The 54,778-nt window shown below is 66.5% G+C and carries 55 protein-coding genes, 1 tRNA gene and 2 riboswitches (2 of these 58 running past the window's edge); of the genes, 31 read left to right on the forward strand and 25 right to left on the reverse strand.

Going from position 1 to position 54,778, the window contains the following annotated elements; translation table 11 throughout:
* Together ACQ3DC_RS06050 and ACQ3DC_RS06055 are read left to right on the forward strand one after the other, a co-directional pair.
* A protein-coding gene (locus ACQ3DC_RS06050; RefSeq protein ID WP_430751785.1) for an FAD-dependent oxidoreductase crosses the window boundary here: on the forward strand, positions 1–351 show its 3' portion. The gene continues 1,014 nt to the left of window position 1, outside the view; the window shows 351 of its 1,365 coding nt (coding positions 1,015–1,365); the start codon falls outside the window, past its left edge; its stop codon occupies positions 349–351.
* Positions 351–866, forward strand: a complete 516-nt coding sequence (locus ACQ3DC_RS06055) for a DinB family protein (protein ID WP_430751786.1) — start codon at positions 351–353, stop codon at positions 864–866. The genes ACQ3DC_RS06050 and ACQ3DC_RS06055 overlap by 1 nt, the downstream gene beginning before the upstream one ends.
* A 22-nt stretch (positions 867–888) precedes the next feature.
* Here the strand turns inward: ACQ3DC_RS06055 and ACQ3DC_RS06060 are convergent, their stop codons facing one another.
* The 7 genes from ACQ3DC_RS06060 to ACQ3DC_RS06090 form a co-directional block, all read right to left on the reverse strand.
* A complete protein-coding gene (locus ACQ3DC_RS06060) occupies positions 889–1,275 on the reverse strand; it encodes a hypothetical protein (RefSeq protein ID WP_157242877.1) in 387 nt (128 codons plus the stop codon).
* Positions 1,276–1,479: 204 nt separating this feature from the next.
* The gene (locus ACQ3DC_RS06065) at positions 1,480–1,905 is read right to left on the reverse strand and encodes a heat shock protein transcriptional repressor HspR (protein WP_104999308.1); all 426 of its coding nucleotides are present in this window, start codon (positions 1,903–1,905) and stop codon (positions 1,480–1,482) included.
* A 14-nt stretch (positions 1,906–1,919) separates the two neighbouring features.
* Positions 1,920–2,891, reverse strand: coding sequence for a DnaJ C-terminal domain-containing protein (locus tag ACQ3DC_RS06070; protein ID WP_157240524.1), 972 nt, complete (start codon positions 2,889–2,891; stop codon positions 1,920–1,922).
* A 170-nt stretch (positions 2,892–3,061) separates the two neighbouring features.
* Complete coding sequence (locus ACQ3DC_RS06075; RefSeq protein ID WP_157240522.1) at positions 3,062–3,742, reverse strand: nucleotide exchange factor GrpE; 681 nt, start codon at positions 3,740–3,742, stop codon at positions 3,062–3,064.
* A gap of 5 nt (positions 3,743–3,747) precedes the next feature.
* Entirely contained in the window at positions 3,748–5,625 is a 1,878-nt protein-coding gene (gene dnaK, locus ACQ3DC_RS06080; RefSeq protein WP_157240520.1) for a molecular chaperone DnaK, read from the reverse strand.
* Between the two features lie 251 nt (positions 5,626–5,876).
* A complete protein-coding gene (locus ACQ3DC_RS06085) occupies positions 5,877–6,152 on the reverse strand; it encodes a hypothetical protein (RefSeq protein ID WP_157240518.1) in 276 nt (91 codons plus the stop codon).
* A gap of 144 nt (positions 6,153–6,296) precedes the next feature.
* Positions 6,297–8,504: an MMPL family transporter gene (locus ACQ3DC_RS06090; RefSeq protein ID WP_430751787.1), complete on the reverse strand. Its 2,208-nt coding sequence runs from the start codon at positions 8,502–8,504 to the stop codon at positions 6,297–6,299.
* A gap of 198 nt (positions 8,505–8,702) precedes the next feature.
* On the opposite strand from ACQ3DC_RS06090, the gene ACQ3DC_RS06095 reads away from it, so the two are divergent.
* The 7 genes from ACQ3DC_RS06095 to pabB all read left to right on the forward strand — a co-directional run bounded on the left by ACQ3DC_RS06095 (position 8,703) and on the right by pabB (position 14,862).
* Positions 8,703–9,236: a MarR family winged helix-turn-helix transcriptional regulator gene (locus ACQ3DC_RS06095; RefSeq protein ID WP_430751788.1), complete on the forward strand. Its 534-nt coding sequence runs from the start codon at positions 8,703–8,705 to the stop codon at positions 9,234–9,236.
* Positions 9,237–9,307: 71 nt separating this feature from the next.
* On the forward strand, positions 9,308–10,126 hold the full coding sequence (locus ACQ3DC_RS06100) for a methyltransferase domain-containing protein (protein ID WP_157240512.1): 819 nt from the start codon (positions 9,308–9,310) through the stop codon (positions 10,124–10,126).
* Positions 10,127–10,173: 47 nt separating this feature from the next.
* A complete protein-coding gene (locus ACQ3DC_RS06105) occupies positions 10,174–10,797 on the forward strand; it encodes a LysE family transporter (protein ID WP_321214658.1) in 624 nt (207 codons plus the stop codon).
* 128 nt (positions 10,798–10,925) lie between these two features.
* Positions 10,926–11,462, forward strand: a complete 537-nt coding sequence (locus ACQ3DC_RS06110; protein WP_321214659.1) for a low molecular weight protein-tyrosine-phosphatase — start codon at positions 10,926–10,928, stop codon at positions 11,460–11,462.
* 112 nt (positions 11,463–11,574) lie between these two features.
* Positions 11,575–12,651 carry a GTP-binding protein gene (locus ACQ3DC_RS06115; protein ID WP_157240506.1) on the forward strand — a complete coding sequence of 359 codons (1,077 nt, stop codon included), beginning with the start codon at positions 11,575–11,577 and terminating at the stop codon, positions 12,649–12,651.
* Entirely contained in the window at positions 12,648–12,770 is a 123-nt protein-coding gene (gene ykgO, locus ACQ3DC_RS06120; RefSeq protein WP_157240505.1) for a type B 50S ribosomal protein L36, read from the forward strand. The genes ACQ3DC_RS06115 and ykgO overlap by 4 nt, the downstream gene beginning before the upstream one ends.
* A gap of 16 nt (positions 12,771–12,786) precedes the next feature.
* The gene (gene pabB, locus ACQ3DC_RS06125; protein WP_430751789.1) at positions 12,787–14,862 is read left to right on the forward strand and encodes an aminodeoxychorismate synthase component I; all 2,076 of its coding nucleotides are present in this window, start codon (positions 12,787–12,789) and stop codon (positions 14,860–14,862) included.
* Between the two features lie 12 nt (positions 14,863–14,874).
* On the opposite strand, the gene cls is transcribed toward pabB, so the two are convergent.
* The gene (gene cls / locus ACQ3DC_RS06130) at positions 14,875–16,314 is read right to left on the reverse strand and encodes a cardiolipin synthase (protein WP_157242875.1); all 1,440 of its coding nucleotides are present in this window, start codon (positions 16,312–16,314) and stop codon (positions 14,875–14,877) included.
* Positions 16,315–16,445: 131 nt separating this feature from the next.
* Between cls and ACQ3DC_RS06135 the strand changes: the two genes are divergently transcribed.
* Both ACQ3DC_RS06135 and ACQ3DC_RS06140 read left to right on the forward strand, forming a co-directional pair.
* On the forward strand, positions 16,446–17,375 hold the full coding sequence (locus ACQ3DC_RS06135; RefSeq protein ID WP_421093190.1) for an aminodeoxychorismate lyase: 930 nt from the start codon (positions 16,446–16,448) through the stop codon (positions 17,373–17,375).
* A gap of 66 nt (positions 17,376–17,441) precedes the next feature.
* Positions 17,442–17,906, forward strand: a complete 465-nt coding sequence (locus ACQ3DC_RS06140) for a pyridoxamine 5'-phosphate oxidase family protein (RefSeq protein ID WP_157240499.1) — start codon at positions 17,442–17,444, stop codon at positions 17,904–17,906.
* Between the two features lie 27 nt (positions 17,907–17,933).
* Here ACQ3DC_RS06140 and ACQ3DC_RS06145 read toward each other — a convergent pair whose 3' ends face one another.
* On the reverse strand, positions 17,934–18,644 hold the full coding sequence (locus tag ACQ3DC_RS06145) for a TetR/AcrR family transcriptional regulator C-terminal domain-containing protein (protein ID WP_430751790.1): 711 nt from the start codon (positions 18,642–18,644) through the stop codon (positions 17,934–17,936).
* Between the two features lie 265 nt (positions 18,645–18,909).
* On the opposite strand from ACQ3DC_RS06145, the gene ACQ3DC_RS06150 reads away from it, so the two are divergent.
* The 4 genes from ACQ3DC_RS06150 (at position 18,910) to ACQ3DC_RS06165 (ending at position 21,470) form a co-directional block, all read left to right on the forward strand.
* A complete protein-coding gene (locus ACQ3DC_RS06150; protein ID WP_157240496.1) occupies positions 18,910–19,164 on the forward strand; it encodes a hypothetical protein in 255 nt (84 codons plus the stop codon).
* A gap of 284 nt (positions 19,165–19,448) precedes the next feature.
* A riboswitch (SAM riboswitch) is annotated at positions 19,449–19,563 on the forward strand.
* Positions 19,564–19,575: 12 nt separating this feature from the next.
* The gene (locus ACQ3DC_RS06155; RefSeq protein ID WP_370460552.1) at positions 19,576–19,854 is read left to right on the forward strand and encodes a DUF1737 domain-containing protein; all 279 of its coding nucleotides are present in this window, start codon (positions 19,576–19,578) and stop codon (positions 19,852–19,854) included.
* Positions 19,851–20,261 carry a rhodanese-like domain-containing protein gene (locus ACQ3DC_RS06160; RefSeq protein WP_157240494.1) on the forward strand — a complete coding sequence of 137 codons (411 nt, stop codon included), beginning with the start codon at positions 19,851–19,853 and terminating at the stop codon, positions 20,259–20,261. Before ACQ3DC_RS06155 ends, ACQ3DC_RS06160 begins: the two co-directional genes overlap by 4 nt.
* A complete protein-coding gene (locus ACQ3DC_RS06165; protein ID WP_321214662.1) occupies positions 20,262–21,470 on the forward strand; it encodes an O-succinylhomoserine sulfhydrylase in 1,209 nt (402 codons plus the stop codon). It abuts the gene before it with no gap.
* A 32-nt stretch (positions 21,471–21,502) separates the two neighbouring features.
* Here the strand turns inward: ACQ3DC_RS06165 and ACQ3DC_RS06170 are convergent, their stop codons facing one another.
* A complete protein-coding gene (locus tag ACQ3DC_RS06170) occupies positions 21,503–21,892 on the reverse strand; it encodes a DUF1905 domain-containing protein (protein ID WP_430751791.1) in 390 nt (129 codons plus the stop codon).
* Positions 21,893–21,990: 98 nt separating this feature from the next.
* Between ACQ3DC_RS06170 and ACQ3DC_RS06175 the strand changes: the two genes are divergently transcribed.
* The gene (locus tag ACQ3DC_RS06175) at positions 21,991–23,703 is read left to right on the forward strand and encodes a DUF222 domain-containing protein (RefSeq protein WP_430751792.1); all 1,713 of its coding nucleotides are present in this window, start codon (positions 21,991–21,993) and stop codon (positions 23,701–23,703) included.
* A 99-nt stretch (positions 23,704–23,802) separates the two neighbouring features.
* On the opposite strand, the gene ACQ3DC_RS06180 is transcribed toward ACQ3DC_RS06175, so the two are convergent.
* Both ACQ3DC_RS06180 and ACQ3DC_RS06185 read right to left on the reverse strand, forming a co-directional pair.
* Positions 23,803–25,029, reverse strand: coding sequence for a glutamate--cysteine ligase 2 (locus tag ACQ3DC_RS06180; RefSeq protein WP_157240491.1), 1,227 nt, complete (start codon positions 25,027–25,029; stop codon positions 23,803–23,805).
* A 67-nt stretch (positions 25,030–25,096) separates the two neighbouring features.
* Positions 25,097–26,620 carry a UDP-N-acetylglucosamine 1-carboxyvinyltransferase gene (locus ACQ3DC_RS06185; RefSeq protein ID WP_157240489.1) on the reverse strand — a complete coding sequence of 508 codons (1,524 nt, stop codon included), beginning with the start codon at positions 26,618–26,620 and terminating at the stop codon, positions 25,097–25,099.
* Between the two features lie 244 nt (positions 26,621–26,864).
* Between ACQ3DC_RS06185 and ACQ3DC_RS06190 the strand changes: the two genes are divergently transcribed.
* Positions 26,865–27,653 (forward strand): hypothetical protein, encoded by a 789-nt coding sequence (locus tag ACQ3DC_RS06190; RefSeq protein ID WP_231754847.1) that lies wholly within the window; start codon positions 26,865–26,867, stop codon positions 27,651–27,653.
* 13 nt (positions 27,654–27,666) lie between these two features.
* Here ACQ3DC_RS06190 and ACQ3DC_RS06195 read toward each other — a convergent pair whose 3' ends face one another.
* Genes ACQ3DC_RS06195 through ACQ3DC_RS06205 form a run of 3 tightly spaced genes read right to left on the reverse strand, consistent with a single transcriptional unit; the run spans position 27,667 to position 30,643 of the window.
* Positions 27,667–28,467 (reverse strand): energy-coupling factor transporter transmembrane component T family protein, encoded by an 801-nt coding sequence (locus tag ACQ3DC_RS06195; RefSeq protein WP_157240485.1) that lies wholly within the window; start codon positions 28,465–28,467, stop codon positions 27,667–27,669.
* On the reverse strand, positions 28,464–30,020 hold the full coding sequence (locus tag ACQ3DC_RS06200) for an ABC transporter ATP-binding protein (RefSeq protein WP_430751793.1): 1,557 nt from the start codon (positions 30,018–30,020) through the stop codon (positions 28,464–28,466). Before ACQ3DC_RS06200 ends, ACQ3DC_RS06195 begins: the two co-directional genes overlap by 4 nt.
* Positions 30,020–30,643, reverse strand: coding sequence for an ECF transporter S component (locus tag ACQ3DC_RS06205; protein WP_104999333.1), 624 nt, complete (start codon positions 30,641–30,643; stop codon positions 30,020–30,022). The genes ACQ3DC_RS06200 and ACQ3DC_RS06205 overlap by 1 nt, the downstream gene beginning before the upstream one ends.
* A gap of 64 nt (positions 30,644–30,707) precedes the next feature.
* A riboswitch (TPP riboswitch) is annotated at positions 30,708–30,848 on the reverse strand.
* Between the two features lie 86 nt (positions 30,849–30,934).
* On the opposite strand from ACQ3DC_RS06205, the gene ACQ3DC_RS06210 reads away from it, so the two are divergent.
* The 5 genes from ACQ3DC_RS06210 to ACQ3DC_RS06230 all read left to right on the forward strand — a co-directional run bounded on the left by ACQ3DC_RS06210 (position 30,935) and on the right by ACQ3DC_RS06230 (position 33,871).
* The gene (locus ACQ3DC_RS06210) at positions 30,935–31,477 is read left to right on the forward strand and encodes a heme-degrading domain-containing protein (RefSeq protein WP_157240482.1); all 543 of its coding nucleotides are present in this window, start codon (positions 30,935–30,937) and stop codon (positions 31,475–31,477) included.
* A 126-nt stretch (positions 31,478–31,603) separates the two neighbouring features.
* Entirely contained in the window at positions 31,604–32,173 is a 570-nt protein-coding gene (locus ACQ3DC_RS06215; protein ID WP_430751794.1) for a DUF4383 domain-containing protein, read from the forward strand.
* Complete coding sequence (locus ACQ3DC_RS06220; protein ID WP_430751795.1) at positions 32,160–33,257, forward strand: iron-containing redox enzyme family protein; 1,098 nt, start codon at positions 32,160–32,162, stop codon at positions 33,255–33,257. The genes ACQ3DC_RS06215 and ACQ3DC_RS06220 overlap by 14 nt, the downstream gene beginning before the upstream one ends.
* Positions 33,258–33,313: 56 nt before the next feature.
* Positions 33,314–33,529: a CDGSH iron-sulfur domain-containing protein gene (locus ACQ3DC_RS06225; protein WP_157240476.1), complete on the forward strand. Its 216-nt coding sequence runs from the start codon at positions 33,314–33,316 to the stop codon at positions 33,527–33,529.
* A gap of 78 nt (positions 33,530–33,607) precedes the next feature.
* Entirely contained in the window at positions 33,608–33,871 is a 264-nt protein-coding gene (locus ACQ3DC_RS06230; RefSeq protein ID WP_104999338.1) for a DUF4235 domain-containing protein, read from the forward strand.
* An 18-nt stretch (positions 33,872–33,889) separates the two neighbouring features.
* Here the strand turns inward: ACQ3DC_RS06230 and mnhG are convergent, their stop codons facing one another.
* From mnhG to ACQ3DC_RS06260, 6 genes are read right to left on the reverse strand one after another with little or no spacing between them, the layout of a single operon-like run.
* Complete coding sequence (gene mnhG / locus ACQ3DC_RS06235; protein ID WP_321214667.1) at positions 33,890–34,291, reverse strand: monovalent cation/H(+) antiporter subunit G; 402 nt, start codon at positions 34,289–34,291, stop codon at positions 33,890–33,892.
* A complete protein-coding gene (locus tag ACQ3DC_RS06240) occupies positions 34,281–34,559 on the reverse strand; it encodes a monovalent cation/H+ antiporter complex subunit F (RefSeq protein WP_157240472.1) in 279 nt (92 codons plus the stop codon). Before ACQ3DC_RS06240 ends, mnhG begins: the two co-directional genes overlap by 11 nt.
* Positions 34,556–35,101, reverse strand: coding sequence for a Na+/H+ antiporter subunit E (locus tag ACQ3DC_RS06245; RefSeq protein ID WP_157240470.1), 546 nt, complete (start codon positions 35,099–35,101; stop codon positions 34,556–34,558). Before ACQ3DC_RS06245 ends, ACQ3DC_RS06240 begins: the two co-directional genes overlap by 4 nt.
* A complete protein-coding gene (locus ACQ3DC_RS06250; protein WP_321214668.1) occupies positions 35,098–36,702 on the reverse strand; it encodes a Na+/H+ antiporter subunit D in 1,605 nt (534 codons plus the stop codon). The genes ACQ3DC_RS06245 and ACQ3DC_RS06250 overlap by 4 nt, the downstream gene beginning before the upstream one ends.
* Complete coding sequence (locus ACQ3DC_RS06255; RefSeq protein WP_157240469.1) at positions 36,699–37,220, reverse strand: Na(+)/H(+) antiporter subunit C; 522 nt, start codon at positions 37,218–37,220, stop codon at positions 36,699–36,701. Before ACQ3DC_RS06255 ends, ACQ3DC_RS06250 begins: the two co-directional genes overlap by 4 nt.
* Positions 37,217–40,288, reverse strand: coding sequence for a Na+/H+ antiporter subunit A (locus ACQ3DC_RS06260; RefSeq protein WP_430751796.1), 3,072 nt, complete (start codon positions 40,286–40,288; stop codon positions 37,217–37,219). The genes ACQ3DC_RS06255 and ACQ3DC_RS06260 overlap by 4 nt, the downstream gene beginning before the upstream one ends.
* Before the next feature lie 194 nt (positions 40,289–40,482).
* On the opposite strand from ACQ3DC_RS06260, the gene ACQ3DC_RS06265 reads away from it, so the two are divergent.
* From ACQ3DC_RS06265 to ACQ3DC_RS06275, 3 genes are all read left to right on the forward strand, one after another.
* Positions 40,483–41,886: an MFS transporter gene (locus ACQ3DC_RS06265; protein WP_430751797.1), complete on the forward strand. Its 1,404-nt coding sequence runs from the start codon at positions 40,483–40,485 to the stop codon at positions 41,884–41,886.
* A gap of 98 nt (positions 41,887–41,984) precedes the next feature.
* Positions 41,985–42,467 (forward strand): cation:proton antiporter regulatory subunit, encoded by a 483-nt coding sequence (locus ACQ3DC_RS06270; protein WP_157240465.1) that lies wholly within the window; start codon positions 41,985–41,987, stop codon positions 42,465–42,467.
* A gap of 5 nt (positions 42,468–42,472) precedes the next feature.
* Positions 42,473–43,642, forward strand: coding sequence for a cation:proton antiporter (locus ACQ3DC_RS06275; protein WP_430751798.1), 1,170 nt, complete (start codon positions 42,473–42,475; stop codon positions 43,640–43,642).
* 28 nt (positions 43,643–43,670) lie between these two features.
* Here ACQ3DC_RS06275 and dcd read toward each other — a convergent pair whose 3' ends face one another.
* On the reverse strand, positions 43,671–44,246 hold the full coding sequence (dcd, locus tag ACQ3DC_RS06280; protein WP_321214672.1) for a dCTP deaminase: 576 nt from the start codon (positions 44,244–44,246) through the stop codon (positions 43,671–43,673).
* A 158-nt stretch (positions 44,247–44,404) separates the two neighbouring features.
* Here dcd and ACQ3DC_RS06285 point away from each other — a divergent pair, with 158 nt between their 5' ends.
* Positions 44,405–46,105 carry a CAP domain-containing protein gene (locus tag ACQ3DC_RS06285; RefSeq protein WP_430751799.1) on the forward strand — a complete coding sequence of 567 codons (1,701 nt, stop codon included), beginning with the start codon at positions 44,405–44,407 and terminating at the stop codon, positions 46,103–46,105.
* 3 nt (positions 46,106–46,108) lie between these two features.
* Here ACQ3DC_RS06285 and ACQ3DC_RS06290 read toward each other — a convergent pair whose 3' ends face one another.
* On the reverse strand, positions 46,109–46,588 hold the full coding sequence (locus tag ACQ3DC_RS06290; protein WP_321214674.1) for an SRPBCC family protein: 480 nt from the start codon (positions 46,586–46,588) through the stop codon (positions 46,109–46,111).
* 237 nt (positions 46,589–46,825) lie between these two features.
* Here ACQ3DC_RS06290 and ACQ3DC_RS06295 point away from each other — a divergent pair.
* From ACQ3DC_RS06295 to ACQ3DC_RS06305, 3 genes are all read left to right on the forward strand, one after another.
* A tRNA-Gly gene (locus ACQ3DC_RS06295) sits at positions 46,826–46,899 on the forward strand.
* Between the two features lie 97 nt (positions 46,900–46,996).
* Entirely contained in the window at positions 46,997–47,137 is a 141-nt protein-coding gene (locus ACQ3DC_RS06300; protein ID WP_197432449.1) for a hypothetical protein, read from the forward strand.
* Positions 47,134–48,288, forward strand: a complete 1,155-nt coding sequence (locus ACQ3DC_RS06305) for a N(5)-(carboxyethyl)ornithine synthase (protein WP_430751800.1) — start codon at positions 47,134–47,136, stop codon at positions 48,286–48,288. Before ACQ3DC_RS06300 ends, ACQ3DC_RS06305 begins: the two co-directional genes overlap by 4 nt.
* Positions 48,289–48,295: 7 nt before the next feature.
* Here the strand turns inward: ACQ3DC_RS06305 and ACQ3DC_RS06310 are convergent, their stop codons facing one another.
* Positions 48,296–49,705, reverse strand: coding sequence for an MFS transporter (locus ACQ3DC_RS06310; RefSeq protein ID WP_430751801.1), 1,410 nt, complete (start codon positions 49,703–49,705; stop codon positions 48,296–48,298).
* 143 nt (positions 49,706–49,848) lie between these two features.
* Between ACQ3DC_RS06310 and ACQ3DC_RS06315 the strand changes: the two genes are divergently transcribed.
* Entirely contained in the window at positions 49,849–50,703 is an 855-nt protein-coding gene (locus tag ACQ3DC_RS06315) for a LysR family transcriptional regulator (RefSeq protein WP_430751802.1), read from the forward strand.
* 158 nt (positions 50,704–50,861) lie between these two features.
* Complete coding sequence (locus ACQ3DC_RS06320) at positions 50,862–51,179, forward strand: hypothetical protein (RefSeq protein ID WP_321214678.1); 318 nt, start codon at positions 50,862–50,864, stop codon at positions 51,177–51,179.
* Positions 51,180–51,278: 99 nt separating this feature from the next.
* On the opposite strand, the gene ACQ3DC_RS06325 is transcribed toward ACQ3DC_RS06320, so the two are convergent.
* Positions 51,279–54,778, reverse strand: the 3' portion of a protein-coding gene (locus tag ACQ3DC_RS06325) for a bifunctional proline dehydrogenase/L-glutamate gamma-semialdehyde dehydrogenase (RefSeq protein ID WP_430751803.1). Its footprint extends 7 nt past the window's final position; only the last 3,500 of its 3,507 coding nucleotides appear in the window; the start codon falls outside the window, past its right edge; its stop codon occupies positions 51,279–51,281.

The following is a 54,778-nucleotide window of genomic DNA, read 5'->3' on the forward strand; positions in this document are numbered from 1 at the left end:
CCCGAATTCCACTCGTGCGGGACGGTGCCGCCGCACGGAGCCAAGCTCCTCGCCCACCCGGACAAGGACTTCTACGTCGTGGGCATGAAGTCCTATGGCCGGGCCCCAACCTTCCTGCTGGCAACCGGGTACGAGCAGGTCCGCTCCGTCGTCGCCGCCCTGGCCGGCGACCAGGAAGCCTCCAACACCGTCCAGCTGGTACTCCCCGAGACGGGCGTCTGCTCCACGGACGCCGGCACCAGCTGCGAGGTCCCGGCCGCCACCCCGGCGGGTTCCGGAGCGGGTTGCTGCACCGCCCCCGAGCCGGTACTGGTGGGCTTTCCCACCGGGCTTTCGCATGGCAGGCAGTGATGGGTCCATCGAAGGAGGACATCACGGACGGGTATGCCCGTGCGGCCCGCGAGCTCAAGGTCCTGCTGGAAGGGGCAACACCACAAGACCTGCGCCGCGGCAGCAACGGCACCCGATGGACCAATGAGCAGCTGCTCTTCCACATGGTCTTCGGGTACATGGTGGTGCGGGCCCTGATTCCCCTGGTGCACGTTGTCAGCCGCCTGCCCAAGCCGGCCGGCGAGGCGTTCGCGGCGCTGCTCAACGCCGGAACCCGCCCGTTCGACGTGGTCAATTACTGGGGCTCGCGGGCGGCTTCGACCGTCTACGACAGGCGGAGAATGGGCCGGAAACTGGACAGGACCCTGGCTGCGCTCTCCCGCCGCCTGGAGCGCGAGAGCGAGGCGTCGCTGTCCCGCTCCATGGCGTTTCCGGACAGGTGGGACCCGTTCTTCGCTCCATCGATGACGCTTGCCGAGGTATACCGCTACCCCACGCTGCACTTCGACTTCCATGCCAAGCAACTGAGCCTTTAGCACCCGCGGCAGGAGACGCCTGTTACCCCATCGCCGGGGCGACGGCGGTCCGCCCGGAGAACTGCCGGCGCGCCCAGCGGGCAAGCTTCTTGCCCTTGCCCTTCCACCAGTTGTCCTCGTCCTTGTCGTGGTGCAGGCGGAAAATGATGGCCATCAGCACGAACATTCCCATCACCACATCGATCCAGGACGCCAGCACCAAGGCGATCAGGACAGTCAGCCCGTTGACGATGATGGACGGCACCGCCAGGGTCCGGAAGACAGTGCTTGCCAGGTAGCGCCGGTGGGACCTCGGGACGGACAGCGCGCGCACCATGTCGAAGCAGACGCACACCACCACAATTGTCTGACCGAAGGCGAGCAGCAGTTGGCCCGGAAGCGAGCCGCTGAACGCTGCCACCGACTCCATCCCCGGGCTCATCGGTGCGCCTCACGGGCAGGGCTGCTAAAAGCGGAACCACACATGGAAACCCCCAGAAACCTTGGAACCACTGCTGCTGATCCAGCAGTGGTTCCATTGAAGTTTCCGAGGGCTCCGGGGTCACGAGTAGCGAGTACTCTAATTCCGGCCGGTACCGGCGGCGCGGTACTTAGGTCCGGCTTGCGAAAGCAGCTATGTACCGAGGGAGCGGGGCCGCCAGAGCACCACGGCCTGCGAGCGGGGGCGCGGGCGCTGGCCCCGTGCCAGGCTCACCACGTCACCGGCCGCGCCGGCCGCGAAGATCCGTGCGTCCAAGGGCTGCCGGCGCCGGCCGAGTTCCTCGGTCAGCTCCGCAATCCGGCCCTGCAGGGCGGCCACCTGGTTCTCGAGTTCCAGGATCCGCTTGATCCCTTCCAGCGAGACGCCTTCCTGGGACAGCCGCTGCACTTCACGCAGCATGGTCACGTCCCGCTGTGAGTAGCGGCGGGACTTTCCGGGAGCGCGGCTGGGCGAGACGATACCCAGCCGGTCGTACTGCCGCAGCGTCTGGGGGTGCATGTCCGCAAGCTCAGCCGCCACCGAAATCACGAAAATGGGCTGGTCAGCACTGACGTCCACTGCACACCTCCCTGCTACAACCGGGCCTTGGCGGCCAGGCCCTCACGGACATCGGCTCCCGCCGTGGCCTCGGCAAACGCCTTGACCGCGGTTTCGGCTTCCTTGTTCAGGTTCTTGGGAACGGCGACGTCGATGGTCACCAGCAGGTCGCCGGTTCCCTTGGACGTCTTCACGCCCTTGCCCTTGACCCGCAGGGTGCGGCCCGACGGCGTCCCTGCCGGCACGCGGACCCGCACCTTTTCGCCGTCGATAGTGGGCACCTCGATGTCCGCTCCCAAAGCAGCCTCGGGGAAGGTGACGGGGACGTGGATACGGAGGTTGTCGCCGTCGCGCGTGTAGAAGGCGTGCGGCTGGACCGAGACGGACACCACCAGGTCCCCGTAACCGGCAGCGCCGGGCTGGCCCTTGCCCCGGACGCGGACCTTCTGGCCGTCCTTGATGCCGGCTGGCACCCGGACGTCGATGACTTCACCGCTCGGTTCCCGCAGGCCAATGGTGGTGCCGCGTATGGAGCCGGCGAAGGAAATGCTCGTGGAGGCAGTACGGTCCGCACCCTTCTGGGGCGTCCGCTGGAACCCTGTCTGGCCAAAGCCGCCGCCGAACAGGTCGGCGAACTCCGGCGGAATGCCGCCGGCGGAAGGATTGAAGCCGCCGGCATGCCGGCCGGTGTTGCCGGTGAAGAGGCCGCCGAACATGTCCTCGAAGCCGCCGTTGCCCGCCCCGGCACCGCCGGGCGCAAACCGTGCGCCGCCGCCCATGGCCCGGATGGCGTCGTACTGCTGGCGCTCCTCGGGATCCGAAAGCACCGAGTAAGCCTCGGAGATGTCCTTGAATTTCTTCTCGGAAGCCGTGTTCCCCGCATTGGTATCAGGGTGGTGCTGCCGGGCCAGCTTCCGATAAGCCTTCTTGATATCGGCGTCGGAAGCGTCCTTGGCGACACCAAGGATCTTGTAAAAGTCCTTGTCCACCCAATCCTGGCTAGCCAATGGCGTTTCCTTTCAAAGTCTTCTAACTAACAGCTCTCCGCCCCTGTACCGCTGCGAGCTTTGTGGTTACCTCACCTTAGGCGAGATGACCGCCGGCGCGGAGGCCGGATAGGGGGCGGCGGTGTGGAGGGCACCGCCCCCTATCCGGCGTAGCGCCGAAGTACCCCCGACTAAGCCGGAACTGCGACGATGACCTGCGCTGCGCGGAGGACGCGTTCGCCTGACTTGTAGCCGGAGCGGAGCACCTGGCTGACGGTGTCAACCTCGATGTCCTCGCCGGGCTGCTGGATCAGGGCCTCGTGGATCGTGGGATCGAACTCCACGCCGGTCTCGTCGATCCGGACCAGGCCGTACGTCTTCAGCGCGTTCTCCAGCTTGGCGGCGATCGCGGCGAACGGACCGTCAACGAGGTCGCCGTGCTGGCGGGCCGCATCGACGTCGTCCAGGACCGGCAGCAGGGAGTTCAGGACGCCGATGACGGCCATTTCCCCTGCCACCGCGCGGTCGCGTTCAACGCGCTTGCGGTAGTTGACGTACTCGGCCTGCAGGCGGAGGAGGTCGTTCCTCAGCTCGGCGGCCTCTGCGGTTGTCCCTGCCGAACCAGCGCCCTGGGCCACGGACTCCGCAGCCGGCACCTCCACACCGTTCAGGATCTCCTCAGCCTGGGCGAGCGCATCGCCGTCGGAATCCTTGGCAGCGGCGGCGTGGCCGCCCTCGGGGTGGCGGGCCTGCCCGGTCACCGGGTCAACCTTGCGGTTGTCCCGGATGACCGGCTCATGGCTGTCGCCCCGCTGGTCCGTGTTCTCCTGGCCTGCGGAAGTGTGCTCTTCCTCGTTACCGTGATGGGGCATGGCTGCTACTTCTTCGCTTCGTCTTCGTCGATGATCTCGGCGTCGACAATGTCCTCATCGGAAGCAGAGCCTGCCTTGGCCCCCGCGGAAGCGCCTTCAGCACCGGCAGCACCGGTGGCGCCGTCCGGGGAACCGGACTGGGCGTAGATGGCCTCGCCCAGCTTGCCCTGGGAAGCCTGCAGCTTCTCGAAGGCGGCCTTCACGGCAGCGTCGTCGGTACCTTCGAGTGCCTTCTTGAGGCTGTCGACGTCGGCCTGGACCTCGGTCTTGACCTCTTCAGGCAACTTGTCGGCGTTGTCCGCGATGAGCTTGTCCACGGAGTAGGCGAGCTGCTCGGCAGTGTTGCGGGTGTCGGTTGCCTCGCGGCGGGCCTTGTCCTCGGCTGCGTGCTCCTCGGCGTCACGGACCATGCGGTCGATGTCTTCCTTGGAGAGCGCGGTGCCGCCGGTGATGGTCATGGACTGTTCCTTGCCGGTGCCCTTGTCCTTCGCGGAGACGTGGACAATACCGTTGGCGTCGATGTCGAAGGTGACCTCGATCTGCGGGATGCCACGCGGGGCCGGGGCGATGCCGGTCAGCTCGAACGTGCCCAGCGGCTTGTTGTCGCGGGTGAATTCGCGCTCACCCTGGAAGACCTGGATGGCCACCGACGGCTGGTTGTCGTCAGCGGTGGTGAAGGTCTCGGACCGCTTGGTGGGAATGGCGGTGTTGCGCTCGATCAGGTGCGTCATCACGCCACCCTTGGTTTCGATGCCGAGGGACAGCGGGGTGACGTCGATCAGCAGGACGTCCTTGCGCTCACCCTTCAGGACACCTGCCTGGAGGGCTGCGCCAACGGCCACAACCTCATCCGGGTTCACGCCCTTGTTCGGCTCCTTGCCGCCGGCGAGTTCCTTGACGAGCTCGTACACGGCGGGCATACGGGTGGAACCGCCCACCAGGACGATGTGGTCGATGTCGGAGAGCTTGATGCCGGCTTCCTTGATGACATCGTGGAACGGCTTCTTGGTGCGCTCCAGCAGATCCTTGGTGAGGTCCTGGAACTTGGCGCGGGTCAGCTGCTCGTCCAGGTGGACCGGGCCGTCGGGGGTGACGGACAGGTACTGGAGGGAGACGTTGGTGCTGGTGGAGGAGGAGAGCTCCTTCTTGGCCTGCTCAGCCGCTTCACGGAGGCGCTGCAGGGCGATCTTGTCCTTGGACAGGTCGATGCCCTTGACCTTGAGCTGGTTCAGCAGGTAGTCAACAACGCGCTGGTCCCAGTCGTCGCCGCCGAGGCGGTTGTCACCGGCCGTGGCGCGGACCTGGATGGTGGAGAAGTTGTCCTCGTCCTTGCCGACTTCCAGCAGGGAGACGTCGAAGGTACCGCCACCGAGGTCGAAGACCAGGATGAGTTCGTCTTCCTTGCCCTTGTCCAGGCCGTAGGCCAGTGCCGCGGCGGTGGGCTCGTTGACGATGCGCAGCACGTTCATGCCTGCGATTTCGCCGGCTTCCTTGGTTGCCTGGCGCTCGGCGTCGTTGAAGTACGCCGGGACGGTGATCACAGCGTCGGTGACCTTTTCACCCAGGTAGGACTCGGCGTCGTTCTTCAGCTTCATGAGGATACGCGCGGAAATTTCCTGCGGGGTGTACTTCTTGTCATCGATGGACTTGGTCCAGTCGGTGCCCATGTGGCGCTTGACCGAGGCGATGGTGCGCTCGATGTTGTTGACGGCCTGGCGCTTGGCGATCTCGCCCACCAGGACCTCGCCGGACTTGGAGAACGCAACGACGGACGGCGTGGTGCGGCCACCCTCGGCGTTGGCAATGACGGTGGGCTCGCCACCTTCGAGAACGGAGACGACGGAGTTGGTGGTTCCGAGGTCAATACCTACTGCACGTGACATGAGTTGCTTCCTTCTTTCCTGGGAAACTGGTTGGCGCCCACTGATTGAGCGTTCTGCACTCAACTTTACTCAGCGCACAGATGATGTCAATACGAAGTTGAGCGTACTACACTCAACTTGTGGTCCGGGGCGGTCCGCACATGCCGCGACTCCCGCGCAATGGCGCGGTTCCCGGATCTTAAACGCGGACGACGGCGGTTCCCCGTTTCGCTGCTGGAGAACCTGCCGCCGCGATGCTTCTTGCTGCCGTGTTACCTGTCGCCGTCCGGGCGGCGCTCCTCGGCAGTGGTATTCACCTGTTCATCGGTGAGCTCCTCACCGATCACATCCGCTTCACGGGCCCGGCCGGCCGTGCCGGCGGCGCCGTAATCGCCGTCCTCATATTCGCCGTCTTCACGGTTCGCGGCGACGTCCCCCACAGTGCCGGCATCGCCGTAGTCGCCGTCCACATACTGTCCGCCTTCGCCTTCCAGTCCCGGCGCTGTACTGCCCTTGCGGGGCTGCTCATCGGCGTGATGTTCCGTCATGATGACTTCTCTCCCTTGAGGTTCCGCGTCCATACGGGCGCATTTGCAGTCTATCGAGCGGGTCTTTTAGCCAACAGGGCCGCGGCGCACCGGCCTTCAGGGGGCACGTGCAATCCGGGGCACGGCACTGGCCGGGTCCGGGGTTTAGCGGTGGCCTGCACCCTCCACCACGCGCTCGGGGCTGCCGCCGGTTTCCCGCTGGATGGCCGCATCCAGCTCCGGCCGCCCCAGCTTGCCCGGCCACCAGATGCGGGGCCCGATGTCGTAGGCGAGCGCCGGAACCAGCAGCGACCGGACCAGGACGGTGTCCAACAGCACCCCGAAGGCCACGATGAAGGCCAGCTGCACCAGGAACATGATCGGAATGACGCCCAGCGCGGCGAACGTGGCCGCAAGAACCACGCCGGCGGAGGTGATGACGCCGCCGGTGACGCCCAGCCCGCGAAGGATGCCGGGCCGGGTGCCGTGCTTGAGGGACTCCTCGCGGACCCTGCTCATCAGGAAGATGTTGTAATCCACACCCAGGGCAACCAGGAACACAAAACCGAACAGCGGGACTGTGGCATCCGCCCCCGGGAAGCCCAGGATGTTGTTGAAAACAAAGGCGGAGACGCCCATGGCCGCGGCGTAGGACAGCACCACCGAGAGCACCAGCAGCACCGGCGCCAGGATGGAGCGGAGCAGCAGCATCAGGATGAAGAGGATCACCACCAGGACCACCGGGATGATGATCACCAGGTCCCGCTGTGCGGTGGTGTTGGTATCCAGCGCCGTCGCGGTTACGCCGCCCACCAGCGCTTCCGGGTCCACTGACTTGACGTCGGCGCGCAGCGCCTTGACCGCTTCCTCGGCTTCAAGGGAGTCCGCGGCGGAGTTGAGGGTGGCGTTGATGAGCACTTTGCCGTCGCGGACGTCAGGTGCGCCGGGAGCGCCGGGGGCTCCGGTGATGGGCACGGAACCCCGGGCGAGGAGATAAGCCTCGCCCACGCCGTCGGCCTCTTTCACGGTGTCCAGTACTTCCTGTGCCTTGCCTTGGTCCGCAACCACGACGGCGGGGCTGCCGCTGCCGGCGTCGAAATGCCGCGCCAAGGCATCCTGGCCGTCAACGGCGTTGGATGCGGTGAGGATGACGTCGGTTTGTGGAACGCCGTTGGCCTTGAGCTGCAGGACGCCGGCCGAGGCAACCAGCAGCAGCAGGACGGAAGCGATCCACACCACGCGGGGCCGCCGGGAAACCAGGGACCCGGTGGCACGCCACAGGCCCTTCTGGCCCTCCAGCCCGGTGACCAGCTCGGGTTCGCGCTGGTCCGCGGGGAGCAGCTTGGGACGGAAGGGCCAGAAGGCAGCCCGGCCCAGCAGCGCCATCAGGGCCGGGAGCAGCGTCAGCGCGGCAAACAGTGAACAGAGGATGCCGGCCGCTGCCACGGGACCCAGCGCCTTGTTGGAGTTGAGGTCGGAGAAGAGCAGGCACAGCAGGGCGATGATCACCGTTGCGCCGGAGGCCAGGATGGGCTCGAAGGACGCTTTCCACGCGGTCAGGACCGCGGCGGTGCGGTTGGTGGTGTGGGTCAGGGCTTCGCGGAACCGCGCCACGTACAGCAGGGCATAATCCGTGGCGGCGCCGATGACCAGGATGGACAGGATGCCCTGGCTCTGGCCGTTCAGCTGGATCCATCCGGCCTTTGCCATGCCGAACACCAGCAGGATGGCCGCACACAGCGCGAAGACGGACGTCAGGAGCACCATGACGGGCAGCAGGAGGGAGCGGTACACCACCAGCAGGATCACGAACACTGCGGCCAGGGCCACCAGCAGGAGGATTCCGTCGATCCCGGCGAAGGCGGCAGTGAGGTCCGCCGCAAGCCCGGCCGGGCCGGTCACGAAGGTCTGCATGCCCTCCGGGGCCGCGCCGGCTACGGTGTCCCGCAACTCCTGGACGGCCTCCTTGACCTCGGCCGAGGAATCGATCGGCGCGATGAACTGGACGGCTTTGCCGTCTTCGGAGGGGATGGGTCCAATGACCGCGCTGCCGAGTTGCAGTTCCTCAAGCTCCGCCCGCAGTCCCGCAACCTCCCCCAGCTGGGCCGGCGTGAAGGCCTCGCTGCTTTCGATCACGATGACTCCCGGAACCTCATCCGAGTCACGGAACTTGGCCTGCCAGTCCTGCGCCTCGGTTGCTTCTGCACCTGCCGGAAGGAAGGAGGCCTGGTCGTTGGAGGAGACCTCTTCGAGCCGCCCGAATGTTGGCCCTCCGACGCCCGCCAGCGCCAGCCAGGTCAGCACCAGGATGACGGGAAGCAGCCAGCGCAACCAGAACGGGACACGTTCCGAACCTTTGGATGTGGTTCTCATTTTTTGCCTTCCAGGGGAGGGACGCGGGTAGGATTGATTCCATACTAGAGTATCTCCATCATAGAGATAAGTGCCTGGCTAACTTTTCTTGCCCCGGCCGGTACCTCCATGCCGGCCGGGCTGGCGTAATATCCGTCAGGACGGCCAACGGCCAAGCACCGGTGGCGTGCACTGGTGCCCCGAATTCAGGAGGTGGACATGGCAGGGAATAACGGCCCGGCCTTGCAGGGACCTCCTTCCGGTCCGCCCGCAGGGCCGCACCCGCTGGTCCTGCTCCTGCAGGAGTTCACACTGGAGGCCAACCGGTATGTGGATACAGCAGGCGGGCGGAAGGACATGCACCGCACGGACCTCAATGCCCTGGCCGCGATCATGCGCCACACGGCGAAGGGAAACGTGGTCACGCCCGGGCTCCTGCGCAAGGAACTGCACCTGAGCTCCCCCGCGACAACCGCCCTGATCGACCGGCTGGACCATTCGGGGCACGTGACCCGCGAGCGGCACGGCTCGGACCGCCGGCAGGTCCAGCTGAAGATGACGCCCAAGGCCTACCAGGACGGCGGCGCCATCTTCGCCCCGCTGGCGCGCCACATGGGAGCTGCCATGGCCGATTTCACTCCGGCGGAACTGGAGACTGTCAGCAGGTTCATGGCCGCCATGGTGGAAGCCACGGTGGCTGCGCGGGAAGATTCGTCCGCAGGCCAGCCGGACACAGCCGCCCCACCCAACTAGGTAGCGCTAAGTGTCGTTTTGAGGGGCCAAAACGACACTTAGTGCGACTTAGTTGGGGGTAGCGTTTGGTTATGAGCGCGCAGCAGCCTGAAGACGACGTTTATACGCACGGCCACCACGAATCGGTGGTCCGCGCCCATGCCGCCAGGACAGCCCAGAATTCGGCAGCGTTCGTCCTGCCGCACCTCACGCCGGGCTGCAACGTGCTCGACGTCGGCTGCGGCCCGGGCACCATCACATGCGACTTTGCCGTCCTGGTGGCTCCGGGAAAGGTGACTGGCCTGGACCGGTCACCGGACATCATCGCCCAGGCCAAGGCCCTCGCCATGGAGCGCGAGGTGCCGAACGTCGAGTTCGTGGCCGGCAATATCTACGACCTGGACTTCGAGGACGAGACGTTCGACGTCGTCCATGCCCATCAGGTGCTCCAGCACCTCACGGACCCTGTGGAGGCCCTGCGTGAGATGCGGCGGGTGGCCAAGCCCGGCGGCATCGTTGCCGTGCGCGACGCCGACTTCCACGGCATGAGCTGGTACCCCGCCATTCCGGAGCTCGACGAATGGATGGAGCTGTACCAGCGCATCGCCCGCAGGAACGGGGCCGAACCCGACGCCGGGCGGCGGCTTGTCAGCTGGGCGCAGGCTGCAGGCTTCACCGACGTCGCGCCCTCCAGCAGCAACTGGCTCTATGCCACCGGCCAGCAGCGCCGGTGGCAGGCCCGCGTCTGGGGCGAACGCGTACTGCACTCGGCCTTCGCGGAGCAGGCACTGGAGTATGGCTTCGCCAACCCGGCGGACCTGGCAAGGATTTCCGCGGGCTGGCACCGCTGGGGATCCACCGACGACGGCTGGTTCCTGATCCCCAATGGCGAGGTGATCGCCCGGGCGTAGGGCCCGCCCATCCGCCACGCCGCGGCGGGCACACGTAGGATTGACTGGTGCAATTCTCCCTTTGGCTCGCGCTGGCAGGCGCCGGCGTCCTGATCAGCTTCACCCCCGGCGCCGGAGCCATCAACACCATGAGCAACTCGCTGAATGCCGGGTTCCGGCGCAGCATGTGGGGAATCCTTGGCCAGCAGGCGGCACTCGTGATCCACGTGGTGATCGTTGCCCTCGGCGTGGGGGTGCTCGTTGCCAGCTCGCCCATCGCCTTCAACGTGATCCGCTATTCGGGCGCGGCCTACCTGGTGTACCTGGGCATCCGGCAGTTCCTCAGCAAGCCGGACCTTGGGCAGGAGAAGATTGCCGGCCTTCGGAACGAGCCCGCCTGGTCCATCTTCCGGCGCGGATTCTGGGTAAATCTCCTGAACCCAAAGGCCATCATCTTCTTCCTCGCCTTCATGCCCCAGTTCATCCGGCCGGAGCAGCCCCTCCTGGCGCAGTACGCAGTACTGACGGCAACCATCGTTGCCATTGACATCCTGGTGATGTGGTTCTTCTTCGCCGCCGCGGCCAGGTCCTTTGAGCGTTTCACCCACAGCGCCCGCGGCCAACTTGTCCTCAACCGGGCCTTCGGGGTGCTGTTTGTGGCCGTGGGCATCCTGCTGGCCTTCCTCCACTGACGACGCAGCGCGCTCCGGCCGCCCCACGGAAGAGCATGTGACCGAAAGTCCAGAATCTTTACAAACCAGTCAAGCATTGTGAATCACGCGCTAGCCAACAGGGGCAAATAGCGCGCATGCTTAGCATCATGAACTCACCGTCGAGCCCATACCGCGTGATCGCCGTCTGCACCGGGAACATCTGCCGGTCCCCCATGGCCGAGCTGATGCTCGCCGCGGCGCTGGAACACACAGGGCTGGGCGGTTTGGTTACGGTGGACTCCGCGGGCACAACGGGATACGAGGCCGGACGGCCCATCGACCCGAGGGCGGCCAGGCGGCTGGCAGCGGCACAACTTACCTCCAGCCGGCACATTGCCCGCCAGTGGCAGCCGGAATGGTTCCGCGAACGGGACCTGATCCTGGCACTGGACATCGACCACCACGCCTGGTTGAGCGAGTCCGCCCCGGACCAGGAGTCCCGGGACAAGATCCGGATGCTGCGCAGCTTCGACCCGCAACTGGCAGAAAAAGACCTTCTCGACCAGGGAATCGAAGACCCCTGGTACGGCGGCCACGCCGATTTCGACACCGTCTGGCATCAGGTACACGCCGCACTTCCCGGACTGCTGGATTACATCAAAGTGGCCGCGGTCCGGAACGCCGAGCTCCAGCGCCAGGCTTAGGCAAGCAGCAGAACGGGACAGCCAGGCGGAGCCAAGGCACGACGGCGGCAGGCGGCCGTCAAGGCTGGCCTTCCATTTGTAGTTGAGAACGATTCTCAACTACATTGATGGCATGAACCTCACCGTCATCAGTTCCCTTGATGCACTCTGCCGGCAGCAGGCGTGCGAAGACCTTGCGGCAGCCCATCCGGGCAGCCTGGTGGTCCTTCATGACCTCATGGAGGACGGACTCGTGGTCCGGCGAATATTCAGTGGCCGGATCCTCCTGGAACGCGAGGAGACAATGCTGGAACACGGTTGCCTCAGCTGCGCCGTCCGGCTGGACCTTGTCCCGAGCATCGACCGGCTGCTCGAAAACACGAAGGGGGCCATCATCATTGGCCTGCCGCCTGCCGTCCCTGCATCAGCCGCGGTGTCCGCACTGCGGCGCGGCCTCACCCGCGCAGCACCCGTGGGTACGGTAATCCTCGCGTGTTCTCCGGATGCCCTGGAGGACCACATCTGGGATTCCCACACCTTGTTTGAATCCGGCTTCACTCCCGCACCGGAAGACGAGCGGACGCCGGGCGAATTCCTGGTGGGCGAACTCGCCTTCGCGGACACCGTGCTGCTCACCGAGCCGGACATTGTGCCGCCCGACCCGCCGGGCCGCGAGCGCGGGCTGCACCTGCTCCGTGAACTCGCTCCGCACGCGGAGGTGGCCCGTGATGCGGCAGCAGTCAGGCAGGGACTGCACCGCTACGCCGACGCGGTGGCCAGGACAGCACCCGGAAACGCCCAACCGCCCGGTCCCCCGGCCCGCAGCATGGAGTCGCCGTTTGCCACAGTGTTCCACCGCATCGAGCGGCCGCTGCACCCCGGACGGTTCCGGGACGCACTGGCAACCCTGGCAGAAGGATGCTGCCTCCTGCGCGGCCAGCTGTGGATAGCGTCCGCACCGGCCTGCCGGATAGCGATCCAGGGCATCGGCCCCCGCGTGTGGCTGGAGAACCTCGGCGCCTGGCCGGAGGGCCACGCCGCACCCGGGGCGGGAAGCCAGCCGGCCGGCCACGGCGCCCCGGCCGCCTCCGTCATAGCAGCGACGGGCGAGGACCTTGATGCCGCGGAACTCGGGAACCTGCTGATGTCCTGCCAGCTCACCGATGAAGAACTGGCATTGCACCACCACCAAACAAGGAGCACAGCATGAAGGTACGGAATTCACTCCGCGCACTGAAAAAGATCCCCGGCGCGCAGGTTGTCCGGCGGCGCGGGAGGACCTTCGTCATCAACAGGAAGAACCCCCGGATGAAAGCGCGGCAGGGATGACGGTACGCTCTAATTCATGAGCCCAGCCCCCGTCATCATTGCCATCGACGGGCGCTCGGGCGCTGGAAAGACCACCCTCGCCGTTGAACTGGCGGCGCGGCTGCGGGCCCACCACAGGGTGTCGCTGTTCCACCTCGAGGACATTTATCCCGGCTGGAACGGCCTTATGGTCGGCATTGACCGCTACGTCGCCACGGTTCTGGAGCCCCTGAGCCGTGGCGACGCCGCCACCTGGACCAGCTGGGACTGGCAGAACCATTACGACGGCGACTCCCGGGTCACGCTGCCGGCCGAGATTGTCATCGTTGAGGGAGTGGGCGCCGCCGCGGCCGCGGCCCGGCGCCTGCTCAGCGCCGTCATCTGGGCGGACTCACCGGAGGAGGTCCGCCGCACCCGGGCGCTGGACCGCGACGGCGGCACCTACGAACCCTACTGGGACCAGTGGGCTGCGCAGGAGGAGGAATGGCTGCGCACCGACGACGTGCCGCAGCACGCCGACGTCCGGGTACTGAACCGCGCCGACGGATCCGCCCCGGCGGACGTCCTGCAGCTCCTGCCGTATCTCCCCGCCCTGGCCCCGGCGCTGTCCCCCGAGCTTTCGGCGCGCCGTGGCCTCAGCATCCGCACCGAACAGCTGGACACCAGGCCGGATCCAGCAGCGCTGTTCAATTCCCTCTACGGCACCTCGGCCAACGCCGTCTGGCTCGACTCATCGAATGCGAGCCAGGCCGGTGACCAGGCAGGGTCCGAGGCCGCCGGGCGGAGCCGCTTCAGCATCATGGCGGACGACGCCGGCACACACGGCCAGTCCATGACGCACCGTTCCGGACAAAGCGAGCTAAGGGCAGGCTGCGCCACCGCCACGGTGGCGCGCCCCTTCTTCCGCTGGCTGGACACCGTCTGGGGCAACCCGGCAGTCAGCACCCCCGAAGGCTACCCCGGTGAGTTCACCCTTGGCTGGCTGGGATGCCTGGGCTACGAACTCAAGCGGGAAACCGGCGGATCCGATCATTCCGCGCCCACGCCTGATGCTTCGCTGATCTTCGCAGGCAGGGCGGTTGTCCTGGACCATGCGGAAGGCACGGCCTGGCTCCTGGCTCTCGACGCCCCGGATGCCGACGAGTGGCTGGAAGGCGCGCGCGCCGCGGTCGAGGCAGCGTCCGGCCCCGCCGCGCCGGCGGCCGTGGCAGCCCGGGCCGGCGGCAGCAACGGCGTCGTACTTCCGGAAGCGCCCACATTCCAAAGCCGTGATACCGCCAAGCAGTACCGGGAGAAGATCGCTGCCGCCCAGCACGAAATCGCCGAGGGAAACACCTACGAGGTCTGCCTGACCACCACTCTGTCAGCGAAAGTTCCGGCGGCCACGCTGGACCCGTGGCAGGCATACCTGGCCCTGCGCCGGAGGAATCCGGCCCCGTTCGCCAGCTACCTGGCGTTCGGCGGACTCACGGTGGCCAGCACCTCGCCCGAGCGGTTCCTGAAGATCGCCTCCGACGGCGGCATGCGCGCCGAGCCCATCAAGGGCACCCGCCGCCGGGCTGCCGACCCGCACGAGGACGCGCAGCTTCGCGCGGACCTGGCGGCGTCGCTGAAGGACCGCGCCGAGAACATCATGATCGTGGACCTGCTGCGTAACGACCTGAGCCATTTCGCGGTCCCGGGCTCCGTCACGGTCAGCAGGCTCTGCGCCATCGAGAGCTACGCCACGGTGCACCAGATGGTGAGCACGATCGATGCGCAGCTGCAGCGGGGATCCTCCCGGGCCGAAGCCGTGGCCGCCTGCTTCCCGGCGGGCTCGATGACCGGCGCCCCCAAGATCAGCACCATGGCCATCCTGGACCGGCTCGAAGGTGGCGGGCGCGGGCTCTACTCCGGCGCCATCGGCTACTTCTCGCTGAACGGCGCCACGGACCTCGCCGTCGCCATCCGGACCCTGGTGATCGACGCCGCCGGCGACGGAACGGCGGAACTGACGCTCGGCGTCGGGGGCGCCATCACCGCCGACTCGGTCCCGGAGGACGAATACGAGGAAATCCGCACCAAGGCGTTCGGCGTCCTCTCCACCCTGGGAGCGGACTTCCCGGACGCCTGACCCCCGGAGTTTTTACTGGACGGTGGCGGTCAGCCTCGCCACGTTGTCCACGTAGCGGGCCGCCAGGGGCCGGTTGATCCAGTCCGCCAGTTTCAGCTCGTGGGAGATGTCCCGGTAGGTGTCCTCCACCGCACGCATCTTGGTGACGATGTCCTCGCCCAGCAGCATCACGGACACCTCAAGGTTCAGGGAGAAGGAACGCATGTCCATGTTGCTGGAGCCCAGCACCGCCACCTCGTCGTCGATGGTGAAGTGCTTGGCGTGGAGCACGAACGGGGCCTTGTACAAGTAGATCCGGACGCCGGCCTCCAGCAGGGCCTCGTAATAGGACCGCTGGGCGTGGTGGACCAGGAACTGGTCGCCCTTCTCGGAGACGAACAGCTCCACGTCCACACCGCGCTGGGCAGCGGTGGTGATGGCGTAGAGCAGGGAATCATCCGGGACGAAGTACGGGCTGCAGATCGAGATCCGGTGCTGGGCGGAGTAGATGAGCGTGTTGAAAAGCCGCAGGTTGTTCTCGGTGATGAACCCCGGGCCGCTCGGCACCACCTGCGCCGTCACGTTCCCGGGGTGCGGGTTGGACGGGAGCTGCAGCTGGTGCTCCAGGGATTCGTCGGTTTCGCTGAGCCAGTCGGTGGCAAAGACGACATTCAGTGTGGTCACAATGGGCCCGTGCAGGCGCGCCATGAGCTCCACCCATTCGCGGCCCGCCTTGCGGTGCCGGGGGTTGTTGTAGGAGGGCTCGATCAGGTTCTGCGAGCCGGTGAAGGCAACCTCGCCGTCGATCACCATGATTTTGCGGTGATTCCGCAGGTCAGGCCTGCGCCACTGGCCGTGGATGGGCAGGAGCGGAAGCATGCGCTTCCACTGGATCTTGCCCGCGCGGAGCCGCTTCAGGAGCTTCCGGTAGCCCTGGACCCGCAGGGTCCCGATGTGGTCGAACAGCACGCGGACTTCGACGCCGCGCTCGGCTGCCTCCTCCAGCGCGGTGAGGAGGTCGTCGGTGATGTGGTCCGTGCTCATGATGTAGAACTCGGCGTTGATAAACTCTTTCGCCTTGCGCACGGCCTCCGTCATCTGCAGGATCGAGTCCGGATAGCCGGGAATCAGGTCAACGGAGTTGCCGTCCACCATGGGCAGGGACCCGAGCCGACGGTTCAGTTCCGCGGCGGACTTCACCCACTCCGGTCCGGGGTAGTCGCTTTCGACGTCGGAAAGCGAGGAGATCCCGGCCCGCACGCGTTCGTTGACCCGCTGCTGCTGCGCCCGCCGGCGGCTGGACAGCTTGAAGTTGCCGAACAGCAGGAACAGCAGGATGCCCACGAACGGCACAAAGAAAATGCCCAGCAGCCACGCCATCGCCGTGGTGGGACGCCTGTTGCCCGGAATGATGCCCACAGCCAGCACCCTGATCAGGAGGTCGGCGACGCCCAGCAGCACCACCACCCACATTGGCGCGGTGCCGGCAAGCGAGAATGGCCACAACACGAAATAAACCCCCGGAGGATGGGCTCCCGGCGGACCGTTTCCAGCCAGGGCACTCTGCCCAGCTTATCCGTGCGGCGCCGCACTAAGCTGGAGCCATGACCTCTCCAGCTTCCGTGGTTCTCGTTTTCCTCGACCCCGCGTTCCCGGACGGCCGGCTCGCCGATGCCTCCAAGCCCCAGCTCCTGGTCACGGACCAGGGCGCCACCCGCGGGGACGGGATCTTCGAAACCATGCTGGCTGTAGGCGGCAACGTGCGGAAGGTCCAGGCCCACCTTGACCGCCTGGCCCGCTCCGCGGACGCCCTTGACCTGGTTATCCCGCCGGAGGACGAGTGGCGCAGGGCCATCGGGACTGCACTGAGCGAGTACCGGTCCGAGTATCCGCCTGCCTCCGCCGCCGAGGACGAACTCGTGGTCAAACTGGTGGTGACCCGCGGTGTGGAGGGCGCCACCGCGCCCACCGCCTGGGTCCAGGTGTCCCCCACGGGGGCGTTGGCGCGCCGCCAGCGGGAGACGGGAATCGACGTCATCCTCCTTGACCGGGGCTACGACAGCGACGCCGCCGAGCGCGCCCCCTGGCTGCTGCTCGGCGCGAAGACGCTGTCCTACGCCGTCAACATGGCCGCTTTGCGCCATGCCCATAAACAGGGCGCGGACGACGTCATCTTCATCTCCTCCGACGGCCGGGTACTGGAAGGGCCCACCTCCACCGTGCTGCTGGCCCACGCAGGAACGTCCGACGACGGCACGTCCGTCAAGCGCCTCATCACGCCCCAGCTGGACAGCGGCATCCTGCCGGGCACGTCGCAGGGCGCGCTGTTCACCGCGGCGAAGGCTGCGGGCTGGGAACTGGGCTACGGCCCGCTTGAGCCGCAGGACCTGCTGGATGCCGACGCGGTGTGGCTGATCTCCAGCGTCCGTTTGCTGGCGCCGGTCAACCGGATCGACGGCAAGGAAATCGGCACGCCCTCCGTCCAGAAGGAGCTGACCGCCGAACTGAACGAGTTGTTCGCGGGCATCCAGTAAACGGTCCTGTGATTCCGGCCTTTGCACTCTAGGTTCGGCGGGGGCAGTGGCCGTAAGGTGTGGTTCATGGACTCGCAGACGCAGCCGAATGACAACCTGACCTTTGACGAATGCTGGGAACTCCTGGCCAATGACACTGTCGGCCGCCTTGCACTGGTGGTTGACGGCCACCCCGAGATCTTTCCAATCAACTACGTGGTGCACCGCCGCAGCATCGCGTTCCGTACGGCCGGCGTCACCAAGCTGTGGAGTGCCCTGACAGAGAGGCCTGCCGCCTTGGAGATCGACGGCTACGATCCCCATACCGAAGAGGCCTGGAGCGTGGTGCTGCGCGGCGATACGGCGATCATCGAGGACCAGGCGGACAAGGACGCCGTGGACAGCCTGGGGCTGGAGCCATGGCAGCCGGGAGAAAAGGCAAACTACATCCGGCTGACAGCCCGTGCTTTGACCGGCCGCCGTTTCAAGGTGAACCGGCCGGACGTCTGGGCCACGCGGCAGCAGGACAAGCGGCGGGCCTCTTTCGAATAACCCGGCCGGAATGCCTGTCCGGCCAGGCTAGCCGGTTGGCCCTGCGTCCTGAAGGGACAGTTGGGCTTCAAGGCCGGAGAGCAGGATGCTGAGCCCCTGGTCAAGTTCCGTGGATCCTTCGTAGTCCGCCAGGGCGGGGGCCAGCGCACGCAGCCGCGGGAACTCCTTGGCAGGCAACCGGTGCAGTCCCAGCCGCAGCAGCACTTCGTTTTCCTCCGGGTCCACAACGAATTCCTGCAGCTCGTTCAGGATGTGGCCGTAGAGGAAGCCGTAGTAGGCGCGGTAGACGTGGAGGGCGTCCGACGGGCTGAACCCTGCCCCAATCAGCAGGGACAGGATCTGCTCGAGGGGACGCAGCGTGCCCAGCGGCCGCAGCCCCAGCGGGGTGGAGAGCGGCCTGGTCACGAGCAGCGGCACCACATTGGGGTGCTGGAGCGCAAGGCTCCGAAGGTCGTGTGCGATGCGGCGCAGCTGGGCTTTCCAATCGGGATCGTCGGGGTGGATGGTGAGTTCGTTAAGCACCAGTTCGGTGACGCCGTCCAGCAGCGCGGCGCGGTTCTCCGCATAGCGGTAGAGGCTCATCGGATCCCGGCCCAGTTCCTGGCCAAGGCGGCGCATGGTCAGCGCCTCCAAGCCTTCCGCGTCAACAACTTCGAGCGCCTTGGTCAGCACCAGCTCCCTGCTCAGCTTTTGCTTTTGGGCCGGCCCGGTGGGGGACTGGACTTTCGGGGAAGCCATGATTTCCGTCCTGGAAGGCGGCAAGCCCTTTACCCGGGTAGGTAATCCATTCGCTTGCCGAATCCGTTGTCTACGAGTAAAGTCTACATTGTAGATGCGGCAGTGACACCGCCCTGTAGCCCTTGATTTCAACTAGTAGCCCCCGGTTTCAACTAGTTCTTGATTTCCGCGGGCTTCATCAACACTCCATGCCCCGTGCACGGCATTGAGGTTCGCTGCTGTAGCCGAACGGCGGCACCACCGCACTTAGCGAAGGGAAGCCGTCATGGCGCATTCGCAGTTCGATCTCTTTCTAAAAGAAGCCACCTACATTGACCAGGCCTCGGACGCCACCCTCGACCGTGACCGCCTTTACGGCCTGTACACCAGCTGGTGCTTCATCAACCAGCAGAAGCCCGGCCTGGAGTCCAATTTCTGGATAGCCATGAATTGCCGCATCAGGCACGGCCGCAAGGGGCTGCGCATGAAAGGCCCCGCCGCTGCCGACTACATCCTGGCAAGCTACCCGGGCCTCGTCTAAGCAACGGCATCAAAACGAATACGGCGTGGACCACGTGCCTGGGGCACAGGGTCCACGCCGTTCCTTCTTAAGCGCGCTTAGGCGCGCTCCCTGCTGCTGCATCAGCCTGATCCTGCCGCTCCCCCGGGCCCCACCCCCGGACACCCAAGGAGGAGCCGCCGTCGTACTTTAGGTGAAGGTGCCGGACGGCACTTGGCTCCACTGCGGCGCCCTGCGTACTTCAGTTACGCAACATGACGACGACGGCGGTGCGGCCGCGGGCGGCAAGTGTTACGTTTTTGGGGAGTAATGAGTACCGGCGCCAAGCCCTGACTGGCCGGTCGGCAACCCTCCTTTCGCGGCGGGGTGCCTCAGGTGAACACTCGGCATATCGACCCATTCGAGCTGCAAGCGTGAGAGAAGGAGATCGTCGTGTCTGACGCACCTGCCCCTGAAGAGAAACTGTCGTACCGCCTCATCAGCGGGCCGGATGACCGCGCCTTTTGCGAGCGGATCTCCGCCGCGCTGGCGGAAGGCTATGTCCTCCATGGCAGCCCGGCGGCAACCTTCAACGGCAGCAGTGTGATCGTGGCGCAGGCGGTAGTCCTGCCGGCAGCCATCGCTTCCGCGGACGCTGCCGTGGCAGATGCCGTTGACGACCTCGAGTCCGCCGGTGATGACCTTGACTTCGGCGGCGAGGGCCACGCATGAGCTACGCCGGAGACCTGACCCCGCAGGAGGCCTGGGAAAAGCTCGAGCAGGGCGCCATCCTGGTGGATGTGCGCACGGAGGGCGAATGGGCCCACATCGGCATTCCCGACACCAAGGCCACCGAGAACGATCCGCTGTTCATCCAGTGGACCTTCCCGGGCGGAATCCCCAACCCCGACTTCATCACCGACCTTAGCCAACAGGCGCCCGAGGACAAGTCAACCGAACTGGTGTTCCTGTGCCGTTCCGGCCAGCGTTCCATCGCGGCCGCTATCGCCGCCACGCAGGCCGGCTTCACCTCCTACAACGTCCTGGAAGGCTTTGAGGGTGAACCGGACCGTTATGGAGAACGTACCGTCAACGGCTGGAAGAACCGCGGCCTGCCGACCAACCTGGGAAAGAACTAAGTGACCTTCAACGAAGACGCCGCCGGCTGGAGCCCCGACACCCAGGCCGTCCGCGGCGGGCTGGACCGCACCAACTTCCAGGAGACCAGCGAAGCTGTCTTCCTGAACTCCGGTTTCGTGTACGAATCCGCCGCCGCTGCGGAGCGGGCCTTTACGGGCGAGGACGAACGCTTTGTCTACTCGCGCTACGGCAACCCGTCCGTGGCCACGTTCCAGGAACGGCTCCGCCTGCTTGAGGGGACCGAGGCGTGCTTCGCGACGGCGTCCGGCATGTCCGCGGTTTTCACCGCCCTGGGTGCGCTGCTGGCGGCCGGGGACCGGGTGGTTGCCGCCCGCTCACTCTTCGGCTCGTGCTTTGTGATCCTGAACGAAATCCTGCCGCGCTGGGGCGTGGAGACCGTCTTCGTGGACGGCCCTGACCTGGAGCAGTGGCGTGAAGCGCTCTCCGAGCCCACCACCGCCGTCTTCTTCGAATCGCCGTCCAATCCCATGCAGGAGATCGTGGACATTGCTGCGGTGAGCGACCTGGCGCACGCTGCCGGGGCGACCGTTGTCGTCGACAACGTTTTTGCCACCCCCCTGCTGCAGCGGTGCGGGCAGTTCGGCGCCGACGTGATTGTCTACTCGGGCACCAAGCACATCGACGGCCAGGGCCGGGTGCTTGGTGGCGCCATCCTGGGTACCAAGGAGTTCATTGACGGGCCGGTGAAGCAGCTGATGCGCCACACCGGACCAGCACTGTCCGCGTTCAACGCCTGGGTCCTGACCAAGGGCCTCGAGACCATGGCGCTGCGCGTCAACCACTCCTCGGCGTCAGCCCTGCGCCTCGCGGAATGGCTGGAGGAACAGCCTGCCGTCAGCTGGGTGAAGTACCCGCTCCTGAAATCGCACCCGCAGTACGAGCTGGCCGTAAAGCAGATGAGCGCCGGCGGCACTGTCCTCACCTTGGAACTCGCCCCCTCCGGCGGCCGCTCGGGCAAGGACGCGGCGTTTGCGCTGCTGGACGGCCTGCGGATCATCGACATCTCCAACAACCTTGGCGATGCCAAGTCGCTCATCACCCACCCGGCCACCACCACGCACCGCGCGATGGGACCCGAGGGCCGGGCCGCCATTGGGCTGAGCGACGGCGTGGTGCGGCTTTCGGTGGGGCTGGAGGACGTGGACGACCTGATTGGCGACCTGGAGCAGGCACTTAAGCAGATCTAGCGCGCCGGCCGCGGCACCCCGGGGCCATGGCCTCAAGGATTCTGCAGGGAAAGGCGAACGGCCACTTCGTCGCCGTCGCTAATCTCGGCCTTGGCCCTGATGTCCTTCTTGACGGGCAAGAGGTATGTGCCGGTCCCGGTATCCGCGAAGAGCGAGGTTTGCCACGCGTGGCCGGCAATATCCGCCGCCACTTTTACCGAACCGAAAGCTTTGCTGTGGCCGGAACTGCGCGCGCGGATATCGTCCGCGACGTCCGCCGGCAGGGTCAGGAAATGCCAGCCGGCTTCCCCGGGATAGCGCCACAGGCCTGCTTTGAAGGAATACGACGCCGCCACGCGCTGAGTATGGCACGGGACGTTGGCGAGACGCCACAGCTTGCCGCACTTGCGGCCGACGTCTTTTGTCCCGGAAGGCGAGGGCACCGCTTCCTCGAATAGGTGGCACAAAAAACTTCAAAAGTATTTTCCGGAAGGCCGTCGTAGGGCCTAATAATGTCGGACCCCCTCGCGATGATGGGGGTATGGAATCGAACGCGGCGGTGGTGCAGGGGGAGGAAGCGGTTGACGCTTCTGTTGCTGCGTTTATGGCTGCGCTGGCTGGCGGAGGCCTTGCCGCGGGCGGGCCTGCCGTTTCCGGTGGCCGTGGCGGGGGCGTTGATGATCCGTTGCAGCGGGTTGCTGATGCGGCGTTGGATGTCCTGGGTGGGGTGGCGCGGTCGGAAGCGAAGTTGGCGGCGGTGAAGGCAGTGGCCGCGGCGGCCCTTGCCGGGGCGACGAAGGCGATGAATCCTCCGCCCGGGTCCCCTCATGAGGCCGCGGCGCAGGACCGGAGCCTGGTGGCGGAGGTCGGGTGTGCGCTGGCCATCGGTGACCGGGCCGCCGGTGCTTTGCTGGCTGAAGCCCATGCCTTGACCGCGTCGCTGCCCCGGACCCTGGCCGCCCTGCAGGGCGGGACGATTTCCTGGGCGCATGCCCGGACCATGGTGGACCAGACCGTCGGGCTTGGCCCGGCCGGGGCGGCGGCCCTGGAGGCCCATTTCCTGGACCCGGACGCCCCGGGGGCGGTCCGCGGGTGCCCGGTGGGGGAGATGCCGGCGTACCGGTTCAGGGCCAAGGCGCGGGGGTGGCGGGAGCGGCACCATCAGGAGAGCCTGGAGAAGCGGCACGCCAAGTCCCTGGCGGACCGGCGGGTGGAGTGCTGGCCGGATAATGATGCGATGGCCTGGGTGGCCGCCTACCTGCCCGCGGACCAGGCGTCCGCGGTCTGGAACCGGCTGACCGCCATTTCCCGGGGGATGCAGGGCCCGGACGAGGCCCGCGCCCTGACCCAGCTCAGGGCCGACAATTTCGCCGAGGCGCTCCTGGGCGGCGGGAACATCTCCCGGGTTACCGCAAACAGCGAGGCAACCAGTGCCGGGCACGGTGACGCGGGAAGTTCCGGCGGCGCGGAGGTGGCAGGTCCCGGCCCGTCGTCGTCGATTCGGCCGCAGGTGCTGGTCACCGTGCCCGTGTTTTCCCTGATGGGCTTGACGGACGAGCCGGCGGTGCTGGACGGGGCCGGCCCCATCCCGGCCTCGATGGCACGGGACCTCGTCGCGGCCGGGGCGGATTCGTTCCACCGGGTGCTGGTGGACCCGCGGGACGGGGCACCGCTGGAAATCGGCCGCACCAGCTACCGGGTGACCAAAGCCATGCGGAACTGGCTCAGGCTGCGGGACGGAAAGTGCCCCTTCCCCGGCTGCAGCAACCCCTCCCTCGACAACGAAGCCGACCACCTCCTCGCCTGGCACAACGGCGGCACCACAGGAGTCTCGAACCTCGGCCAGCCCTGCCCGAAACACCACAAACTCCGCCACACCAGCGGCTGGAAACCCACACCCGCCACCACAACCGCACCACCCGGCTGGACCTCACCCACCGGCCGCCACTACACAAGCGAACACCAGGACTGGGAACCACCCCACTGGCCGGACTGGAATGCGGGACTACGGAACGCATCTTCAGCGGCTAGGCCGAAGGGTCAGGACTTGTACGTGCCCGAGTACTTCAGCATGCCCGACGACTTTGAGGTACCTGCGTGCTTTGCACTGCCGGAAGAGTTTGACCTGGTGAAGGACCTGGACCTCCCGGATTTCGATGTGCCCGAAGACCCTGGCCCTTCCGAAGACGAACTGCCGAAGGACCCGTTTCCGGAATGGCACCTCTGGCTCACGGAATCCCTCGGAGTCCCCTAGCACCACAGCCGTGTAGGGACGGACCCCGGCCGAACGGCTCTGTCATGACTGCCCCAGGCGGCACGGCTTTGTCGGGAACCGCTGAAGGCCCCCTGCCCGCTAGGACTGCCTGACGCGCAGCAGTTCGGGGGCCTCGTCCACCTTTGAAAGATCCAGTCCGCCGCGCATGGTCACGTCGACTGCATGCTTTACCACTGCATCGAAGCCGAGGTCCCCGCCTTGCGACGAGGACAGGACCTTGTCCCGGACCCGCCGCTGTTCGGCAGCTCCTGTTCCGCGCGCAATGATGTCTTCCACCCCTTGCCGGGCCAGGGCAAGTTCACCCTGTTCCTGCAGTACCGGGGCAAGGTAGTCCACCAGTGAGCGCACCACGTCAGCGGCCCTCGCCGGGCGGAATGTGCCAAAGTCGAGCAGCTCCCCGCTGAGGCCCGCACTGCTCGCCTGCCAGGACGCCATGCGCAAAAGCACCGTGGGCACGGGGGCAGGATCGACGCCGTCCTGCCACTCGCGGCTCGCAGTCTCCACCAAGGCGCGGACCAGGACAGCTATAAGTGCGGCGTCTTCAGCACGGAGGCAGACATCGGCTACGCGGACCTCCACCGTGGGATGGTTGCGGGAGAGCCGGGCGTCGAAATACAACATGCCCTCATCCAGCATGACCCCGCTGTCCAGGAGCCGCGTGACCACCCGCCGGTACGCGGAGTACGTGCCATAGATGCCCGTGGGCCCGGCCGTCGGCCAACGGTTCCAGGCCTGGGTCCGGTAGCTCTCAAAGCCGGTCTGGATGCCGTTCCAGAAGGGGGAATTGGCACTCAAGGCGGTAAGGACGGCGAGCTTGTCCCGGATGCGGTCCAGGACGGCCACGCCTTCGTCGTGCGACTCGATGTAGGTATGGACATGGAAGCCGCACGTCAGCTGCTCCTGGGCAGTCAGGCCGAAGCGCTCAAGCATCCGCGCGTAGCGGGGATCCGGAGTGGTGTGGCTGGCCAAGCCCAGCGGCGAGGTGGCCAGGGCGGCCACCCGTGCGTGGTTTTTCTTGGCAGCCTTATCTGCCAGTGCCCGCCCGGCCCGGATCTGTTCCAGGAGCTCACGGTACTCCAGGCAGGGCCGCGTCTGGGTTTCGATCTGTTCCAGCTTGAGCTCGGCACTCAGGCCCATCTCGTCGTCGTAAACGGTTTTGTCTTCCGTCTCCAGGAGGCGGGGGGCATCCGGCGAGTCGTCGGCGGCCATTCGGCGGCCGGACAGCAACGCATCCGCCAGGGCAAGCGGCTCCCCGCTCTCCGGATCAACGATCAGGAGCTCTTCCTCGACGCCGAAAGTTCGCATACCGACATTCTCCGACAACAGGGACGAAATTGAGGGTCAACAGCACTTCATGACGAAGCGTGAATGGTTAGTCCTGGAAGTACTCCACTTTCGCCCCGATGGTATTAAGCCGTTCCGCCAGGTCTTCGTAGCCACGCTCAATGACATAGATGTTCCGCAGCTCGGACACTCCCCGCGCGGCCAGCATTGCCAACAGCAGGCACGCTGCCGGGCGGAGCGCGGGCGGACAGCCAACCTCCGCGGCGCGCCACTTGGTGGGGCCGTTGACGTAGATCCGGTGCGGATCAAGGAGCTGCACCTGGGCGCCCAACCGGTTCAGCTCGGTCAGGTAGATGGCCCGGTTTTCGTACACCCAGTCGTGGATCATGGTCTGGCCATGGGCGTTCGCTGCGATGACCGCAAAGAAGGGCAGGTTGTCGATGTTCAGCCCGGGGAACGGCATTGGGTGGATCTTGTCCTCCGGAGCGCGCAACTCGGAAGGCTTGGTGGTGACGTCCACCAGCCGTGTCCGGCCGTTCCGGGCCATGTACTCGCCCGAGATCTCCAACTGCTGGCCCATTTGCCCCAAGGTTGCCAGCTCGATTTCCATGAACTCGATGGGCACGCGCCGGATGGTCACCTCCGAGTTGGTGACAATGCCCGCGGTAATCAGGCTCATGGCCTCGATGGGGTCCTCCGAGGGGTAGTACTCAATGTCGGCATCGATTGACCGGCGTCCGGTGATCTTCAGGGTGGTGGTTCCCACCCCCTCGATAACCACTCCCAGCATCTCCAAGTAGAAGCAGAGGTCCTGCACCATGTAGTTAGGGCTGGCATTCCGGATAACGGTGGTGCCCTCGCGGTGGGCCGCGGCCATGATGGCGTTCTCGGTGACAGTGTCGCCGCGCTCAGTCAGGACAAAGGAGCGGTCCCGGGTGTCTGCGGACGGGGCCTGCACGTCGTAGAAGCCTGCTGTCGCTTCCACCGAGAGTCCGAACTGGCGCAGTGCCTGCATGTGCGGCTCAACCGTCCGGGTACCAAGGTCACAGCCGCCCGCATAGGGAAGCTTGTACCTGGCCGACTCATCGAGCAGGGGTCCCAGCAACATGATGACGCTCCGGGTGCGGCGCGCGGCGTCCACGTCCATCGCGCCCAGGTCCAGGACCGCCGGGCGGCGGAGCAGCAGGTCGGTGTCGTTGAGCCAGGTGCACTCCACACCGATGCTGGTCAGGACTTCAACGATCCGGTTCACTTCTTCGATGCGTGCGAGGCGGCGAAGAATGGTGGTCCCCCGGTTAATGAGGCTGGCGCACAGCAAAGCCACTCCGGCGTTCTTGCTGCTGTTGACGTCCACGGACCCCGAAAGGGTGCGCCCGCCTTCAACGCGCAGGTGGGTCATCTGTGGCCTGCCCACGTTCACGATGCTCCGGTCGAAGATCACTTCGAGGCGCTGGATCATTTTCAGGCTCAGGTTCTGCTTGCCCTGTTCCATGCGGGCAACGGCGCTCTGGCTCGTTCCCAGCTCGGCAGCCAGCTGGCCTTGGGTCCAGCCCTTCTCAGCCCGGGCATCCCTCAGCATGGCGGCAACGTGTTCAGCGGTTTCCTGCGTCATACACAAGTTTATATCATAAATGAGTTAAAGGTCCCGTCACGGCAGTCTGAAACGCGGCCGCTGGAGAGCGTTTACCCGAACGATGCGATCGAAGGGGGACGGACTCCTTGACCGCACCTTCCAAGGGCGGGAGACTGAAGGCACCCGTTCGTCCAGCGGCAACGGAGGCAGTATGCGCCGGACACCAGCCACGCCGATGCCAATCAGCCGGGCATCGGCCCGCAGCACACGGAGCGTGCCGGGAATGGCGGCACCGTTACTCGCGGCCCTGCTCCTCATCTGCGGCTCGCCTGCCTACGCGGTGCCCTCCCCGGGAGAGGGAGTGCAGTCGCTCCTGGGGAACGACATCTCCTGGCCGCAATGCAACACGGCTTTCCCCACGGGACAGGCTTTTGCCATTGTGGGCGTCAACAACGGTTTGGCCAACACCACCAATCCCTGCCTGGCCGAGCAGCTTGACTGGGCGGAAGGTTCCGCGGGCCACCCTGGCCGGCCCACGGTGTCCCTGTACGTCAATACTGCCAACCCGGGCGCCGCGGGATCGTGGTGGCCGGCGGAGGACGAGTACCCGGCAGGCCGGGCGGTGCACAACCCGTACGGCCCCTGCAAGGACGGGGATTACGGCAAGGCGTGCGCCTACATGTACGGCTTCGCCAAGGCATACGACGACGCCCACCACCGCGGCATCAGCAACCCGGGCTCGTACGTCTGGTGGCTGGATGTGGAGACCGAAAACAGCTGGTCCTACACCGACAAGGATGCCAACCGGACAGTCCTGGAAGGCATGACCGATTTCTTCCACAGCATTGGCGCGCAGGTGGGGATTTACTCCTCGGGCCGGCAGTGGGACCAGATTGTTGGAACTGTCAGCGGGTCGAGCAACCTTTACTCACTCCCGAGCTGGCTGGCAGGATCCCGGAACGCGTCAGGAGCAGCGATGGCCTGTTCGCATGCGCCCCTCACCGGTGGCGGCGAGGTGGAGTTGACCCAGTTCGTATCGCGGGGTTTCGACTACAACTATTCGTGCCCGTAAGCCTGGCCCGCTTTCAGGTCCCCAGCCACACCATGTTCCAGGTGCCCAGCGAGACTGCGGCAAAAACCGCTGTTGCCGCCATCACCACACCGCCGGCAAGCACCCACGCATCCAACACACTGTAGGTCGATTCGCGGGCCCACGTCCGGCGGCCGCCGCCAAAGCCGCGGGCTTCCATCGTCACCGCGAGCCGCGATGCCCGGCGGATCGCCTGGACCAGCAGCCCGAAACTCTGCCCCAGCGTCGCCTTCACGCGCTGCAGGGCGCTGCCGCGGGCACCCACCCCGCGCGCGCGGCGGGCCATCCCGATGGTCTGCCACTCTTCTGCCATCAGGCCCACCAGCCGCATGGCAGCGAGGGTTCCCAGCACGAACCGGTGCGGGAGGCGCGCCTTCTGCGCCAGCGCATCAGCGAGGTCTGTGGGGTCGGTGCAGCTCATCAGCAGAACTGCCGGCAGGGCAATCGCCAGCCCCCGCAGCATGAAGCCCACGCCCAGCTCCAGTGAGCCTTCGCTCATGGTCCAGATGCCGACGTCGATCAGCGTCTTTCCGCTGTCCGGCGCCAGGATGGAGGTGCTCCAGCCTCCCACTGCGGCGGCGAGGATCAGCGGCCAGCCGCGCTGCCACAGCAGTGCGAGCGTCAGGCCGGCCAGCGGAAACAGCAGGACCTCAAAGACCAGTGCCACCGATGCGGACACCCAGTCTATGGAAAGCGCAAGCACGGCCGTAATGAGGAAGACGGCGGCGAACTTGCTGAGGGGGTTCGCCCGGGTCAGCAGCGCGTTGTTGCCGCGAAGGTTCAGCTCCTGCCTCATGGTGCCGCCGGTTCCGCCGCGGCCATCCGCAGTTCCGTTCCACCCAGCGCCGCCGTGAATTCGGCGTCATGGGTCACGGAGACCACGGCGGTGCCGGCATCCAGCAGCTCGGACAGGAACGATGCCAGCTCCGCCCACGTGTTGGCGTCCTGGCCGAACGTAGGCTCGTCCAGGACCAGCACCTGGGGATGCGCGGCCAGGACCGTTGCCACGGACAGCCGCCGCTTCTCCCCGCCCGAAAGCGTGTAGGGGTTGGCATCCACAAGATGGGTAAGCCGCAGGCGCTCCAGCAGTTCGTCCACGCGCTCCTCACCATGGCCAAGGTGCCGGGGGCCAAACAGCAGTTCGTCCAGCACCTTCCCTGTGACGAACTGGTGTTCGGGTTCCTGGAACACGGTGCCGATCCGCTCGATGAGCTGATCGGCCTTCCACTTGTACGGGTCTATTCCGGCGCCGCGGCTCAGGTCCAGCGTGGCCGAAACCTTGCCGGCCACGGGCTCCAGGAGCCCGGCAAGCGTCAGGGCAAACGTGGACTTCCCGGCCCCGTTCGGCCCCGTGACGGCCAAGGCGTGCCCGGCCCGGACCTGCGCGGAAATACCTGCCTGCACGGGTACCGGCGGAACCTTCCGGAAGCCGCTGCGCCGCGCCCGTTCACGGGACACCGCCAGTTCCTCGGCAGCGAGCAGGAGGCCACCCGCCCCGCTGGCTGGATCCGCCGCACGCAGCCGGGTGTCCGGAACATAGCCGGGCACCCACACCCCGGCAGCAATCAGCATGCTCCGGGCCTCCCTGAGCACCTGGTCCGGCGGACCGTCCAGCAGCACGGCGTCCTTCGCGTCGGTGCCGGGCTGCAGCACCACGATCCGGTCCACCAGGTCCTTCCACACGGACACCCTGTGCTCCACCACCACCAGGGTGGCGCCGGTCTTGTCCAGGCACCGCGCCACGGCGTCGCGGACCTCCAGCACGCCGGCCGGGTCCAGGTTGGCCGTCGGCTCGTCCAGCAGGATCAGGCCGGGACGCATGGCAAGGATGCCTGCGAGCGCCAGCCGCTGTTTCTGCCCGCCGGAGAGTACCGACGTCGGATGGTCCAGCGGGAGGTGGGAAAGTCCGACGTCGTCCAGCGCCTCGTGCACGCGGCTCCAGATGGCGTGGCGGGGCACGGCGAGGTTCTCGGCGCCGAAGGCGGCGTCGTCACCCACGCGCGACAGGACCACCTGCGTCTCGGGATCCTGCTGCATAAGGCCGGCGCGCCCGCGCTGCTCGCGGGGGGAGGCTCCGTCAACCAGCAGCGAACCCGACTCGTCGGAATCGCCGGCCGCGCCGCCGTCGTCGTTCACATCCCCCAGGACCCCCGCCAAAGCATGGAGGAGGGTGGACTTGCCGGCGCCGGAAGGCCCCAAAAGCAGCACCCGCTCTCCCGGACGGATGTCCAGGTCGAGGGCATGGACCGCCGGCCTGGTGCGCCCGGCATGCCGCCAGCCCCAGCCGCGGGCCGTGACGGCGGCGGGACGCACTGCGGTGGGCGCGCCCTGGCGGGAAGGTGCCGACATCAGGAGAAAACAGGCTCCGTAGCTGCCTTCCGCGACGCGAACGAGCTCAGGACCCCGGTCCTGGCCAGCCCCCGGGTGGCGATCCAGGACAGGGCGCCGGCGATGATCGCGCCGGAGATGGCGGTGAAGACGATGTACACCAGCTTGTCCCCGCCGGAGTAGGCGATGTTCCAGCCCCACGGAGCGAAGGAGTCGTTGAGGCCGCAGAAGAGACCGGCGGCGGCACCGGCCAGCAGTGCCACGGGCAGGTTGAACTTCCGGTACACGAAGATGGCGAAGATGATCTCGGCGCCGAGGCCCTGGACGAAGCCGGAGAACAGCACGGAAGCCCCATACTGGGACCCCATGAGCAGCTCACCGGTGGCGGCTACCGTCTCACAGAACAGCGCGGCGCCGGGCTTGCGAATGATGAGCATGCCCAGCACGGCCGGGATCATCCAGCCGCCGGCGATCAGGCCGGTCAGTGGCGGGTAGGTGGCGTTCATGGGGCCGGACACTGCGGCCGCGCCCTGGGACCAGGCCCAGAAAATGACACCGCCGGCGATGGCAATGAGGGCCGCCACCACGATGTCCACGACGCGCCAGGACTTGCTGCTGGTCTTCTTGACTGCTGTTGTTGCCATGTGATCCTCCTGAGGAACAGGAGGGGAAAGTGGACGCGGCTGCCGGCACTGCTGCCGCTGCGCGCACTTCGAGAACTCGACTCCCTTGCGCCGGTACTAACCGGATCAGGTTCGAGGGTCTGCGGCTGCCCGCACTCTCAGCGCCCACCTGCGGATCCTGGCATTGCCAGTGATGCCCGACGGCGGCGCTCCCCTGTCGTTGAATGTTGCTTTTGCTTGAAATGATTCGTTGCAGAAATACCCTGTTGGGCGTTGTCCAGTTTACACCGCGGCGGGGGTAGATTGTGGGCCATGGCTGCCAATTCCCCGCATGTGACCGACTTCGACCCGGATTCCGATGCCATCCAGCCGGAGGGATCGCTGGCGGCACTGATCGCCCGGATTGAAGGCGAAGTCCGGGAACTGCAGTTTCCAGGCTTCTCCCTCGACGACTCCCTGAACCTGGGACTGCTCCTCGTGGAGCTGGGCAAGGAGCGCGGGCTGCCCATCGCGATTGACATCACGAAGGGCGGGCAGGTTCTGTTCCATGCGGCGCTGCCCGGTGCGACGCCGGATAACGATCACTGGATCCGGGCGAAGCAGCGCACGGCGGCACGGTATGAGGTCCCCTCACTGCTGGTGGGATTGCGCGGCCGGCTTCGCGGCGGCCGGATCGAGGACCAGGGATGGTTCGACCAGGGCCGGTACGCCGCGCACGGCGGCTCCTTCCCGCTGTACGTCACCGGAGTGGGCGCCGTGGCCACCGTTACGGTTTCAGGGCTTCCCCAAGTGCAGGATCACGACCTGGTGGTCGAAGCCCTGCGCGAAATGCTCCACTCCGCGGGGGCGGACTAATGCCAAGGCTGGCGGACTGACCCACACTGCACGCACGTCCACCGGCAGCAGAATACAAAGGCTGCTTAGCATTTATTAGTAATCATGCTTACTATGTTGTCTCCCGGGTTTTGAGGAGAACAGGACATGGCAGCAAGCACCCGCCTGGCGGGCCCGCGAACACGCCTGCAAAAGGCCGCCCTCGGAACGGGAATAGTCTTCGTCCTTTTCGGCGTCCTGGGCTTCATCCCGGGCGTTACCTCCAACTATGGCTCGTTGGGCCTTGCAGGACCTGGTTCAGGGGCGCTGCTACTGAGCGTCTTCCAAGTGTCCATTCTCCTCAACGCGCTCCACCTGCTCTTCGGGATTGCAGGGGTCCTGATGGCGCGGACGCATCCCCAGGCCAGGAACTTCCTCATCTACGGGGGCGTGACCTACCTGCTCCTGTGGTTGTACGGCTTCCTTGCGGGCGACACCACGCCTGCCAATTTCCTCCCCGCGAACAACGCAGACGACTGGCTGCACCTGGCACTCGGCCTGGCCATGATTGCGCTGGCCATCATCCTGGCCGCCCGAGGCCCCGCCGTTCCCGCAGGCGTTGCCAGCAGCGACAGCAGCAACAGCGGCGACAGCGGCAACCGGTCAGGAAGCCTCAGCGACGATGTCACGGAACCGGCACCAACGCCGCACCTGAAGGAGCACTATGAAAATCCCTGAAGCGCGCGGTCCTGCCAGCACCGCCTTGTTCGCCCTTCTCACGGAGGCGCCCGGCACCCTTGGCACCCGCCCCTGCGGCCGCACCGCCGATGACCGAACCCTGGATGACGGAACCGCGGCGCTGCACCGGGCGGTCACCGGCCAGTTGGCTGCCACCCCGGACATCATTGGCGACGACGATCTCCAGCTGACGCTCTTCTGCCTCTACGAGCTCCACTACAGCGGACTCGAAGGCGTCAGCGATGAGTGGGAATGGGCGCCGGGACTGATCCAGGTCCGCCGCCTGCTGGAAAAACCGTTCGAGTCAGCGCTCAGGCTGGCCGCCCGGGAAGCAGCCGGCGAACTGGAGCTTCCCGCGGCCTCGCGTCCCACCAGCGATGCCGTGGCCGATGTCCTGTTCAGCCTCGCAGCCCGCGACACCGGCCCCAGCCTCTCACGGTACGTGGCAAAGAAGGCCAGCCTGGACCAGCTCAAGGAATTCCTGATCCATAAGTCCATCTACCAGCTGAAGGAGGCGGATCCCCATACCTTTGCCATTCCCCGGCTGGCCGGGCGCCCCAAGGCCGCGCTGGTGGAAATCCAGGCGGATGAGTACGGCGGCGGACGTCCCGAACGGATGCACAGCGCACTTTTCGCCCGCACCCTGCGAGGCCTGGGAATGGCGGACGAATACGGCGCCTACGTCGATTCCGTCCCGGCCGTCTCCCTCGCCGCAGTGAACCTGATGTCCCTGTTCGCGCTGAACCGCCGGCTGCGGGGTGCCATCACCGGGCACCTTGCCATCTATGAGATGACCTCCTCCCAGCCCAACCGCTTATACGGGAGCGGTTTCCGGCGGCATGGATTCGATGCCGCCGTCACCCACTATTTCGATGAACACGTGGAAGCAGACGCCGTCCACGAGCAGATCGCCGGCCGCGACCTGGCCGGCGGCCTGGTCGAGGCCGAACCAGGACTTCTTGGAGACGTAGTGTTTGGTGCCACGGCAGCCATGGCGGTGGACGGCAGGCTGTCTGCCCATCTCCTGCAGTCCTGGGAGAACGGCGGGACGTCACTCAGGGCGGCAGTCCCGGCGGCAGCATGAGCGGCGCCAGTCCCCCGCCGTCGTCCGTCACCCCGGCTACCTAAGCAGGAGCAATAATGAACCAGGAACCCGCCGATAGCTCCATCGTGGTGTGCCCCGACGGTCCGCTGATCGTGCGCGGCGACTTCGAGATCGTCACGCCCTCCGGCGAACCGTTGCCCCGTGAACGGAAAACCGTGGCACTGTGCCGCTGCGGGGCGTCAGCCATCAAGCCCTATTGCGATGGGACGCACAAGATGATCAAGTTCCGGACGGAACCTCCGGCAACCTGAGCAAGGCCTGCACCGGCCGGCCGCTATCGCCGGTTAGGCTAGGGACAGCCCGTTTTCCGCCCGCAAGGAGTACTAGGAATGAACCTCTTCATCAAGCTGCTCGGCACTGGCGTGAGCCTCGGCGCAGGCTTTGTCGGCACGAAGCTCGTCAACGCCATCTGGGAAAAGACCACCGGCCGGAAGCCCCCCACCGGCAAGCACGAGGACGTCCCCACGAGCCTTCACTCGGCGCTGACGTTCGCCCTGATCTCTGCCTCGGTGAGCACCATCATCCAGGTCTTGGCCAACCGTGGCACCCAGCGCGCCATCACCCGGTTCGCCAAGAGCCAGGACATCGTCTAGCAGCACGCCGAACGGTGTTCAGCCGTCGCCGGAACCGTCCTCACGGGCGGCTTTGGCGGCGGCTTTCTGCACCACGGCCTCGAGCTCATCGGAGGTGAGGAGCTCGCGGTGCAGGTGCTTGGTGCGGTAGCCGGCCCGGCCCACCATGTGTGCCGAAACGGGCACGGTGAGCAGCTGGAAAATCCACGCCACCAACAGCACAGGCCACACCCACCAGGTGCGCAGCTGCAGGCCGATGGACGCCAGGAGCAGGAACAGCCCCAGCACCTGCGGCTTGGTGGCGGCATGCATGCGGCTGAGCAGGTCGGGGAACCGCAGCAAGCCGATGGCCGCGCCGAGGGACATGATGGCCCCGACGATCATGAACACGGCGGACAGCACATCCACCCAGGCGTCCAGGCCAGTGGAATCAGGACTCATTGGGCTGCTCCCTCCGGTCCGCCACGAACCTTGCCACCGTCACGGACCCGATAAAGCCGATGATGGAAATGGCCACCACCAGCATCAGGTTGTTCAGGTGCCTGTTGACGGCCATGTCCACGCACAGGGCACCGCCCAGGATGGCCAACAGGACGTCCGTGGCCAGCACCCGGTCCAGCAGTGAAGGCCCCCGGGAGATCCTGATGATGGCACCGGCGGCGGCCACCGAGAAAATTACGGCAGTAATAGCCAGGACGGTCTGCATCATGCGCCGGCCTCCATTCGCACGGTTTCGAGTTCTTCCTTGGTGCCCATGATCCTGATCAGCCCCGCCTCGATGGACCGCACCTCGTTTTTCAGGTTTTCGACTTCCTGCGGGGAACTGATGTTGAGCGCATGCAGGTAGAGGGTGGACGTGGAGCGGTCCACCTCCACCACCAGCGAGCCCGGAATCAGGGAAATCACGTGCCCCGTGGCCGTGACCATCAGGTCCTGGCGGCTGCGGAGCGGGACGGCGACGACGGCGTTGGTCACCTTCGGCCCCTTGGCGATGGCGAGGTACAGGAGCTGCGCGCTGGCAGCCGCCACCTTGGCCAGGAAGACGAGCGCGAAGGGAACGGCGTACAGGATGTTGAACCGGCCGCTGAGTTCCACCGGCGGAAGGTAGAACAGACGCGCAACCGCCACGGCCAGCAACGCCCCGAACAGGAGGTTGCCAGGGCTGAAGTCCTGCCACAGGGCACCCCACACAATGACCAGCCAGACCAGGAGCGGCAGCTCCTGGCGGAGGGAAATACGGCGGCGGCTCATTTTCCCCCTCCCGGCGTGGCAACCATCGGAACGTCGATGTTTTCGCCCAGGACAGCGTGGATGTAGGAGGTCCGGTCCAGCATGTCGCGCGCAGCCTGGTCCGAGACCGTGAACAGCGGCCCCGCGAAAACCGTCAGGGCAAGGCCGAGGACCACCAGCCCCACTGTCGAGCCCACCATGGTGCGCGGAAGCAGGGTGACGGTGTTCCGTTTGGCGCCAGGACCGTCGGCCCGCCCGGCGGCCGGGGCAAGCAGCACCGGATCCGGGTGCTCGGCGTCCGAGGGCCGGCGCCAGAACGCACGGTTCCACACCCTGGCCACGGCAAGCAGGGTCAGCAGGCTGGTAAGCACCCCGCCGATCACCAGCACGTACGCGAGCGGCGTCCCCAGTTCAATCCCGGCCTGCATGAGCCCCACCTTCCCCAGGAAGCCGGAGAACGGCGGAATTCCGGCCAGGTTCATTGCGGGAATGAAGAACAGCAGTGCCAGCAGCGGGGACAGCTTGGCGAGGCCGCCCAGCCGGTCCACCGAGGAGCTCCCGCCGCGGCGTTCGATCAGCCCCGTCACCAGGAAGAGGCTGGTCTGGATGGTGATGTGGTGCGCCACATAGAAGACTGCGGCTCCCAGCCCTGCCGCGGAGGACATCGCCAAGCCAAACACCATGTACCCGATGTGGCTCACCAGGGTGAAGGAAAGCAGACGTTTGATGTCGCTCTGCGCCAGGGCACCCAGGATCCCCACCACCATGGTCAGCAGGGCGGCCACCATGAGGGGCGTATTCAGGGAATCCCCGGGAAAGAGGAGCGTCTCGGTCCGCACCATGGCATAGACGCCAACCTTGGTGAGCAGGCCGGCGAACACGGCCGTGACCGGCGCCGGGGCGGTGGGGTAGGAGTCGGGCAGCCAGAACGACAGCGGGAACACGGCCGCCTTGATGCCGAACGCCACCAGCAGCATCACGTGCAGGAGGGTCCTGGTGCCCTGGTCCAGCTCACCGAGCTTCATGGCAAGATCGGCCATGTTGACCGTTCCGGTGGCCCCGTAGACCATGGCGATCGAGATCAGGAACAGCACCGACGACACCACGGACACCACCACATAGGTGACGCCCGCCCGGATGCGGGGCCCCGTGCCGCCCAGCGTCATCAGCACGTAGCTTGCCGTCAGCAGGATCTCGAAACCGACATAAAGGTTGAAGAGGTCGCCGGAAAGGAACGCATTGGACACCCCGGCCACCAGGATCAGGTACGTGGGGTGGAAGATCGAGACGGGCGCGTCCTGGTCGCCGTCGGCCATGCCCTGCCCGGTGGCGTAGACCAGCACGGCCAGGCTCACCGCCGAGGAGACCACCAGCATCAGGGACGAGAACTGGTCCACCACCATCACAATGCCCCACGGCGGCAGCCAGCCGCCGATGCTTACCGCCGCCGTGCCGCCGTCCCACACGGAGGCCAGCAGGAGGCATTCGAGCAGGAGCGTGAGGGACAGCAGGAGGATGCTGACCACCCGCTGGGCCCGTGAGTGGCGGATCAGCAGGAAGGTCAGGGCGGCGCCCACGATGGGCAGTACGACGGCGAGCGGCGCGAGGCTTGCGAGGTTCACTTTCCGCCTTCTTCCGGGCCGGGGGTGATGTTTTCCGAGCCTGGCTTTTCTTCCGCTGCTGCCTGCTCCGCGGGTATTTCGCGGCCGCCGGCCAGGACCGTGGCCATCGGGAACTCGGATGTCTCTGCGGGGACCTCGGCGTCGTCCTCGGCATCGAAGCTTGGTGTTTCCGCAACCCGGAGGTCCTCGATGTCGGCCTGGATCTCATCCCGGCGGGCCAGGACCCAGGTGCGGTAGATGATGCCGAGCATAAAGGCGGTGACGGCAAAGGAAATGACGATGGACGTGAGGATCAGCGCCTGCGGAAGTGGATCGCTGTAGTCCCCGGCCGCAATGTCCTTTGAGTACAGCGGCGCGAGCCCCGCGTACCCTCCCGTCGCCAGGATCAGGAGGTTGGTTGCATTGGCCAGGAGCATCAGCCCCAGCAGGACACGCGTCAGGCTGCGTTCCAGGATCAGGTAGATACCGCAGGCGTACAGGGCTCCCATGATGATCAGGAGGGTCAGGTTCACACTCATGCTTGGCCCCTTGCGGTGGTTTCGGGAGCCATGCCTTCGGGCTCGTGCTCCCAGTCGGGAGCTGGTGCCGGCGCCTCCAAGGTGGAGTCCTGTCCTTCGGCCGGCGTTCCGCCTGCAGCCGCGGAGCGCTCTTCAAAGTGTTCGTCGATCTCGGCCCCGAGGCTGCGCAGGACGTCCAGGACCAGGCCCACCACCACGATGTAGACGCCGATGTCAAAGATGGTGGAGGTGACGAACTTGATGTCGCCGAACACCGGCAGCCACAGTTCGATAATGGCCGTCTGGAAGACCTGGCCGCCCAGCAGCAGCGGCACCACGCCCGAAGCCGCAGCCACGGCGAGCCCGATCCCCAGCAGGGCGCCGGCACTCACCGGTGTGGCTTCGCGGAGCTCGAACCGTCCCCCGGCCAGGTACCGGATGGTCAGGGCGAGGCCCGCCGTGAGGCCGCCTGCGAATCCGCCGCCGGGCAGGTTGTGGCCGGCCAGCAGGAGGTAGAGCGAGAAGATGACCATGGAGTGGAAGATCAGCCGGGTGACCACCTCGAAGATGATGGACCGGCGCTCCGGTGCCAGGGTCCGGCCGGCAACGATCCACGCGTCCCGCGCGGACGCGGCGAACTTCCGGCTGACGGCCAGGGCTGCCGCGTCCCGGGTACCGGGGTCGACGCCGCGGTGGCGGCCCACCGTGCCCTCGGCAACCGTGGCGGACTTCAGGATCCGGTCGCCGCGGCCGCGGACGAAGATGAGGCTCGCCACGCCGGTGGCCGCCAGCGCAAGGACCGTGATTTCACCGAACGTGTCCCAGGCACGGATATCCACGAGGGTGACGTTGACGATATTGAGTCCGCCGCCGCCCTCGTAGGCCAGGCGCGGGAACTCCAGGGAGACGGGGGTGGCGATCCGTGCGCCCATGGCGTAGATCGCGGCGAACACCATGGTGGCGCCAAAGCCCAGGCCGATGATTACGCGCACCACCCTGTACTTGCCGCCGGTGCGGTCCCGGAGCTCGGCCGGCAGGCTGCGCATCGCCAGGACGAAGGCCACCAGGATGATGGTTTCCACGAGCATCTGCGTCAGGGCCAGGTCCGGGGCGCCCTGCAGCGCGAACATCAGGGCAATGCCGTACCCGGTCACGGAAACCATCAGGACCGCCAGGAACCGTTTGTTGGCTTTCACTGCGGCCAGGGCGCCGATCACGATGCCCGCGCCCACCACCAGCTGGAGCGGGGAACCGGGGTCCACAAGGTAGATTCCGTCCGGCAACGGCTTGCCGGCCAGCAGGATGGCGGACAAGGGCAGCACGAACGCGACGCTGAGAATGACGGCCAGGTAGTAGTACAGCGAACCGCGCTGCGTGCGGCCGGTGATCCACACCGCCACGTCATCCAGCGCACCGATGGTGTTCTGGTAGGCCTTGTCCCCGTCCACCCACGGCGGTACCAGGGCCTGCGCCCGCGAGACCGCGTTGCGGCCAAAGTACATCGCCAGGCCGAGTCCGAACGTGAGGGCCGTCAGGCCCAGCGCAGGAGTGAAGCCGTGCCACAGCGCCAGGTGGCCGGCCTGCCCGGCGGCTGATCCGGCGTCGGCCGCGGTGGACGCAAAGAGGGCCGCGTACGGCTGGATCCACGCATCTACGGGGGCCGGCCACAGTCCATAGGCGACGGTGAGGAGGCTGAGGATGGCCGGTGCGGCCAGGAACGACGGCCTGATGGCCTTGAAGGGCGTGGGCTCCACCCCTGGCTTGACGGCGAAAGCCCCCCACATGAAGCGCGCACTGTAGGCGAAAGTGAGGATGGAGCCCAGGACCAGGCCGGCAAGGACCACCATGCCCCACGGCCCGGCAGCCGGGTCGCTGGCATGGTGGACAAAAGCCTCGAGCACCGACTCCTTGGCCACGAAGCCGGCCAGCAGCGGGAGCCCCGCCATGGACGCGGCTCCAATGGCGGCGACTACCCCGAGCGCGCGGGAACTCCGGAACACCCCGGACAGCTTCCGGACATCGCGTGTCCCCGACTGGTGGTCGATGATGCCCACCACAAGGAACAGGGTGGCCTTGAACAGGCCGTGCGCAAGGAGCATCGCCAGGCCCGCCAGGGCGGCATCCGGCGTGCCAAGGCCCACCACCACGGTGAGGAAACCCAGCTGGCTGACGGTGCCGTGGGCAAGGATGAGCTTGATATCGCTCTGCCGCAGCGCCCGGTAGCCGCCCACCAGCATGGTGGCCAGGCCAAGTCCCAGCACCACGGGCTGCCAGTAGGCCGTCTCGGAAAAGCCGGGAGCCAGCCGGGCCACCAGGTAGACGCCGGCTTTGACCATCGCCGCGGCGTGCAGGTAGGCGCTGACAGGGGTTGGCGCCGCCATGGCGCCGGGAAGCCAGAAGTGGAAGGGGACCAGCGCGGATTTGGTGATGGCGCCCACCAGGATGAGCACGACGGCGGCGGTCACCAGCGAGCCGGAGTCTCCGCCGGCGAGGGCGGGCGCCTGGTCCAAGATGCCGGAGATGCGGTAGGTTCCGGCCGCGTGGCCCAGCATGATGAGGCCCACCAGCATGGCAAGCCCGCCGGCCGTGGTGACGATCAGCGCCTGCAGGGCGGACCGCCGTGCGGCCAGCCTGGTCCGCGCGAATCCGATCAGGAGGTAGGACAGGATGGTGGTGAGTTCCCAGAAGATGAACAGCAGCAGCAGGTCATCGGCAACCACCAGCCCGAACATGGCGCCGGCAAAGGCCAGGAGCTGCGCACCGAAAGCGCCAAGGTCCTGGTCCTTCTTCTTGAAATACCGGGCGCAATAGACCAGGACAAGGGAACCCACACCCAGCACCAGCAGCGACATGACCCAGGCCAGTGCGTCCATCCGGAAGGCAAGCTCAAGCTTGAGTCCGGGGATCCAGGGGACTGCTTCGCTGACGGATCCTGATCCGGAATAGATAGGACCGTGCTGCAGCAGCAGCCAACCGAAGGAGGCCGCGGGAGCGGCGGCCAGTGCGTAGAACGCGTTGCGGCCCCAGGCCCTGAACAGGAGTGGCGCGAGGACAGCCACCGAAAAGTGCACGGCAAGGACTGTGATCACTGGTATCTCCGCAACGTCAGGGATTCGATTGTCAAAAGTTGGAGCAGGCGGTTCATTCGTTGGGTCCGGGAAGGTTCAGTTTATCAAGGCCGCGGTGCCGCTTTCCCCGTCTTTGCCGGCAGGCCGCCCGCCGACACCGGCGTCCCGGGGTTTGCTCCGCGTCCTGTTCGCCGCAGGCGGATACGATGCATCCTATGAACAGCGCCAGCGCTCCCGGGGCAACGCAGTCGTCCTCGGAACTTGAATCCGGGACCCAGGCCACCAGCAAGGGCCGCATCCTGGCGTGGGCGTCCTGGGACTGGGGATCAGCGGCCTTCAACGCGGTGATGACCACGTTCGTCTTCACCGTCTACCTCACCTCCAACGCCTTCGGCGGCGAAGACCGGGCCTCCGCGGTCCTGGGAGGCGCACTGGCAGTCGCAGGCCTGGCCATTGCCCTGCTGGCACCGGTCACCGGCCAGCGCTCTGACGCCGGCGGCCGGCGCAAGCTGTGGCTGGGGGTCAACACGGCCGCCGTCGCCATCCTCACGGCGCTGTGTTTCTTCGTGTTCCCGCAGCCGGAATTCCTGCTGTTGGGCGTGACCCTCATTGCGCTGGGCAACGTGTTCTTCGAGTTCGCCGGCGTCAACTACAACGCCATGCTCGCGCAGATCTCCACGCCGCGGAACATCGGCAAGGTCAGCGGCCTCGGCTGGGGCGCGGGCTACCTTGGCGGCATCGTGGCCCTGCTGATCGTGCTCCAGCTGTTCGTCCAGCCCCGCTTTGACTGGTTCGGGGCGTCCACGCAGGACAGCCTGAACATCCGCCTGGTGGCCGTCTTTTCGGCGCTCTGGTTCTTCATCTTCGCCCTTCCCGTGCTCTTCGCCGTTCCCGAACTCCCCCGCGCTGCCCAGGCACGGCGGCTTGGCTTCCTGGCCAGCTATGGGCTGCTGGTCCGGCGGATCAAGGCGATCTATGCCACCAGCCCGCACACCATCTACTTCCTGCTGGCCAGCGCCGTGTTCCGCGACGGGCTGGCCGCCGTCTTCACCTTCGGCGGGATCATCGCCGCGGGCACCTTCGGCTTTGAGCTGTCCCAGGTGATTTTCTTCGCCATCTTCGGGAATGTGGTGGCGGCTGTGGGCGCGGTCATCGGCGGGTTCCTGGACGACCGGATCGGCCCGAAGCGGGTGATCATCGGATCGCTGGCGGGCCTCCTGGTTGCCGGCACCGTCATCCTGGTGCTCGGCAACGGCGACTACGTGTTCCTGGGCATGGCCTGGGCCGGCAGCACCACCTTCTGGGTGTTCGGGCTCTTCCTTTGCCTGTTCGTGGGGCCCGCCCAGTCCTCATCACGGGCCTACCTTGCCCGGCTTGCCCCGCATGGGGAATCCGGCGAGCTCTTTGGCCTCTACGCCACCACCGGCCGCGCCGTCAGCTTCCTGGCGCCGGCGCTCTTCACCCTGAGCATCGCCCTGGCCACTCCCTTCGTGGCCCCGGGCGAGGCGCAGCGCTGGGGCATCCTGGGCATCATGGTGGTGCTCCTGGCCGGGCTGCTGGTCCTGCTGCCGGTGAAGTCTCCGGACAAGGCCCCCATCGCGGTGGTTCCGGCCGCCTAGGCGCGGCGGATTCAGGGGACGCCGGCTGGTCCTGCGCTACCTCCCGGACCCGGGGCCGTCCCCACGCCAACAGGGCCCTGGCAGACTAGGCTGGAGGCATGAACGTGGACGAAACGAACCTTCCCGGCCTGGGCCGGCGCAAGGATTTCATGACGGCCTCCGGCCGCCGGATCGGCGTGGTGGAGCTGCGTGAGGGCCAGACGGAACTGATTGTTTCCACCTGGGATGATCCCGATACCTGCCAGGCATCCATACCCCTTACCAGCGAGGAGGCCGCAACCCTGGGCAATCTCCTCGGCGGGCAGCACCTGGCCATGAAACTGACGGAAGAGCACAAGGACGTTCCGGGAATTGTGACCCGCCAGTTCTCCATCGCCCCGGACTCCCCGTTCCAGAACCAGCCCATGGGCAAGGCCTGCATCCGCACCAGGTGCGGCGTCTCCATCGTGGCCATCATGCGCGAAGGCGAGGTGCTCCCCTCGCCGGGACCCGACGTCGTCCTTCACACAGGCGACCTGCTGGTGGCGGTGGGCACCCAGGAAGGCCTCGACGCGGCAGCCGATATCCTGCGTCACGGATAAACGCCGTGGATCCGCTGGCCCTGACCCTCGTTGAACTGGGGGCCGTTGTGTTCTGCCTCGGCCTCCTGGCCAGGCTGGCCGGACGGATCGGAATGTCACCCATCCCGCTCTACCTCCTGGGCGGGCTGGCCTTCGGCGCCGGCGGCATCGTCAAGCTGGAGGGGATGCAGGAGTTCGCGCATCTCTCCGGGGAAATCGGCGTGATCCTGCTGCTTCTTATGCTCGGACTGGAATATACGGCAGCGGAGCTGTTTACCGGCCTGCGGCGGTCCTGGCAGGCCGGCGTCCTGGACCTGGTCCTGAACTTTCTGCCCGGCGCGGCCCTTGCCTACCTGCTGGGCTGGGGCGGCGTCGGCGCCATGGTGATGGGCGGGGTCACCTACATCTCCTCATCGGGGATCGCGGCCAAGGTCATCACGGACCTGGGCCGGCTGGGCAACCGGGAAACGCCGGTGGTCCTGTCCATCCTGGTGTTCGAGGACCTGGCCATGGCCATCTATCTTCCGGTCCTCACCACCATCCTTGCCGGGGTCAGCTTCCTCGGCGGCCTCACCACCGTGGGCATTGCCCTTGCCGTGGTGAGCGTGGTGCTGATGGTGGCCCTGCGCCACGGGCATCACGTGTCCAAGGCCGTCCACAGCGAGAACTCGGAAGTGTTCCTCCTGAACGTGCTGGGCGCCGCCCTGCTGGTGGCCGGCCTGGCCTCCGCCATGCAGGTTTCCGCGGCGGTGGGTGCCTTCATGCTCGGCATCGCCATCTCAGGGGCAACGGCCCACAACGCCACCCGCATCCTGGAACCGCTCCGGGACCTCTTCGCCGCCATCTTCTTCGTGGCTTTCGGGCTCAACACCGATCCTTCATCCATCCCGCCGGTGCTCGGCTGGGCACTGGTGCTGGCTGTCATCACAGCGGCCACCAAGATGGCCACCGGGATCTGGGCGGCCAAGCGCGCAGGGATCGCCAGGCCCGGACGGTTTCGCGCCGGCGCCACGCTCGTTGCGCGCGGCGAGTTCTCCATCGTCATCGCCGGCCTGGCAGTGGCGTCAGGAGCGGTTTCGGATGAACTGGCAGCCCTTGCCACTGCGTACGTCCTGCTCATGGCCGTCATCGGTCCGCTGGCTGCCCGCTATGTTGAGCCGCTGGTGAGGCCCCGGAGCGTGGCCGCCAAAGCCTAGGAACGCGGGCCTGATGCCAACCGCGCGCCTAGATCGACGTGCGGTGGAAGTTCAGGTGGCTGCGGCTCGCCGTGGGGCCGCGCTGGCCCTGGTAGCGGTTGCCGTACTCGCCCGAGCCGTACGGGTGCTCCGCCGCGGAGGACAGCCGGAAGAAGCACAGCTGGCCGATCTTCATGCCGGGCCACAGCTTGATGGGAAGCGTGGCCATGTTGGAAAGCTCCAGGGTGACGTGGCCCGAAAAACCGGGGTCGATGAAGCCCGCGGTGGAGTGCGTTAGCAGCCCCAGCCGGCCCAGGGAGGACTTGCCCTCCAGCCGGGCGGCGATGTCGTCCGGCAGCGTGACCGTTTCATAGGTGGAACCCAGCACGAACTCGCCCGGATGCAGGATGAACGGCTCGTTCTGTTCCACCTCCACCAGGCGGGTGAGCTCCGGCTGTTCCTCCGCCGGGTCAATGTGTGCGTACTTGTGGTTATCGAACAGGCGGAAGAATTTGTCGATCCTCACGTCCACGGAGGACGGCTGGACCATCGCCGGTTCGTACGGCTCAAGCACGATCCGCTGGGAGTCTATTTCGGCACGAATGTCGCGGTCAGAGATCAGCACCGTCCCAAATTACCGCATGGCCTATCAGTACCTGTTATCCACAACCGCATTCTTTCGTTGTTGCTGGCGTCTGCTGGGGCTAATGTTGCCTCAGTGATTCAGGCGCCGGATGGTCTCCCGGATGGCCCAACAGAGCTGGGGTTGTTGTGAATAAATTGGTGGCGCCCGCCTTCATTGGCGCGCTCTGCGCTTTGGCGCTGGTCTCCTCGTCGGCCGGCACGCCTCCCCTGCCGCTGTCGCCTGGGGTGACAACGGGAGCGGCGGGTCCGTCCAGCGTCGTCCTGGCCACGGCCACCGTGAACGACGACGGCGGTACCTCCGCGGGCGAAAGCCCGGCTGCGTCGGGGCTCACCCCCGCCGTGGAACCTGGCATCCGTCCGGCGTCGCCCGCGGGCGCTGCCGTCGCAGTGGCACCAGAGCCTGCACCCGCTGCGCCGTCACCTGGCGTGCAGGCGGCACCGGCGCCGAGTACGGCCACTGCGGAACCGACCCCCGAGGTCCCCTGGATTCCGCCGCTCTGGGCCCCGGATGAAGAACTGGCCTCACCGGCGCCCTCCCGCTTGGCGGCTCCCGAGTCGGCCACCGCACTGCCTTCGACGGAGGCCCTGGTTCCGGACAGCAATGCCGCAGCGATTCTCACAGTCTTCACCAAAATCAATGAGTACCGGGCGTCCAAGGGCCTTAATCCGGTGAAATACCACCCAACGGTGGCCGGGCTGGCGCAGGAGTGGTCGGACAGCATCGCGTCCCGCGAGGTGATTGAGCACCGCGCCAGTTTCTGGACCGATCCGCGTGCCCTCAGTCCGACCAACGGCGCCGGCGAGGTCATCGCTATCCGAACTGACCGCGATGCCGCGCTGCTGGTGGAATGGTGGAAGAGCTCCGCCGGCCATAACGCCATGCTGCTCGATCCGCGCTTCAACGTCATGGGCGCCGGCATCTCGTACACGGACCGCACGTACCAGATCTGGGGAGTGGTGAACTTCTTCGGCTATACCACTCTTCCAGCCGGCACCCTCGATGCTCCCGGCGGTGCCGGGTCCGGCAATGCCTTCCCACCGGCGGCAGCCAGCGTGTGCGACGCACCCGTCAAACATATGCCGCCCACGCTGGACCTCTCAGCCGCAGCGGTCAAGGGGCCGGGTGACCTCGTGACCGTGGATTCCGCCGGACAGCTCCTTGCCCGCGCTGCCACCGGCGCGCGCACCTATGCCGCCGCCAGGGTCATCGGTTCAGGCTTCACGGGCGCCAAGGAGGTGTTCGTGACCGACTGGGACCGGGATGGTGCCTACGATCTCCTGACCCAGTGGACCGACGGCACCCTGACCCTGCACCGGGGCATCGCCACAGGCGGGTTCCAGGCCGCTGCCACCCTCGGGAGAGGGGGATGGGAGCCCCTCACCCTTGCCGTGGGTGGCTGGTGCGCCAACAACCGGATGCCGCAGCTGCTTGCGCTGGACGGAGCCGGGAGTCTCTTCCTGTACCCGAACAAGGGCCTGGGCGACCTTTCAGAGCGTGCGTTCGTAGGCTCTGTCGGCGCTGCCCGGAAGCTGTCCATGGTGGACTACGACGCCGACGGGTTCCAGGATGTCCTCGCGCTGCGGGCCGACGGATCGGTTCAGCTCCACCGCGGCTGGGGCACCCCCGCGCTGCGCGCCGAAACAAGGCCTACGGTCGCCACCGGCTGGGGAGACGTAACAGGCATCAGGGCTCTGAGGGACGTCACCGGACTGAACTCCACGGGGTTGGCGCTGCGGCGGGCAACCGATGTTGTCCAGTACTGGGACCTGACCTCGGGAAGCCTGGCGGCGCCGTCGAACATTCCAGGACCTTGGACCGGGCAGCGGCTGGCGCAGTAGGCACTAGATGGCCGGCTGGAGCTCCAGCACGTCCTTGAGGCGTTCCAGCTGGGCCACTTCGGAACGGAGGTTCCGTTGGAACATCCTGCTGGTAAAGCCGAGCTTGTTCAGGAAACCGGGCCGGTTCAGGAACCCGATGGCCTCCTTCGCCCGGGCTTCCAGGGCAAACCGGACACGCGTTCCCCCGGATTCCGTACTGAGGTAGTACCCGCCCGAACGGTGCGCAGGTCCGGAGATGACCTGGAACTCGATCTCCGCGCCGGGCCGGGCCGTGGTAATTTCCAGTTCGGCTGGAATGCTCAGTCCGGACCGCCCGGCCACCATCTTCCGGTAGACCGCGCCCTTGGCGGCGGAAGCGCCCTGCAGCAGCGTGACGCTGCGGACCGAGTCGCACCAGAGCGGAAGATTGGTGGCATCCAGCAGGTACAGGTATACGGCCATGGCGTCACGACTGATCAGGACCTCATGCTCCGCAAATGCCATGGGGATCTTTCTGTGTGGACGTCGGCTGGCCGCAGCAACTGCGCCCCCCGGCACCGCAGCTACCCGGTTCAGGTTAGCCAGCGCTCCGCGTGCCCACCTAGCCACGGCCGGGGACGTTATTCAAGAGTTACTGGATGACGCGCGGGCCGGCCGGGACACGGCGCCCGGCGCCTCGAATGGGCAGGGCAGGCACACATCTGCGCTAAGCTATGTTCTGCCCCTCCTCAGCGGGGCATTGCGGCTGTAGCTCAATGGTAGAGCGCTAGCTTCCCAAGCTTGATACGCGGGTTCGATTCCCGTCAGCCGCTCCATGTTTTCAGCGGGGCCGCCAGCACCCGCCGGGCCATTAGGTACCGCCCTGTATCGTCAGTAGTCAGGAACCTATTCGGTTCCACTACAGGAGCGATCATGGCTGACAAGTCCCCCCGTCAAGCAGCATCCAAGAAATCCGGCAAGTCCATCAAGGAAAAGCGCGCAGATAAGCGGGCCGCCGCAGCGCCGGCGAGTTCCCTGGATATCACCTCGAGCAAGGCCGCCAAAAAGAAGTGACCGGCCAACAGAGCCAACTCACCCTTGGCGTGCTGGCGTCCACAAGGAAACCGGACGAACGCCGCCTCCCCATCCACCCCCTGCACTTTGAGCGCATTGCGCCGGAGATCCGCCAGCACATCATCCTTGAGCACGGCTACGGGGAACGCTTCGGCGTTTCGGACGCGCACCTCTCCACCCTGGTGGGCAGGATGGCCGGCAGGGAGGCCCTCATGGCGGAGGCCGACGTCGTCCTCCTGCCGAAGCCGCAAGCGGAGGATTTGTCCGACCTGCGGGACGGCCAGGTCCTCTGGGGCTGGCCGCACTGTGTCCAGGACCGCGCCATTACGCAGCTGGCCATTGACAAGAAGCTCACGCTGATCGCTTTCGAGGCCATGAACCATTGGGCCAGCGATGGCGGCTTCGGGCTGCACGTCTTCCACAAGAACAACGAGCTCGCAGGGTACTGCTCAGTGCTCCACGCACTGGCACTGACCGGCTCAACCGGCGACTACGGACGCCGGCTCAGCGCCACAGTCATCGGTTTCGGCGCTACGGCACGCGGCGCCGTTACGGCCTTGAACGCCCATGGCATCCACGACGTCCAGGTGCTCACCAACCGCGGGGTGGCCGCCGTCGGCGCCCCCATCCACTCGGTCAACATCGTCCAGTTCGATCACGACGCCGAAGCACCCTTCCTCAGCCAGGTCATCACTGAACGGGGCAGGGTGCCGCTGGCGCCGTTCCTGGCCGAGAGCGACATCGTGGTCAACTGCACCCTGCAGGATCCCAACAACCCGCTGACCTATCTGCGCACGGAGGACCTCGCCGCGTTCAACCCGGGCAGCCTCATCGTGGACGTGTCATGCGACGAGGGAATGGGTTTCAGCTGGGCACGGTCCACCACCTTCGCGGACCCCATGTTCACGGTGGGCGACCACATCAACTACTACGCCGTAGACCACAGCCCGTCCTACCTCTGGAACTCCGCCAGCTGGGAAATCAGCCAGGCCCTGCTGCCGTTCCTGGAAACTGTGGTCAGCGGCCCCGAGGCTTGGGACGGCAACGAAACAATTTCCCGCGCCATCGAGATCCGCGACGGCGTGGTCCGCAACAAGGACGTGCTTGAATTCCAGAAGCGGGAAGAGGCTTACCCGCACCGGGCGCTTTAGCCGCAGGCTACGCCGCCGCCCGCCGGACAATCCTCACAGGCTGCCGACGGTCCTTAAGGTCCACCCGCAGCAGCAGCGAACCCTTGCGCGCCAGGATCAGGGCGACGGTCACGGCCGCGAGGGCCGGCACCCCGCCGGACACCAGCAGGGCCACATGCGGATCGGCATGTTCAGCGACCCAGCCGAGCATGGGGCCACCCATGGCCTGGCCGCCGATCAGCACCATGATGTACAGGCTCATCACCCTGCCCCTGATGCCCATGTTGGAGCTGACCTGGACCAGCTGGTTGGACCCGGTCAGGAACATGAGGCACCAGAACCCGGACAGCACCATCACTGCGCCGAACACCGGCATGGACGGGGCCAGGGCGGCCAGGCAGAGCATGGCGCCGTACATTCCCGCGCAGAACACCACGGACCGCAGCCGGAGGTGGCGGCGCCGGGTGGAAGCCACAGCCCCGGCCAGCGCCCCGAGCGCCACCAGGGCGTTCAGGAGGCCGTAGCCGCCGGCACCAACGTTGAAGACGTGGTCCGCGTAGGCTGCGAGCACCACCGGCAGCCCCATGGCGAAGACTGCAATAAAGCCGGCCATCAGCCACGGCCAGTAGATGGTGGGCTTGCCTAACGCGTAACGCAGCCCCTCGCGCAGCATGCCCTTGCTCTTCGGGGTGGGCGCACTGACGAACAGCTCGTCCTTGCGCAGGATGAGCAGCATGGCCACCGTAGTGCAGCAGGCGAAGGCGTTGCCGGCGAAGGCCCAGCCCGCCCCCACGGCGGTCAGCAGCCATCCTGCCAGGGCGGGGCCAATCAGGCCGCCCAGCTGGAAGGTGGTGGAGTTGACGCTGATGGCGTTGCGCAGGTAGTTGGGCCCCACCAGTTCGTTGACGAACACATGGCGTGCCGGCTGGTCGAGGACGGTCACCAGGCCAAGCACCAGTGCGATGAGGTAGACGTGCCACACCTCAATGGCGCCGCTGAGTGCAAGGGCTGCCAGAGCGGCGGCCAGGACCGCGGCCATGCCCTGGCACAGGATCAGGATCTTCCGCTTGGCGAACCGGTCCGCAATCATCCCTCCCCAAGGCCCGAGGAGCAGGGACGGCAGGAACTGCAGCGCCACGGTGATGCCAACCGCGGTCACGGAGCCGGAGAGTTCCAGCACCAGCCAGTCCTGGGCGATCCGCTGCATCCAGATGGCGACGACGGCGATGAAGTGGCCGATCGCGAAGATGCGGAAGTTGGGAACCCTGAGGGAGATGAACGTGTGCTTCCATGGCAGGCGTTCGCTGACGACGGCGATGGGCTGGGTTTGGTTGGGCTGGGTTTGGTTGCGCTGGCTTTGGCTATCTGGCGGGGCGGAGTGCGCGGTATCGATGACGGGCTGGGTGACGGTTGCCGATGAAGGCGGTGGGGGTGCCACAGGTGTGTCCTCACAGTGCGTGCGGTCCGGGATGTCCTTAACGCTAGGCTGGAGGCACCGGATTATGGAGACGTATCGTCCCTATAACTCCTATTGCAGACTGCAATACAGCAACGTCCACCCCGACGCCCCCGGAGTCCATCGTGTTCGAACCAGCCCAGCTGCGCTCTTTCCTGGCCGTGGCGGAAACACTCAGTTTCACAAAGGCCGCCGAGCGGCTCGGACTGGCCCAGCCCACGGTCAGCCAGCATGTCCGCAAGCTGGAGGCGGCCGCCAAGCGGGTACTGGTCAGCAGGGACACGCGGGACGTCCGGCTCACGGACAACGGGGACGCGATGGCGGGGTTCGCCCGGAACATCCTCGCTGCGCACGACTCCGCTTCACGGTACTTTTCCGGTTCCGCGATGCGCGGACGGCTGCGGTTCGGTACTGCTGACGACCTTGCCATTACAGGCCTGCCGCGGATCCTGCGGGAGTTCCGGCAGATCTACCCGCAGATCAACCTTGAACTCACGGTGGGCCAAAGCGACCAACTGTACCGGAAGCTCAACGCGGGGCAACTGGACCTTGTGTTCGTGAAATGGGTGGCCGGAGCCAAGGACGGAACGGTGGTGCAGCACGATTCCTTTTCCTGGGTGGGACTGGAGCAGACCACGCTGGACCCGTCAGCCCCCGTTCCGCTCATCGCCTACCCGTCCCCCAGCCTGAGCCGCAAACTGGCCATCGACGCCCTCGAGTCCCATGGCAGGACCTGGCGGATCACCTGCACGACACGGCAAATCAGCGGTGTGCTGGCGGCGGTACGGGCGGGGATCGGCGTCGCCGTCATGCCGTCGTCGCTCGTCCCGGAGGACCTGAAGATCATTACCCGGCGCTTCGACCTGCCCGCGGTGGGCGACGTGGACTTCACCCTGATCCGCAACCCGCTGGCCAACGCCGAAGTCATTGACGCCCTGACGCAGTCAATTGTGGGCCGGACCATTAACCGATCAGCATAACGCCCCAAGGTGTCCCGCAGGCGAAGCCAAGCCGGTGTTTCCATTGATTGCCGAAGGCCGCATCCCTTATGCTGAATTTTCCAAGGTCAAGCAGCCGGCCGTCATCCAACACGACGCCGCTCCTGCATGCCAGGATTCCGGCTCGGGACAGGCAGCCAATGACGACAGCCAAGAACACCCACTACAGCCCGGCCCATGCCCGTGCGCACACCCCTGCGCGGCCGCTTGGAACCCGCAATTCCAGACTCGGTGCAGGCATTGCCACCACCGACTCCGGATACGTCGGCAAACCTACCTGTGACAGATGCCGCACTGACGAGTTTGTCTACCTAGAGTCTTACATTCCGCCCACCTACCGCCGTGACGGTTCGGTAGGCACCCTGGGCGAAGTCGCCTACACCTGCACCCGGTGCGAGGATTTCTCGGCCCACAGCGTTCCAGTCACGTGGACGCCGCCCGGGTGGTACCTGGGCTAGTATCCGCAGGCCGAAGAGGGCCGGACGGCCACCGCAAGGTGGCCGTCCGGCCCTCTTCGTGCCGGCAAGCGTGTGCCGGCAGACCCCACGAGCAGGGCCCTAGATCAGGGCGTCCGAGAGGTGGTTGGGCGTTCCGAACCGGTGGGCGGTGATGCTGACGGCCTGTTCGTGCAGGAAGGGCAGCAGTTCCACGCGGCCGGCTTCGGTGACCGGGTGGGCATAGATTGCCAGGTCGGGACGGCCGCCCGTGGCCTTGGCAAGGCCTGCCGCATCGCCGCCGATGAGGCGGACCCGTGCGCCGGAAAGCTTCCCCGCCGCGGCGAGCCGGCCCGCGGAAGCCAGCCATTCGGCGTCGGACTCCACCGTCACTTCGATGTCCAGCGCGGTGAGCACCGGGCGCAGCTGGACGGGAAGTTCGACGGCGGAGGACACCGTGAGCGCAGAACCCGCCAGCACACCGGCTGCCACAGTCCGTACCAGGTGGCCCAGCGGCGCGCCTTCGGACAGGCGGACCGTCACGGGCAGGCTGCGGTAGCGGAAGATGTTGCGCTCCGCGCTGAGGCCGGAGACGTCCTTCGCTGTGCCGAACTCCTCCGTCCACGCCTGGGCGTCGGACGCCAGGGCCCGCTGCACGGACTCGAGCTCGGCGGACTGCAGGGCAGCGCCGGCAGCGTTGAGGATGCGCCGCACGCCGGGGTTGGTGACAGCGGCATTCGCCGAGGCCGTGGCGGGCGCCCAATCGCCGAGCCCTGCCAGGTAGTTTGGCCCGCCGGCCTTGGTGCCTGCGCCAACGGCGGACTTCTTCCACCCGCCGAACGGCTGGCGCTGCACGATGGCGCCGGTGATGCCTCGGTTCACGTACAGGTTTCCGGCCTGGATGCTGTCCAGCCAGACGCCCAGTTCCTCGGAGTTCAGGGAGTGCAGGCCTGCGGTGAGGCCGTACTCGATCTGGTTCTGGATGGCGATGGCTTCCTCAAGGGTGTCGGCGGTCATTACGCCCAGGACCGGTCCGAAGAATTCGGTCAGGTGGAAGTAGGAGCCGCGCTTGACGCCGTAGCGCACACCCGGGCTCCAGAGCCGGCCGGTGTTGTCCAGCTTTTTCGGTTCCACGGCCCAGTTCTCGCCCTCGCCCAGGGTGGTGAGGGCGTTGAGGAGCTTGCCCTTGGCGGGTTCGATGATCGGGCCCATCTGGCTGGTGGGGTCCTCGGGGTAGCCCACCTTGAGGGAGGTCACGGCGTCGATGAGCTGGTTGTGGAACCGCTTGGACTTGGCGACCGATCCCACCAGGATCACCAGCGACGCGGCCGAGCACTTCTGGCCGGCGTGCCCGAACGCGGAGTACGCCACGTCCTTGGCTGCCAGGTCCAGGTCCGCGCTGGGGGTGACGATGATGGCGTTCTTGCCGCTGGTTTCGGCCAGCAGCGGCAGGTCCTGGCGGAAGGACCGGAACAGTTCGGCGGTCTCGTAGCCGCCGGTGAGGATCACGCGGTCCACGGCCGGGTGGCTGATGAGCTGCTTGCCCAGTTCCCGCTCGCCCAGCTGCACCATGGTCAGGACGTCCTTCGGGACGCCTGCCTCCCAGAGGGCTTCGACCATGACGGCGCCGCTGCGGGCGGCCTGCTTGGCAGGCTTGATCACGACGGCGGAGCCGGCGGCGAGTGCCGCGAGGGTGGACCCGGCGGGGATGGCAACCGGAAAGTTCCAGGGCGGGGTTACGACGGTGAGCTTCGCCGGGACGAACGTGGCGCCGTCGACCGCGTCCAGCTTGCGTGCGGACTCGGCGTAGTAGTGGGCAAAGTCCACGGCTTCGCTAACCTCGGGGTCGCCCTGGTCAATGGTCTTGCCGGTTTCGCTGGCCATGACCTCAAGCAGGTCGGCGCGGCGCGCCTCCAGGACGTCGCCGGCGCGGTGCAGGATTTCGGCGCGCTCGGCGCCGGACAGGGCACCCCAGGCCTTGCCCTTCTCCACGGCGGCCTGGATGGCGCCGTTCAAGGTTGCTTCGTCATTGATGAAGGCGGCTTTCACGGAGGCGTTGCCCAGGGTGGAGGACGGGACGCGGTCCAGGATGGCCCGGCCCCAGTCGCGGTTGGCGGGCAGGGACGGGTCCGTGTCCGGGGTGTTCTCGAAATGGTCGTGCGGCCTGGGGACGGGCGGCAGGCTCCGGTTCTGCTTTCGGTTGGGCGCCGGGACACGGTTGTCCAGTTCGGCGAGGGAGGCGAGGAAGCGCTGCTTCTCGCGCTCGAACAGGACTTCATTCTTGTCCAGCTCGAACACGGCGGACATGAAGTTGTCCTGGCTGGCGCCCTCTTCGAGGCGGCGGATCAGGTAGGCAATGGCGACGTCGAACTCGGCCGGGTGCACCACCGGCGTGTAGAGCAGCAGGGAGCCGACGTCCTTCTTGACGGCTTCGGCCTGGCCCTGGGCCATGCCCAGGAGCATCTCGAACTCGATACTCTGCTGTGCGCTATCCGCGATGCCGCGCTGCTTGGCAAGGAGCCAGGCGAAGGCGATGTCGAACAGGTTGTGGCCGGCCACGCCGATCCGGATGTTCTTGATCCGCTCGGGGTGCAGGGAGTAGTTGATGACACTCTTGTAGCTGGTGTCCGAGTCCTGCTTGCTGCCCCAGGTTGCCAGCGGCCAGTCGTGCAGGGAGGATTCCACCTGCTCCATGGGCAGGTTTGCGCCCTTGACCACACGCACCTTGATGGCGGCGCCGCCGTTGGCACGCCGTTCAGCCGCCCAGTCCTGCAGCCGGATCATCGCGGACAGGGCATCCGGGAGGTAGGCCTGGAGCACAATGCCCGCTTCCAGGTCCTTGAATTCGGGCTTGTCCAGAATCCTGGTGAAGACCGCGATGGTCATGTCCAGGTCCTTGTACTCCTCCATGTCGAGGTTGATGAACTTGGCTTTGGGAAACGAAGCTGCGCGGGTGAACAGCGGGGTGAGCTTTTCCACCACGTGCTCCACGGCTTCGTCGAAGGCCCAGGCGGAGTGCGGGGCAACGGTGGAGGAGACTTTGATGGAGACGTAGTCGACGTCGGGGCGCGCCAGCAGGGCGTGCGTTCCTTCGAGCCGGCGGGAGGCCTCATGCTCGCCAAGGACAGCCTCGCCGAGGAGGTTGACGTTGAGCTTGATGCCGTCCTTGCGGATCTTGGCAATCGCGGGCCCGAGCTTGGCGTCGGTCGCGTCAACGATCAGGTGGCCCACCATTTCGCGCAGGACCTTGCGGGCAATGGGGATGACCACCTGCGGCATGACCGGAGCCATGGTTCCGCCCAGCGCTACGGCGCTGCGCATGTACCAGGGCAGGAACGCGGGGACCTTGGGCGCCAGTGCCGCGAGGTTGCGGGCGGCAACGTTCAGGTCCTCGGGGCGGACCACGCCGTCCACGAAGCCAACGGTGAATTCCAGGCCGTTGGGGTCCTTGAGCACGCCGGCAAGCTGCTGGGCGGAAGCGTCCACGGGCACCTTCGAGGCCTCGGTCAGCCAGTGGCGGACCAGCGCCACGGCGTCGGCTGCCAGGGCCTTGGCCTGGGGCACGTCGACGTCGACGGTCCGGGGCGCAGTTCCGGCGGCAGCTGCGGGTTCCATTGCAATGT

This window comes from Paenarthrobacter sp. NEAU-H11 (assembly GCF_050573415.1).
Lineage (GTDB): Bacteria > Actinomycetota > Actinomycetes > Actinomycetales > Micrococcaceae > Arthrobacter.

What these genes read in the sequence shown, in the direction of transcription:
- ACQ3DC_RS06055 (WP_430751786.1), top strand. Translation starts at nt 351, where the DNA reads ATGGGTCCATCGAAGGAGGACATCACGGACGGGTATGCCCGTGCGGCC.
- ACQ3DC_RS06060 (WP_157242877.1), bottom strand. Translation starts at nt 1,275, where the DNA reads ATGGAGTCGGTGGCAGCGTTCAGCGGCTCGCTTCCGGGCCAACTGCTG.
- ACQ3DC_RS06075 (WP_157240522.1), bottom strand. Translation starts at nt 3,742, where the DNA reads ATGCCCCATCACGGTAACGAGGAAGAGCACACTTCCGCAGGCCAGGAG.
- dnaK (WP_157240520.1), bottom strand. Translation starts at nt 5,625, where the DNA reads ATGTCACGTGCAGTAGGTATTGACCTCGGAACCACCAACTCCGTCGTC.
- ACQ3DC_RS06085 (WP_157240518.1), bottom strand. Translation starts at nt 6,152, where the DNA reads ATGACGGAACATCACGCCGATGAGCAGCCCCGCAAGGGCAGTACAGCG.
- ACQ3DC_RS06090 (WP_430751787.1), bottom strand. Translation starts at nt 8,504, where the DNA reads ATGAGAACCACATCCAAAGGTTCGGAACGTGTCCCGTTCTGGTTGCGC.
- ACQ3DC_RS06095 (WP_430751788.1), top strand. Translation starts at nt 8,703, where the DNA reads ATGGCAGGGAATAACGGCCCGGCCTTGCAGGGACCTCCTTCCGGTCCG.
- ACQ3DC_RS06100 (WP_157240512.1), top strand. Translation starts at nt 9,308, where the DNA reads ATGAGCGCGCAGCAGCCTGAAGACGACGTTTATACGCACGGCCACCAC.
- ACQ3DC_RS06110 (WP_321214659.1), top strand. Translation starts at nt 10,926, where the DNA reads ATGAACTCACCGTCGAGCCCATACCGCGTGATCGCCGTCTGCACCGGG.
- ACQ3DC_RS06115 (WP_157240506.1), top strand. Translation starts at nt 11,575, where the DNA reads ATGAACCTCACCGTCATCAGTTCCCTTGATGCACTCTGCCGGCAGCAG.
- ykgO (WP_157240505.1), top strand. Translation starts at nt 12,648, where the DNA reads ATGAAGGTACGGAATTCACTCCGCGCACTGAAAAAGATCCCCGGCGCG.
- pabB (WP_430751789.1), top strand. Translation starts at nt 12,787, where the DNA reads ATGAGCCCAGCCCCCGTCATCATTGCCATCGACGGGCGCTCGGGCGCT.
- cls (WP_157242875.1), bottom strand. Translation starts at nt 16,314, where the DNA reads ATGTGGGTGGTGGTGCTGCTGGGCGTCGCCGACCTCCTGATCAGGGTG.
- ACQ3DC_RS06135 (WP_421093190.1), top strand. Translation starts at nt 16,446, where the DNA reads ATGACCTCTCCAGCTTCCGTGGTTCTCGTTTTCCTCGACCCCGCGTTC.
- ACQ3DC_RS06140 (WP_157240499.1), top strand. Translation starts at nt 17,442, where the DNA reads ATGGACTCGCAGACGCAGCCGAATGACAACCTGACCTTTGACGAATGC.
- ACQ3DC_RS06145 (WP_430751790.1), bottom strand. Translation starts at nt 18,644, where the DNA reads ATGGCTTCCCCGAAAGTCCAGTCCCCCACCGGGCCGGCCCAAAAGCAA.
- ACQ3DC_RS06150 (WP_157240496.1), top strand. Translation starts at nt 18,910, where the DNA reads ATGGCGCATTCGCAGTTCGATCTCTTTCTAAAAGAAGCCACCTACATT.
- ACQ3DC_RS06160 (WP_157240494.1), top strand. Translation starts at nt 19,851, where the DNA reads ATGAGCTACGCCGGAGACCTGACCCCGCAGGAGGCCTGGGAAAAGCTC.
- ACQ3DC_RS06175 (WP_430751792.1), top strand. Translation starts at nt 21,991, where the DNA reads ATGGAATCGAACGCGGCGGTGGTGCAGGGGGAGGAAGCGGTTGACGCT.
- ACQ3DC_RS06180 (WP_157240491.1), bottom strand. Translation starts at nt 25,029, where the DNA reads ATGCGAACTTTCGGCGTCGAGGAAGAGCTCCTGATCGTTGATCCGGAG.
- ACQ3DC_RS06185 (WP_157240489.1), bottom strand. Translation starts at nt 26,620, where the DNA reads ATGACGCAGGAAACCGCTGAACACGTTGCCGCCATGCTGAGGGATGCC.
- ACQ3DC_RS06190 (WP_231754847.1), top strand. Translation starts at nt 26,865, where the DNA reads ATGGCGGCACCGTTACTCGCGGCCCTGCTCCTCATCTGCGGCTCGCCT.
- ACQ3DC_RS06195 (WP_157240485.1), bottom strand. Translation starts at nt 28,467, where the DNA reads ATGAGGCAGGAGCTGAACCTTCGCGGCAACAACGCGCTGCTGACCCGG.
- ACQ3DC_RS06200 (WP_430751793.1), bottom strand. Translation starts at nt 30,020, where the DNA reads ATGTCGGCACCTTCCCGCCAGGGCGCGCCCACCGCAGTGCGTCCCGCC.
- ACQ3DC_RS06205 (WP_104999333.1), bottom strand. Translation starts at nt 30,643, where the DNA reads ATGGCAACAACAGCAGTCAAGAAGACCAGCAGCAAGTCCTGGCGCGTC.
- ACQ3DC_RS06210 (WP_157240482.1), top strand. Translation starts at nt 30,935, where the DNA reads ATGGCTGCCAATTCCCCGCATGTGACCGACTTCGACCCGGATTCCGAT.
- ACQ3DC_RS06215 (WP_430751794.1), top strand. Translation starts at nt 31,604, where the DNA reads ATGGCAGCAAGCACCCGCCTGGCGGGCCCGCGAACACGCCTGCAAAAG.
- ACQ3DC_RS06220 (WP_430751795.1), top strand. Translation starts at nt 32,160, where the DNA reads ATGAAAATCCCTGAAGCGCGCGGTCCTGCCAGCACCGCCTTGTTCGCC.
- ACQ3DC_RS06225 (WP_157240476.1), top strand. Translation starts at nt 33,314, where the DNA reads ATGAACCAGGAACCCGCCGATAGCTCCATCGTGGTGTGCCCCGACGGT.
- ACQ3DC_RS06230 (WP_104999338.1), top strand. Translation starts at nt 33,608, where the DNA reads ATGAACCTCTTCATCAAGCTGCTCGGCACTGGCGTGAGCCTCGGCGCA.
- mnhG (WP_321214667.1), bottom strand. Translation starts at nt 34,291, where the DNA reads ATGAGTCCTGATTCCACTGGCCTGGACGCCTGGGTGGATGTGCTGTCC.
- ACQ3DC_RS06240 (WP_157240472.1), bottom strand. Translation starts at nt 34,559, where the DNA reads ATGATGCAGACCGTCCTGGCTATTACTGCCGTAATTTTCTCGGTGGCC.
- ACQ3DC_RS06245 (WP_157240470.1), bottom strand. Translation starts at nt 35,101, where the DNA reads ATGAGCCGCCGCCGTATTTCCCTCCGCCAGGAGCTGCCGCTCCTGGTC.
- ACQ3DC_RS06255 (WP_157240469.1), bottom strand. Translation starts at nt 37,220, where the DNA reads ATGAGTGTGAACCTGACCCTCCTGATCATCATGGGAGCCCTGTACGCC.
- ACQ3DC_RS06265 (WP_430751797.1), top strand. Translation starts at nt 40,483, where the DNA reads ATGAACAGCGCCAGCGCTCCCGGGGCAACGCAGTCGTCCTCGGAACTT.
- ACQ3DC_RS06270 (WP_157240465.1), top strand. Translation starts at nt 41,985, where the DNA reads ATGAACGTGGACGAAACGAACCTTCCCGGCCTGGGCCGGCGCAAGGAT.
- ACQ3DC_RS06290 (WP_321214674.1), bottom strand. Translation starts at nt 46,588, where the DNA reads ATGGCATTTGCGGAGCATGAGGTCCTGATCAGTCGTGACGCCATGGCC.
- ACQ3DC_RS06300 (WP_197432449.1), top strand. Translation starts at nt 46,997, where the DNA reads ATGGCTGACAAGTCCCCCCGTCAAGCAGCATCCAAGAAATCCGGCAAG.
- ACQ3DC_RS06320 (WP_321214678.1), top strand. Translation starts at nt 50,862, where the DNA reads ATGACGACAGCCAAGAACACCCACTACAGCCCGGCCCATGCCCGTGCG.